The sequence below is a fragment of the Massilia sp. UYP32 genome (assembly GCF_050434365.1).
Lineage (GTDB): Bacteria > Pseudomonadota > Gammaproteobacteria > Burkholderiales > Burkholderiaceae_D > Telluria > Telluria timonae.
In genome coordinates this window covers 57672-114132 of the sequence record NZ_JBNDIK010000025.1, presented here as the reverse complement: position 1 = coordinate 114132, position 56461 = coordinate 57672, and the positions used below count along the sequence as shown (strand labels likewise).

At 65.5% G+C, this 56461-nt stretch carries 53 protein-coding genes and 6 tRNA genes (1 of these 59 running past the window's edge); 8 read left to right on the top strand and 51 right to left on the bottom strand.

Features of this window, described 5'->3' with window-relative positions:
- Positions 1–46: 46 nt before the first annotated feature.
- The 4 genes from ABIB42_RS19720 to ABIB42_RS19705 all read right to left on the bottom strand — a co-directional run bounded on the left by ABIB42_RS19720 (position 47) and on the right by ABIB42_RS19705 (position 1475).
- Positions 47–493: a HEPN domain-containing protein gene (locus tag ABIB42_RS19720; RefSeq protein ID WP_429248866.1), complete on the bottom strand. Its 447-nt coding sequence runs from the start codon at positions 491–493 to the stop codon at positions 47–49.
- On the bottom strand, positions 483–878 hold the full coding sequence (locus ABIB42_RS19715; protein ID WP_040776178.1) for a hypothetical protein: 396 nt from the start codon (positions 876–878) through the stop codon (positions 483–485). The genes ABIB42_RS19720 and ABIB42_RS19715 overlap by 11 nt, the downstream gene beginning before the upstream one ends.
- The gene (locus tag ABIB42_RS19710) at positions 875–1234 is read right to left on the bottom strand and encodes a hypothetical protein (RefSeq protein WP_429248865.1); all 360 of its coding nucleotides are present in this window, start codon (positions 1232–1234) and stop codon (positions 875–877) included. The genes ABIB42_RS19715 and ABIB42_RS19710 overlap by 4 nt, the downstream gene beginning before the upstream one ends.
- Before the next feature lie 61 nt (positions 1235–1295).
- The gene (locus ABIB42_RS19705; protein WP_005666845.1) at positions 1296–1475 is read right to left on the bottom strand and encodes a hypothetical protein; all 180 of its coding nucleotides are present in this window, start codon (positions 1473–1475) and stop codon (positions 1296–1298) included.
- Between the two features lie 458 nt (positions 1476–1933).
- Here ABIB42_RS19705 and ABIB42_RS19700 point away from each other — a divergent pair, with 458 nt between their 5' ends.
- Positions 1934–2047: a helix-turn-helix transcriptional regulator gene (locus ABIB42_RS19700; protein ID WP_005666841.1), complete on the top strand. Its 114-nt coding sequence runs from the start codon at positions 1934–1936 to the stop codon at positions 2045–2047.
- 156 nt (positions 2048–2203) lie between these two features.
- Here the strand turns inward: ABIB42_RS19700 and ABIB42_RS19695 are convergent.
- The 31 genes from ABIB42_RS19695 to ABIB42_RS19545 all read right to left on the bottom strand — a co-directional run bounded on the left by ABIB42_RS19695 (position 2204) and on the right by ABIB42_RS19545 (position 24727).
- Positions 2204–2277, bottom strand: a tRNA-Cys gene (locus ABIB42_RS19695).
- Positions 2278–2467: 190 nt separating this feature from the next.
- Positions 2468–3574, bottom strand: a complete 1107-nt coding sequence (locus tag ABIB42_RS19690) for a site-specific integrase (protein WP_429248864.1) — start codon at positions 3572–3574, stop codon at positions 2468–2470.
- 132 nt (positions 3575–3706) lie between these two features.
- A tRNA-Cys gene (locus ABIB42_RS19685) sits at positions 3707–3780 on the bottom strand.
- 77 nt (positions 3781–3857) lie between these two features.
- A tRNA-Gly gene (locus ABIB42_RS19680) sits at positions 3858–3933 on the bottom strand.
- Between the two features lie 29 nt (positions 3934–3962).
- Positions 3963–4038, bottom strand: a tRNA-Gly gene (locus ABIB42_RS19675).
- 47 nt (positions 4039–4085) lie between these two features.
- A tRNA-Gly gene (locus ABIB42_RS19670) sits at positions 4086–4161 on the bottom strand.
- A gap of 67 nt (positions 4162–4228) precedes the next feature.
- Positions 4229–4304: transfer RNA gene (locus ABIB42_RS19665), tRNA-Gly, on the bottom strand.
- An 87-nt stretch (positions 4305–4391) separates the two neighbouring features.
- Positions 4392–4970, bottom strand: a complete 579-nt coding sequence (pgsA, locus tag ABIB42_RS19660; RefSeq protein ID WP_005666836.1) for a CDP-diacylglycerol--glycerol-3-phosphate 3-phosphatidyltransferase — start codon at positions 4968–4970, stop codon at positions 4392–4394.
- A gap of 240 nt (positions 4971–5210) precedes the next feature.
- The gene (uvrC, locus tag ABIB42_RS19655; protein WP_143054663.1) at positions 5211–7085 is read right to left on the bottom strand and encodes an excinuclease ABC subunit UvrC; all 1875 of its coding nucleotides are present in this window, start codon (positions 7083–7085) and stop codon (positions 5211–5213) included.
- 104 nt (positions 7086–7189) lie between these two features.
- Positions 7190–7609: a holo-ACP synthase gene (gene acpS, locus ABIB42_RS19650; protein ID WP_219864493.1), complete on the bottom strand. Its 420-nt coding sequence runs from the start codon at positions 7607–7609 to the stop codon at positions 7190–7192.
- A 2-nt stretch (positions 7610–7611) separates the two neighbouring features.
- The gene (gene pdxJ, locus ABIB42_RS19645; RefSeq protein WP_273029397.1) at positions 7612–8391 is read right to left on the bottom strand and encodes a pyridoxine 5'-phosphate synthase; all 780 of its coding nucleotides are present in this window, start codon (positions 8389–8391) and stop codon (positions 7612–7614) included.
- A 10-nt stretch (positions 8392–8401) separates the two neighbouring features.
- Positions 8402–9196 (bottom strand): DNA repair protein RecO, encoded by a 795-nt coding sequence (gene recO / locus ABIB42_RS19640; protein WP_005666827.1) that lies wholly within the window; start codon positions 9194–9196, stop codon positions 8402–8404.
- A gap of 24 nt (positions 9197–9220) precedes the next feature.
- Positions 9221–10117 (bottom strand): GTPase Era, encoded by an 897-nt coding sequence (gene era, locus ABIB42_RS19635; RefSeq protein WP_005666826.1) that lies wholly within the window; start codon positions 10115–10117, stop codon positions 9221–9223.
- Positions 10114–10899 carry a ribonuclease III gene (gene rnc, locus ABIB42_RS19630; RefSeq protein ID WP_429248863.1) on the bottom strand — a complete coding sequence of 262 codons (786 nt, stop codon included), beginning with the start codon at positions 10897–10899 and terminating at the stop codon, positions 10114–10116. The genes era and rnc overlap by 4 nt, the downstream gene beginning before the upstream one ends.
- A gap of 65 nt (positions 10900–10964) precedes the next feature.
- A complete protein-coding gene (locus ABIB42_RS19625) occupies positions 10965–11363 on the bottom strand; it encodes a DUF4845 domain-containing protein (RefSeq protein ID WP_219864498.1) in 399 nt (132 codons plus the stop codon).
- 12 nt (positions 11364–11375) lie between these two features.
- Positions 11376–12305, bottom strand: a complete 930-nt coding sequence (gene lepB, locus ABIB42_RS19620) for a signal peptidase I (RefSeq protein WP_005666821.1) — start codon at positions 12303–12305, stop codon at positions 11376–11378.
- Positions 12305–14098 (bottom strand): translation elongation factor 4, encoded by a 1794-nt coding sequence (lepA, locus tag ABIB42_RS19615; RefSeq protein ID WP_005666820.1) that lies wholly within the window; start codon positions 14096–14098, stop codon positions 12305–12307. Before lepA ends, lepB begins: the two co-directional genes overlap by 1 nt.
- Positions 14098–14271: a hypothetical protein gene (locus ABIB42_RS19610; RefSeq protein ID WP_177185531.1), complete on the bottom strand. Its 174-nt coding sequence runs from the start codon at positions 14269–14271 to the stop codon at positions 14098–14100. Before ABIB42_RS19610 ends, lepA begins: the two co-directional genes overlap by 1 nt.
- A gap of 64 nt (positions 14272–14335) precedes the next feature.
- Positions 14336–14650, bottom strand: a complete 315-nt coding sequence (locus ABIB42_RS19605) for a glutaredoxin family protein (RefSeq protein ID WP_429248862.1) — start codon at positions 14648–14650, stop codon at positions 14336–14338.
- Positions 14647–16101, bottom strand: coding sequence for a DegQ family serine endoprotease (locus ABIB42_RS19600; RefSeq protein ID WP_005666818.1), 1455 nt, complete (start codon positions 16099–16101; stop codon positions 14647–14649). Before ABIB42_RS19600 ends, ABIB42_RS19605 begins: the two co-directional genes overlap by 4 nt.
- Positions 16102–16242: 141 nt before the next feature.
- Positions 16243–16542 carry a sigma-E factor negative regulatory protein gene (locus tag ABIB42_RS19595; protein WP_429248861.1) on the bottom strand — a complete coding sequence of 100 codons (300 nt, stop codon included), beginning with the start codon at positions 16540–16542 and terminating at the stop codon, positions 16243–16245.
- Positions 16543–16602: 60 nt separating this feature from the next.
- Entirely contained in the window at positions 16603–17205 is a 603-nt protein-coding gene (gene rpoE, locus ABIB42_RS19590) for an RNA polymerase sigma factor RpoE (protein WP_040776532.1), read from the bottom strand.
- 74 nt (positions 17206–17279) lie between these two features.
- On the bottom strand, positions 17280–17975 hold the full coding sequence (locus ABIB42_RS19585; RefSeq protein ID WP_429248860.1) for a hypothetical protein: 696 nt from the start codon (positions 17973–17975) through the stop codon (positions 17280–17282).
- Between the two features lie 79 nt (positions 17976–18054).
- Positions 18055–19302, bottom strand: coding sequence for a beta-ketoacyl-ACP synthase II (gene fabF, locus ABIB42_RS19580; protein WP_005666813.1), 1248 nt, complete (start codon positions 19300–19302; stop codon positions 18055–18057).
- 31 nt (positions 19303–19333) lie between these two features.
- Entirely contained in the window at positions 19334–19573 is a 240-nt protein-coding gene (gene acpP / locus ABIB42_RS19575; RefSeq protein WP_005666812.1) for an acyl carrier protein, read from the bottom strand.
- Between the two features lie 193 nt (positions 19574–19766).
- Positions 19767–20504, bottom strand: a complete 738-nt coding sequence (fabG, locus tag ABIB42_RS19570; RefSeq protein WP_005666811.1) for a 3-oxoacyl-ACP reductase FabG — start codon at positions 20502–20504, stop codon at positions 19767–19769.
- Between the two features lie 16 nt (positions 20505–20520).
- Positions 20521–21456 (bottom strand): ACP S-malonyltransferase, encoded by a 936-nt coding sequence (gene fabD / locus ABIB42_RS19565; protein ID WP_071362178.1) that lies wholly within the window; start codon positions 21454–21456, stop codon positions 20521–20523.
- 43 nt (positions 21457–21499) lie between these two features.
- Entirely contained in the window at positions 21500–22486 is a 987-nt protein-coding gene (locus ABIB42_RS19560; protein WP_273161700.1) for a beta-ketoacyl-ACP synthase III, read from the bottom strand.
- A 20-nt stretch (positions 22487–22506) separates the two neighbouring features.
- Positions 22507–23595, bottom strand: a complete 1089-nt coding sequence (gene plsX, locus ABIB42_RS19555; protein ID WP_051205072.1) for a phosphate acyltransferase PlsX — start codon at positions 23593–23595, stop codon at positions 22507–22509.
- 204 nt (positions 23596–23799) lie between these two features.
- The gene (gene rpmF / locus ABIB42_RS19550) at positions 23800–23982 is read right to left on the bottom strand and encodes a 50S ribosomal protein L32 (protein WP_005666806.1); all 183 of its coding nucleotides are present in this window, start codon (positions 23980–23982) and stop codon (positions 23800–23802) included.
- A gap of 247 nt (positions 23983–24229) precedes the next feature.
- Positions 24230–24727 (bottom strand): YceD family protein, encoded by a 498-nt coding sequence (locus ABIB42_RS19545; RefSeq protein WP_208277943.1) that lies wholly within the window; start codon positions 24725–24727, stop codon positions 24230–24232.
- A gap of 96 nt (positions 24728–24823) precedes the next feature.
- On the opposite strand from ABIB42_RS19545, the gene ABIB42_RS19540 reads away from it, so the two are divergent.
- Positions 24824–25420 carry a Maf-like protein gene (locus ABIB42_RS19540; protein ID WP_429248859.1) on the top strand — a complete coding sequence of 199 codons (597 nt, stop codon included), beginning with the start codon at positions 24824–24826 and terminating at the stop codon, positions 25418–25420.
- Between the two features lie 18 nt (positions 25421–25438).
- Entirely contained in the window at positions 25439–26188 is a 750-nt protein-coding gene (locus ABIB42_RS19535) for an SAM-dependent methyltransferase (RefSeq protein WP_005666800.1), read from the top strand.
- Positions 26189–26215: 27 nt separating this feature from the next.
- Here ABIB42_RS19535 and ABIB42_RS19530 read toward each other — a convergent pair whose 3' ends face one another.
- The 4 genes from ABIB42_RS19530 to clpB form a co-directional block, all read right to left on the bottom strand.
- The gene (locus ABIB42_RS19530) at positions 26216–27508 is read right to left on the bottom strand and encodes an EAL and HDOD domain-containing protein (RefSeq protein ID WP_005666798.1); all 1293 of its coding nucleotides are present in this window, start codon (positions 27506–27508) and stop codon (positions 26216–26218) included.
- 132 nt (positions 27509–27640) lie between these two features.
- Complete coding sequence (locus ABIB42_RS19525; protein ID WP_429248858.1) at positions 27641–28891, bottom strand: 23S rRNA (adenine(2030)-N(6))-methyltransferase RlmJ; 1251 nt, start codon at positions 28889–28891, stop codon at positions 27641–27643.
- 168 nt (positions 28892–29059) lie between these two features.
- The gene (gene aceA / locus ABIB42_RS19520; RefSeq protein WP_071362170.1) at positions 29060–30358 is read right to left on the bottom strand and encodes an isocitrate lyase; all 1299 of its coding nucleotides are present in this window, start codon (positions 30356–30358) and stop codon (positions 29060–29062) included.
- Positions 30359–30659: 301 nt separating this feature from the next.
- Entirely contained in the window at positions 30660–33269 is a 2610-nt protein-coding gene (clpB, locus tag ABIB42_RS19515) for an ATP-dependent chaperone ClpB (RefSeq protein WP_429248857.1), read from the bottom strand.
- A gap of 191 nt (positions 33270–33460) precedes the next feature.
- Here clpB and ABIB42_RS19510 point away from each other — a divergent pair, with 191 nt between their 5' ends.
- Together ABIB42_RS19510 and ABIB42_RS19505 are read left to right on the top strand one after the other, a co-directional pair.
- Positions 33461–33748, top strand: a complete 288-nt coding sequence (locus ABIB42_RS19510) for a hypothetical protein (protein ID WP_219864507.1) — start codon at positions 33461–33463, stop codon at positions 33746–33748.
- Positions 33749–33867: 119 nt separating this feature from the next.
- Positions 33868–35583, top strand: coding sequence for a sensor domain-containing diguanylate cyclase (locus tag ABIB42_RS19505; protein ID WP_429248856.1), 1716 nt, complete (start codon positions 33868–33870; stop codon positions 35581–35583).
- A 196-nt stretch (positions 35584–35779) separates the two neighbouring features.
- On the opposite strand, the gene ABIB42_RS19500 is transcribed toward ABIB42_RS19505, so the two are convergent.
- The 6 genes from ABIB42_RS19500 to ABIB42_RS19475 form a co-directional block, all read right to left on the bottom strand.
- Positions 35780–35944: a hypothetical protein gene (locus ABIB42_RS19500; RefSeq protein ID WP_177185530.1), complete on the bottom strand. Its 165-nt coding sequence runs from the start codon at positions 35942–35944 to the stop codon at positions 35780–35782.
- Complete coding sequence (gene crcB / locus ABIB42_RS19495; protein ID WP_429248855.1) at positions 35941–36327, bottom strand: fluoride efflux transporter CrcB; 387 nt, start codon at positions 36325–36327, stop codon at positions 35941–35943. Before crcB ends, ABIB42_RS19500 begins: the two co-directional genes overlap by 4 nt.
- Positions 36312–36770 (bottom strand): molybdopterin synthase catalytic subunit MoaE, encoded by a 459-nt coding sequence (gene moaE / locus ABIB42_RS19490; RefSeq protein WP_071362166.1) that lies wholly within the window; start codon positions 36768–36770, stop codon positions 36312–36314. Before moaE ends, crcB begins: the two co-directional genes overlap by 16 nt.
- On the bottom strand, positions 36767–39421 hold the full coding sequence (locus ABIB42_RS19485; RefSeq protein WP_429248854.1) for a DUF349 domain-containing protein: 2655 nt from the start codon (positions 39419–39421) through the stop codon (positions 36767–36769). The genes moaE and ABIB42_RS19485 overlap by 4 nt, the downstream gene beginning before the upstream one ends.
- A 79-nt stretch (positions 39422–39500) precedes the next feature.
- Complete coding sequence (locus ABIB42_RS19480; protein WP_005666783.1) at positions 39501–40097, bottom strand: hypothetical protein; 597 nt, start codon at positions 40095–40097, stop codon at positions 39501–39503.
- Between the two features lie 221 nt (positions 40098–40318).
- On the bottom strand, positions 40319–41530 hold the full coding sequence (locus tag ABIB42_RS19475) for a winged helix-turn-helix domain-containing protein (protein WP_219864514.1): 1212 nt from the start codon (positions 41528–41530) through the stop codon (positions 40319–40321).
- A gap of 120 nt (positions 41531–41650) precedes the next feature.
- Between ABIB42_RS19475 and ABIB42_RS19470 the strand changes: the two genes are divergently transcribed.
- Entirely contained in the window at positions 41651–42922 is a 1272-nt protein-coding gene (locus ABIB42_RS19470) for an exonuclease SbcCD subunit D C-terminal domain-containing protein (RefSeq protein WP_312488013.1), read from the top strand.
- Positions 42919–46668 (top strand): AAA family ATPase, encoded by a 3750-nt coding sequence (locus ABIB42_RS19465; RefSeq protein WP_429248853.1) that lies wholly within the window; start codon positions 42919–42921, stop codon positions 46666–46668. Before ABIB42_RS19470 ends, ABIB42_RS19465 begins: the two co-directional genes overlap by 4 nt.
- A 13-nt stretch (positions 46669–46681) precedes the next feature.
- Here the strand turns inward: ABIB42_RS19465 and ABIB42_RS19460 are convergent, their stop codons facing one another.
- From ABIB42_RS19460 to ABIB42_RS19435, 6 genes are all read right to left on the bottom strand, one after another.
- On the bottom strand, positions 46682–48472 hold the full coding sequence (locus ABIB42_RS19460; RefSeq protein ID WP_219864517.1) for an IlvD/Edd family dehydratase: 1791 nt from the start codon (positions 48470–48472) through the stop codon (positions 46682–46684).
- A 19-nt stretch (positions 48473–48491) separates the two neighbouring features.
- Entirely contained in the window at positions 48492–49364 is an 873-nt protein-coding gene (locus tag ABIB42_RS19455) for an SMP-30/gluconolactonase/LRE family protein (protein WP_005666774.1), read from the bottom strand.
- Positions 49361–50167, bottom strand: a complete 807-nt coding sequence (locus ABIB42_RS19450; protein ID WP_429248852.1) for an SDR family NAD(P)-dependent oxidoreductase — start codon at positions 50165–50167, stop codon at positions 49361–49363. The genes ABIB42_RS19455 and ABIB42_RS19450 overlap by 4 nt, the downstream gene beginning before the upstream one ends.
- A 26-nt stretch (positions 50168–50193) precedes the next feature.
- Positions 50194–51378 (bottom strand): fumarylacetoacetate hydrolase family protein, encoded by a 1185-nt coding sequence (locus ABIB42_RS19445; protein WP_429248851.1) that lies wholly within the window; start codon positions 51376–51378, stop codon positions 50194–50196.
- A gap of 152 nt (positions 51379–51530) precedes the next feature.
- Positions 51531–54611 carry a TonB-dependent receptor gene (locus tag ABIB42_RS19440; protein ID WP_005666768.1) on the bottom strand — a complete coding sequence of 1027 codons (3081 nt, stop codon included), beginning with the start codon at positions 54609–54611 and terminating at the stop codon, positions 51531–51533.
- Positions 54612–54732: 121 nt separating this feature from the next.
- Positions 54733–54876: a hypothetical protein gene (locus ABIB42_RS19435; RefSeq protein WP_005666766.1), complete on the bottom strand. Its 144-nt coding sequence runs from the start codon at positions 54874–54876 to the stop codon at positions 54733–54735.
- A gap of 316 nt (positions 54877–55192) precedes the next feature.
- Between ABIB42_RS19435 and ABIB42_RS19430 the strand changes: the two genes are divergently transcribed.
- Positions 55193–56461: the 5' portion of an alpha-glucuronidase family glycosyl hydrolase gene (locus tag ABIB42_RS19430; RefSeq protein WP_429248850.1), read on the top strand. It continues 921 nt past the right edge of the window; the window shows 1269 of its 2190 coding nt (coding positions 1–1269); its start codon is at positions 55193–55195; its stop codon lies off the right edge, out of view.

Sequence of the window (56461 nt, the reverse complement as noted above, 5' to 3'; positions counted from 1 at the left end):
TGACGATCAAGTCTGGTTGAATCCGGAACGGATTCGGCCAGAAGCACTACAGCAAGCAGCTTGAGATGACGCGACAACTACGTTGACAAACACCGTCCTCGAGTAGACCTTTCTTGACCTTCGTTGCAGAAAAAATCATCTCGGCAGTTCGGAGCGCCTGATCCATCTGCTCTTTACTGAATTCCGAGTCCATACCGTAATCAGCTAACGCCCGCTGAGTGCAGAGCGATCGGAGGTATTTCCCGATTGCTGTAGCGCGGAGGCGTCCATTCGCCGTGAGCTTTTTCGCTGGAAAGGTCAGCTGATTTATCAGCTGCTCATGCACGCCATTGCCCTGAATCGGCGCAATCGGAAGCGCAGCGTTATACGCCCTGCAGCAATGATAGCTCGCGTAATAGAGCCTATTCGTTGCACTGCGATAAAACGCCTCATCACTCGCAATATCATGCAGTGCTTTCGCGGCCGCGAGAAGCGCGTCTGGACTACAGGTCATACGGCAAAAACATTACGTCGAATACAGGTGATTTCTCAACTCCAAGCTCTTCTTCCGTTGCAGCAAGTTCCATGTTGAGTTCGAAAACCTCTTCGGCGTCAAGCTTTACAGGGAGCGCACAAGTCACCCCTTGGAACACTCCTGGCTCGTCAACGACATCAATCTGCGCGTCTTCGGAGAAAAGCATTCGATGGCGTCTAAGAACAAGGCCGGCAGCATCCAAATGCTTTGTGACCTTCTCGTCGGTCCAGCCGGCAGCCGATAGTACTGCTACAACTTGTCTTGCTTTCTCAATCGGATAAACAGGCAATTCCATATTCATAGCGGCCGCCCGATCGTAGTATGAAACGAATGTTTCGAAGGACCCCGACAGGAATGCGATCATCGAAAGAGTCGAGAAATTTCCACCCTCTGGATTCCCGCGAGCTTTATAAAATTCATGCGCGCGGAAAAAAATCCCAAATTTGTCACATTCGTATGGTAATTACCACATGCCATCGTCAAGTCTTGCAGACCTTGTGATGCACGAAAGCACCTATCCACCTGGTCGGCATCTCCCAACAGGGCATAGTAGCACCCGAGCAGGGACCAGCCTTTAGCTGCATCAACAGCGCGCACTTGTTCGCAATCCCGAAGGATTGATCTCATTGCGAAGGTGCTTGGATCAGCGTACTTCCCCTGATCGAGAACCTTGTTGAGCTTGTCGACAATCTCTGATGATTTTAATTTTGCAACGGCCATGAATGGTATTGTACGCAGAAAGACGCAAATGAGTCATCAGGATACAAAAAATTCTAGCCTGTTACATTGTCACGTTCTTCCGCTCCTGCATGGCCAGATAGGCAGCTTCGATCTGCTGGAGCCGAGCAAGTTCCTGTGCGCTGATCAGCTGCAGGGGCGTCTCGTCGCCAGCGCCGCGGTGGATCGCGCACATGTGGGTCGTGCCCTCGTGTGTGTGGGCGTTGAGGTCCAGGCTGCTCATTTGGCGTTCACGGCCCTGCATGTCTCCGAGCGCTCGACGACCCGCTCGTATCGCCGCACGAGTCCCGCAACGTTTGCGGCGTCGCCGAGAATCTCTGCAGCAACTTTCGACATTATTGCCGATCCTTCTCCTTCGGCCTCAGTTCCGGCGGCAGCGGTTCCACCACCGACCGGAGCGGCGCCTGGTATTGGCCCTGCGGAGCAGCGCAGCCGGTCAACGCCAGTGCACACACCGCGCTGAGCAGTCTCCAACGATTCAGCATGTTCCTGTTCCTTTCGTAGGGCGGCCGTGTCGCGCTCAAGCAGCTTGGTGCGCAGGCCCGGCTAGCCATTCATTCGCAACGCCGGCGCTGCGGCCGCTGCTGCAGCCGCCGAGGCCGCAGCGCGAGGCACCTCCGACGCGTACGCGCCTGCGATTGAAGGACCGGAGATCACTTCGAAAGTTGATATCGAAATTTAATGAATGCATCTAAACGCTTCCTGCGCCTGCCGGACGTCATCAAGCTAGTCGGCATCAAGCGTACAGTCCTCTACGAGCGCATCAAGGCCAGATCGTTTGCCAAGCCGATTTAGATCAATGCACGAGCAGTGAGTTGGGGTGAGGAAGAACTGGCCCAAAGGCAACAGAGTCTCCCTCGCGGCGTCAAAATTGAGCCGGTTTAGCGATGCGGGGTAGAAATGAGGGTAGACGAAAAAAGACCCCCCCTTCAAAGGGGTTTTCGGGGAAATTGGAGGCGAGGACAGGAATCGAACCTGTCTAGGCGGCGTTGCAAACCGCTGCATAACCTCTTTGCTACCTCGCCAAAACCAATTTTAGGCTAAGGGCTGCGGTCGGTTATGTGCTTCCTCAAAGCAGTGCACACCTGTCATGACAAGGCCGGTTAGTCCAAAAGGCAGAATCGCATACTGATCCGAGCCTCAGCCATACCAGTAACCCAAAGGGATGCCTTGACCAGGCTGTGGGCTCTGTTCGCATGCACTCTCCACTACTGCTTACCAGAGATGCGCCGCCAGATCGCTCCCCCGCAGACTGGCATAGCGCTTCAACATACGGGGATCACGATGTCCCGTGATCTTTGCGATGAGCACGTCGGAAAGCGTAGTTCGCTCGAACAGCCGGCATGTCGCCTCGTGCCGCAGATCGTGGAACGTAAGTCCTTGGACACCAGCATCTGTGAACGCAATGCGGAACCGGCGCGACACATCCGCCGTCGTGCGGTCGAGGTTGCGTATGGCGAGGTCACCGTTCCAGAAACTGAAAAGCCTTCCGTCACGTGCAGCGATCTCGGCCTGATGTTCGCGTATGAAGCTGTCGAGCACTTCGCGCGCTACGGACGAGAGTGGCACCTGTCGTGTTTCGCCGTTCTTCGAGCGCTCCAGATGAATAGTCCGCTTCTGGAGATTCACTTGGTCGACGTACAAGGTGTAGCACTCGCGCATGCGCATCGCCGTTTCCAACGCCAGGATGAAGAAGAGGCGTTCCTCGCTACCCTCTTCAAACATCTTGAGAATGGCGGCCTCCTCCCCCTCTTCCAGACGTCGGTCGCGCTCGATGTCAAACCGCGGCTGCTTGCCGTCCTGCGCTAGCAAGGCAGTGTCTTCAGGCGTGTAAGTCGAGAAACCGCGCTTGAGCAAGCGCAGCGGATTTTGCGCCATGATCTCCGGATGCTTTCGCGTCATCCAGTCGAAGCAGCGTGCAAGGGCGCCGTGACGGTGGCGGATGGTGGAAGGCGCCAGATGGTCGACACGCTTCATCGACACAACCCAAGACTCAGCCCAATCGTAGTTGAGCGCACCTGTCGCGAGCAAGGCGAGCTTGGGACGGACCGTATCGAGGAGCTTGACGTCGGACTCTGGCACAGCGTTATGCTTCTGGTACTCGGCAATGCAGCGGCCGATTGTCCAGTTCTGTGGTTTTGGCGGCTCTCGCTCTAGAAGCGACGAGGGCACGATGCCCTGCTTCAGCAGGCCCTCAAGCTGAGCACCGTACTGCTCAGCGGCATCGCGCGTGTCGAACGTCGCCCACAGCGTCTTCGGGAGGAGTTTGTTCTTGACGCACAGTTGAAATGCGCCGGATGGGGTCTGCTTGATGGATGCCATGGCTAAGCTCTCTCAAAGCCTGCATCCGGGAGGTAACGGCCAATTGGCCGTTTCAGAGGTAGGTGAACCTCCCGCGCCGGGAGGTTTCACCACTTGGTGAACCAGCCTGATGCAGGCTAAGTCCTTGATTTGTGGAGGCGAGGACGGGAGTCGAACCCGTCTAGACGGCTTTGCAGGCCGCTGCATAACCGCTTTGCTACCTCGCCAGAGGATATAGTGCGCTTGATCGATGTGAACGGTTATGAAACACATCAACAAGGGAAGAAGGAATCTTCCTGAATTCTGGAGCGGGAGAAGAGTCTCGAACTCTCGACCTCAACCTTGGCAAGGTTGCGCTCTACCAACTGAGCTACTCCCGCTTAGGAGTGTTACCACTGATCGTAAAACCTGGAGCGGGAGAAGAGTCTCGAACTCTCGACCTCAACCTTGGCAAGGTTGCGCTCTACCAACTGAGCTACTCCCGCATGGAGCCTTACAATGTACTACCAAATGCAGCGCCAGTTTAGAAAACTGGAGCGGGAGAAGAGTCTCGAACTCTCGACCTCAACCTTGGCAAGGTTGCGCTCTACCAACTGAGCTACTCCCGCGTACAGAACAACGATTATGACAGAACTTTGACGTTTTTCCAAGATCGCTTTACAGCTTTGCAATCTTTGGAGCGGGAGAAGAGTCTCGAACTCTCGACCTCAACCTTGGCAAGGTTGCGCTCTACCAACTGAGCTACTCCCGCTTTGTCTTTCATTCTGTTGCGTTGTTGTCGCAACAGGCAGGCATTATAGAGATTCTATTCTGTACGTCAAGGATGCCACCAAACAAATTAAATCGCCCCCGCCTTCTCCTTGATCAGGGGCCAGGCGCGGCGCAGATAATAGAACATCGACCACACCGTCAGCACGCCCGCCACCCACAGCAAGTACTCGCCCCAGAAGTGGATGTCGATGCCGAACAGGCGGTCATGGAACAGCAGCATCGGGATCGCCGTCATCTGGGCCGCCGTCTTGATCTTGCCGAGCGAACTCACCGCCACCGAGCGGGTGGCGCCGATCTGGGCCATCCATTCGCGCAGCGCCGAGATGGTGATCTCGCGGCCGATGATGATGCCGGCGATGATCGCGTCCACCCGGTCCAGTTGGACCAGCACCAGCAGCGCGCCGGCCACCATCAGCTTGTCCGCGACCGGGTCGAGGAAGGCGCCGAAGGCCGAGGTTTCGTTCCAGCGGCGGGCTAGGAAACCGTCGAACCAGTCGGTGACGGCGGCGATGATGAAGACGGCGGTCGCCGCGAGATTGCGCTCGGGGAGCGTCATCCAGTCAACCGGCAAGTAGAACAATCCGACTACGAGGGGAATGAGCGCGACGCGTAACCAGGTCAGGAGAATCGGTATATTGAAGGGCATGAGAGAGCTGATTACCGTGGAAAAATGCTTGGCCGTTAGTCTACATGGGTATGCTGGTTTGGGCCAGTTGACTCATCTGTATGGGGAGGCGCGGAGCCTGGCGGCTCAACGGTTGGCGGTTGTTTCGGGTTGACTGCATGGAAATATTGATGCAGAACGGGTAGTTCGCATGCTGGTTGAACGCGTAGACGGCAAGCCGCCCACCCCACCGTTGATTGAACGTAGGGTGGACGGGGTCATTCAATGCAGCTGCCTGTAAATCTCTTCCGCCAACGCGCTCGAAATGCCCTCCACCGTCATCAGGTCTTCGACACTCGCGTCGATCACGCCGCGCAGGCCGCCGAAGCGCGCCAGCAAGCGCTGGCGGCGCTTGGCGCCGATGCCTTCGATCTCTTCCAGGCGCGAGGCCTGGCGCGCCTTGGCGCGCTTGGCGCGCATGCCGGTGATGGCGAAGCGGTGCGCCTCGTCGCGGATCAGGGCCACCAGCATCAGCGCCGCCGATTCCTTGCCCAGCTCCTGGGCCGGGCGGCCGTCGGCGAAGATCAGGGTCTCCAGGCCCACGCGCCGCCCTTCTCCCTTGGCCACGCCGACGATCATGGAGATGTCCAGCCCCAGCTCGGTAAACACCTGGCGCGCCATCTCCACTTGCCCCTTGCCGCCGTCGACCAGCACGATGTCGGGCATCACGCCTTCCCCGCCCGCCACTTTCTCATAGCGACGCGTCAGCACCTGGCGCATGGCGGCATAGTCGTCGCCCGGCGTGATGCCGTTGATGTTGAAGCGGCGATACTCGCCGTTCTGCATCTGGTGGTGGTGGAACACCACGCACGACGCCTGGGTCGCCTCGCCCGCCGTGTGGCTGATGTCGAAGCATTCGATGCGCAGGGCGTCCAGGTCTTCGCTGTCGAGCTGCAAGGTATCGGCCAGCGCGCGCGTGCGCGCCTGTTGCGAACCCTGCTCGGACAGCAGCCGCGCCAGCGCGATTTCTCCGCCCTTGCACGCCATCTCGAGCCACTGGCGGCGCTGGCCGCCCGGCTGCAGCACCAGGCTGATGCGGTGGCCGCACTGCTCCTGCAAGGCCATGATCAGTTCGGGCTGGTCGAATTCGACGTTCAGGATCAGGGTGCCCGGGATGAACTGGCCCGCATAGTGCTGGGCCAGGAAGGCGCACAGCACCTCGACCTCGATCGGGCATTCTCCCAGCGATTCGCCCACGTGGCTCGGGAAGTAGGCGCGGTCGCCCAGGTGGCGTCCGCCCCGCACCATGGCCAGGTTGACGCAGGCGCGCCCGCCCTGCACCACCACGGCGATGACGTCGACGTCGGCGTCGCCCGTCGTCTCCATGCTCTGCGCATGCAGCACCTTCGACAGCGCCTGGATCTGGTTGCGCACCGACGCCGCCTGCTCGAACTTGAGCTCCATCGCGTAATCCTGCATCTTCTGCTCGAGGTCGGCCATCACCTCGCTCTGGCGTCCGCGCAGGAAGCGCGCCGCGTTCTCGACGTCGAGCTTGTATTCCTCCGGCGCGATCAGTTTTACACATGGCGCGCTGCAGCGGCCGATCTGGTGCAGCAGGCAGGGGCGCGTGCGGTTCGCATAGACGCTGTCCTCGCAGGTGCGCAGCTTGAACACGCGCTGCAGCAGCTGGATCGATTCCTTGGCCGCCCAGGCGCTGGGGAAAGGACCGAAGTACTGGTTCCTCTTGTCCAGCGCGCCGCGGTAATACGCCATGCGTGGCGCCTCGCCGCCCGTGATCTTGATGTAGGGGTAAGACTTATCGTCGCGGAACAGGATGTTGTAGCGCGGCTTGAGCGTCTTGATCAGGTTGTTTTCCAGGATCAGCGCTTCGGCTTCGCTGCTCACCACGGTCGTTTCCAGGCGCGCGATCTGCGACACCATCATCGCGATGCGTGGGCTCGACAGGTTTTTCTGGAAGTAGCTCGAGACGCGGTTCTTGAGGTTGCGCGCCTTGCCGACGTAGAGCACGTTGTCGGCCGCATCGAAGTAGCGGTACACGCCGGGTAGCCCCGGCAGGCGATTGACGACGGCCAGCACTTGCGCGCGCACGTCGGCATCCACCTTCGGGCTCAGTTCGCGGTTGGCTTCGGCGCGCATCTCCTCGCGCGCCTCCGACAGGCGCTCGCGGCCGAGCCGCGCGGCCAGTTCGGGGGTGAGTTCGACGGATGGGTTGCCAGCTGCTGCGGGTTTTGCTTCGGACATTACTCTGCCAATGATGATGATGCCAACGGCGCCTGGGTCACGATCACGAAGGCGACGCCGTAGTCGGCCTCGTCGCTGATCGTCACCTGGGCGCTGAGCCGGTGCTCGCGCATGAAGTCGCCAAGGGCGCCGCTGCAGACAATAACCGGCTTGCCGCTCGGGTCATTCAGCATCTGGGCGGAACGCCAGGTCATGGGCATGCGCATGCCGAGACCAATGGCTTTCGAGAACGCCTCCTTGGCCGAGAAACGGGTGGCCAGGAAGCGCAGGCCGCGCACCGCGTTCTTGGCGCTGCGGGCATGGTATTTTTCCAGCTCTTGCGGGCCGAGGATTTTCTCGGCGAAGCGCGGGCCGCTGCGCGCGAGGGCAGCCTCGACACGCGAGATCTGGACGATGTCGGTGCCGATGCCGTAGATCATATTCAAGCCCCGGCTTTCGCGGTGTAAGTCACGCCCAGGCGCGCCGCGACCATGATCGCCTTCATCTCGCGCACCGCGTTTTCCCAGCCGGCGAACAGCGCATGCGCCACGATCGCGTGGCCGATGTTCAGCTCGTGCAGGTCCGGAATCGCCGCGATCGGTTGCACATTGGTGTAGTGCAGGCCATGGCCGGCATTCACGCGCAGGCCGCGTTTCGCGGCGTCAATCACGCCCAGCTTGATGCGTTCCAGCTCGTGCGCCACTTCAGCGCCTTCGGCCTCGGCATAACGGCCCGTGTGCAATTCGATCACGGTGGCGCCGACCGCGGCCGCCGCCTCGATCTGGCGCGCATCGGCATCGATGAACAGCGAGACGCGGATGCCCTCTTCCTTCAGCTGCTTCACGGCCGCCTCGACCTCGTTGTAGTAGCGCACCACATCCAGGCCGCCCTCGGTCGTGACTTCCTCGCGCCGCTCCGGCACCAGGCACACGTCCTGCGGTTTCACCTGGCAGGCGAAGTCGATCATCTCGCGGGTGACGGCCGCTTCCAGGTTCATGCGCGTGGCCAGCAACGGACGCAGTGCCAGCACGTCGGCATCCTTGATGTGGCGCCGGTCTTCGCGCAGGTGCAGCGTGATCAGGTCGGCGCCCGCCTGCTCGGCCAGCAGCGCGGCGCGCAGCGGGTCCGGATACGTCGTGCCGCGCGCATTGCGCACGGTGGCGATGTGGTCGATGTTCACGCCCAGGTCGATCACCTGGCCGGCGGGTTGCAGGAAGCTCATAGTGTTCTTTTTACAGTTGCATCAAATCGATCAAAATCTGGCGCGTATTGAGCGGCTGTCCGCCCAGGTGGTGCGCCAGCAGGAAGCGCATCAATTGCTTGCTCTGCGCCTGGGTCGCCGGATCAGTATAGTCCTCACGCTCCATATCGAGCAGGGTCTTGCCCAACACGACGGGCCAGACTTCGCCCGCGCCCGCCGCGCGCGCGCCGCGCTCCGGATCGACCACGTAATCGCGGCCCGGCTCCACCGGGGCGCGGCTGTTCGTGCAGCGGCCGAGATCGGCTGCCACGCCCGTTTCCTTAAGTAAGGCTCTTTCGAATTTTCGCAAGACGATTTGCGCCGGTTCGCCGTGGGCGAGCTGGTTCAGGGTCGAGACGTAGTGGTCGAACAGGGCCGGATGGCGGTCGTCGCGCGCCAGCAATTTGACGAGCAGTTCGTTCAGGTAGAAGCCGCACAGCAGCGCCGTGCGTTCCAGCGGCAGCATGCCGCCCACCCACTCGGCATCGATCAGGGTGCGCAGCTCGGACTTGCCGCTCCAGGATACCGAGAGGGGCTGGAAGGTCTGCAGCACGCCGCGCAGCTTGGAAAACGGGCGCTTGGCGCCCTTCGCCACCACCCCCACCCGGCCATGGTCGCGGGTGAACATGTCGATGATGAGGCTGGTTTCTTTATACGGGTAGCTGTGCAGCACGAAACCGGGCTGGCCGACGATGCGACTATCGCGGCCCGGCGCGCGCGGGCGCTTGCCCGCGGCCGGCGTGCCCTGCTCCGGCAGGTCGTCGATGAATTGGTCGTGGCTGGACATGCGCGCGGCTAGCGTCCCTCGCCCTTACTCGTAACCGTAAGCGCGCAGGCCTGCTTCGTTGTCGGCCCAGCCGGATTTGACCTTGACCCAGATTTCCAGATAGATCGGGCCGCCAAACAGTTTCTCCATATCGAGGCGCGATTGGGTCGAAATCTCTTTCAGGCGCGCACCCTTGTTACCGATGATCATAGATTTATGGGTGTCGCGCTCGACCAGGATCGCGGCGAAGATCCGGCGCAGATTGCCTTCCTGTTCGAACTGTTCGATCAGGACGGTGCTGGTGTACGGCAGTTCGTCGCCCAGCAGGCGGAACACTTTTTCGCGCACGATCTCGGCCGCCAGGAATTTCTCGCTGCGGTCGGTGATGTCGTCCGGGCCGAAGACCGGCGGATTTTCAGGCAGGTGGCGCTTGATCTCGGTTTCCAGCGCATCGACCTGGAAGCGCAGCTTGGCCGAGACCGGCACGATGGCGGCGAAGTTGAACAGGGCCGAGATCTTTTGCGCGAACGGCATCAGGACCGCCTTGTCCTTGATGCGGTCCGATTTATTGATGACCAGGATCACCGGGACATTCTTTGGCAGCATGTCCAGCACTTGCTGGTCGGCCGGGCCGAAGGTGCCGGCTTCGACCAGGAACAGGATCGCGTCCGACGACGTCAGCGTGTTCGAGACGGTCTTGTTCAGCGTCTTGTTCAGCGCGTTGGCGTGGCGGGTCTGGAAGCCCGGGGTGTCGACGTAGATGTATTGCGCGTCGTCGCGGGTCTGGATGCCGGTGATGCGGTGGCGCGTGGTCTGGGCCTTGCGCGACGTGATCGACACCTTGGCGCCGATCAGGACGTTCATCAGGGTCGACTTGCCGACGTTCGGGCGGCCGACGATGGCGATATAGCCGCAACGGAAATTGTCGGGAGTGGCGTTCATGCTTTTTCTGTTCCTGGTTGTTCTGCTTGGGCGGCCGGTGCGGCGTCGCCCTGATTGGTGCCGATGCCGGCCAGTTTCAACTGGGCCGAGCGCTGGCGTGGCTTGCGCGCGCCGGGCGTCTTGGTCAGCGCCTTCTGGGCCGCGTCGAGCGCCAGGCTGGCGGCGGCCTGCTCGGCCGCGCGGCGGCTACCGCCGCGGCCGAACACCTGCACGTTCAGCTTCGGCACCAGGCATTCGACTTCGAATTCCTGGCTGTGGGCGGCGCCGTGGGTGGCCACCACATTATAGGTTGGCAGCGCAATACGCTTGGCCTGCAGGAATTCCTGCAGCAGGGTCTTGGCGTCCTTGCCGAGCGTGGCCGGGTCGACCGTCTCCAGCAGCGGAATATAAAACGCGCGGATCACGTCGCGCGCGCTGTCGAAGCCGCTGTCGAGGAAGATCGCGCCGAGCAGCGCTTCCAGGGTGTCGGCCAGGATCGAGGGCCGGCGGAAGCCCCCGGACTTGAGCTCGCCCTCGCCCAGGCGCAGGAATTGCGACAGGTCGAGCTTCTGGGCGATCTCGAACAGCGCCTGCTGCTTGACCAGGTTGGCGCGCAGGCGCGACAGGTCGCCCTCGTCGAGCGTGCCGAAACGTTCGTACAGCACCGAAGCGACGACGCAGTTGAGGACCGAATCGCCCAGGAATTCCAGGCGCTCGTTATGCAGACTGCTATGGCTACGGTGGGTCAGGGCTTGCTGCAGCAGCCCGATGTCCCGGAACGTATACCCTAAGCGCGTTTGCAATAACTGAAGATTCATTGTCGATGTCGTGTGCGTGGCCGGGCAGGCCACGGTGTGTCTATAAAGGCTCAGGGAGCGGTGCTGTCGGCCTCGGCCACCACGCCGCTGGGGTCGGTGGTGCCGGCGAAGTCGATCAGCAGGCTGACGTTGCCCATCAGCGGCAGCCGCTTTTCGTAGGCAAAGCTGATCTGCGTTTCTTCACCAGTGCGGGTGAAGACCAGGTCCTGGCCGCGTACGGCCTCGACGTCGTTGACGCTGGTATGGCGGTTGAAGGCTTGCTGCATCTCGCGGATGCTGCCGCCGCTGTCCTTGACCTTGGCGATCGCCGACTTGATCGCGTTGTACTCGATATAGGCCGGGACCATGCGCATGGCGAAGATGCCGGCCACGCCGATGACGACCAGCGCCCCGATCAGGCCGGACAGGGAAAGACCGTCTTGTTTATTAGCTATCTTCCTGCGATCCATGCGCGCCCCTTGTTATTGGATACCGCCGACACGTTTCGGATTGCTGAAGTTCATCCAGACCACGAAGGCCTTGCCGACGATATTGCGATCAGGCACGAAACCCCAGTAACGGCTGTCCGCGCTATTGTCGCGATTATCGCCCATCATGAAATACTGCCCTTCCGGCACCACGCAGGTGAACTTGTCGTAGGTGTATTCGCAGTTTTCGCGCAGCGGGAAATTGTCCACGCTGCCCAGGTCGATATTGCGCTTGTCGGCCGTGTTCAGGATGCGGTGCTGGGTCAAGCCGCCCGGGCTCGGCAGTTTCTCGACGAACTGCTTGTGGTAGATCGGATGCTGATCGTCCAGGTAGTCGTCCAGCGCCGTGTACTCGACCGGCTTGCCGTTGACCGTCAGGCGCTTGTCCTCGTACGTGATTTTATCACCCGGCACGCCAATGACGCGCTTGATGTAATCCTGGTTCATGTCTTTTGGATACTTGAACACCATCACGTCGCCGCGCTGGGGATTATTGATCTGGATGATTTTTTTGTTAATGATCGGCAGACGGATGCCATAGGTGTACTTGTTCACCAGGATGAAGTCGCCCACCAGCAGGGTCGGCACCATCGACGACGACGGAATCTTGAACGGCTCCCACAGGAACGAGCGCAGGATGAACACCAGCGCGATCACCGGGAAGAAGCTGCCCGAATACTCGATCCAGGTCGGCTGGCGCAGGTGGGCCTGCTCGATCGCCGCGCGGTTGCCGTTGTGGTCGACCTTGATCCCATCCGCGACCAGCTTGGCGTTGCGCGTATCGTACTCGCGCAGGGCGGCATCGGCGGCGCGGCGCCGCTGTTTCGCCAAATAGAATGTGTCCAGGCACCAGATGATGCCCGTGATCACCATCAAGACGAACAGGATCAGGGCAAAATTGCCCAGGATGGGTTGCAGGTTCATTATTTATCTTCCACCTGGAGAATGGCCAGGAAGGCTTCTTGTGGAATCTCCACCGAGCCAACCTGCTTCATGCGCTTCTTGCCGGCCTTTTGCTTCTCCAGCAGCTTTTTCTTACGCGAGATGTCGCCGCCATAGCACTTGGCCAGGACGTTCTTGCGCAGCGCCTTCACGTTTTCGCGCGAGATGATGGTGGCGCCGATGGCGGCCTGGATCGCCACGTCGAACATCTGGCGCGGGATCAGTTCGCGCATCTTGGCCGCCACCTGGCGTCCGCGATACGGCGCGTTGGCGCGGTGGACGATGATGGCCAGGGCGTCGACCTTTTCGCTGTTGATCAGCATGTCGACCTTGACCACGTCGGCCGCGCGGTTTTCCTTGAACTCGTAGTCCATCGAGGCATAGCCGCGCGAGGTGGACTTGAGGCGGTCGAAGAAGTCCAGCACGATCTCGGCCATCGGGATCTCGTAGTGCAGCTTGACCTGGCGGCCGTGGTAGGCCATGTCCATCTGGATGCCGCGCTTGCCGTTACACAGGGTCATCACCGAACCCACGTACTCTTGCGGCATGTACAGGTTGACGTCGACGATCGGCTCGCGCACTTCGTTGATCTTCGACGGTTCCGGCATCTTCGACGGATTGTCGACGCGGATGATGCTGCCGTCCTTCATCTCGACCTCGTACACCACGGTCGGCGCCGTCGTGATCAGGTCCATGTCGAATTCGCGCTCCAGGCGTTCCTGCACGATCTCCATGTGCAGCAGGCCCAGGAAGCCGCAGCGGAAGCCGAAGCCCAGCGCCTGCGAGACTTCCGGCTCGTACATCAGGGCGGCATCGTTCAGCTTCAGCTTCTCGAGCGAGTCGCGCAGCGCGTCGTACTGGTTCGCCTCGACCGGGAACAGGCCGGCGAACACCTGTGGCTGCACTTCCTTGAAGCCCGGCAGCGGTTCGGGCGCCGGACGGCTGGCGAGGGTCACGGTGTCGCCCACGCGGGCGGCGGTCAGTTCCTTGATGCCGGCGATGATGAAGCCCACCTGGCCGGCGGTCAGCTGTGGCAGCGACACCGAACGCGGGGTAAACACGCCGATGTTTTCCACCAGGTTGACCGACTCGGTGGCCATCAGGCGGATCTTGTCTTTTGGACGCAGGGTGCCGTTGACCACGCGCACCAGCATCACGACGCCGACGTACGGGTCGTACCAGGAGTCGACGATCAGGGCCTGCAGCGGCGCGTCGGGATCGCCCTTCGGCGGCGGCACTTTCGCGATCAGGGTTTCGAGCACGTCTTCCACGCCCAGGCCGGTCTTGGCCGAGCACACGGTGGCGTCGGACGCGTCGATGCCGATCACGTCCTCGATTTCTTTCTTGGCGTTGTCCGGGTCGGCGTGCGGCAGGTCGATCTTGTTCAGGATCGGCACCACTTCCACGCCCAGGTCGAGCGCGGTATAGCAGTTGGCGACCGTCTGCGCTTCCACGCCCTGCGAAGCGTCGACCACCAGCAGCGCGCCTTCGCAGGCCGACAGCGAGCGGCTGACTTCGTACGAGAAGTCGACGTGGCCCGGGGTGTCGATCAGGTTCAGGTTGTAGACCTGGCCGTCGCGCGCCTTGTACTGCAGCGCCGCGGTCTGGGCCTTGATGGTGATGCCGCGCTCGCGTTCCAGGTCCATCGAATCGAGCACCTGGGCGTCCATTTCGCGGTCCGACAGGCCGCCGCACAGCTGGATGATGCGGTCGGCCAGGGTCGATTTGCCATGGTCGATGTGGGCGATGATGGAGAAGTTACGTATGTTGTTCATTAACAAAGCTCAAAACCAAAAAGGCCGCGAAAGGCGGCGACTACGACGATATAAGGCGTACTGCCGTGCAGCACGAATTGGCTGCGCAATACGAAAAAGCGCTGCGTCGGGGGCCGTGCCGGTCCCCAGGCGAGCGCCTTGGCAAAGCAGGAAATTCTTTGGAAGGTGTGCAATCACCGCTCCGACCCGGCATTTTACCGGATTTCGAGGCAGAAAGGCCGGTTTCCAGAGGGTGGCTCAGGACGCGGCCCGCGTGGCGGCGCAGGCGGCCAGGTAGGCCCGCACCGCCGCCTCGTCCAGGAAGTAGTGGCAGAGCTCGGGCTGGCCGGGATCGCCATACAGCACCGGCACCAGCTCGTCGAAGCGCGCCAGCAACGCCGGGTCGGCGTCGACGTCCAGCACGGCGACGTCGAACGGCTGCCCGGGCGGCTCGAGCGCGCGCAGCGCCGCCAGCATGTCCTCGCACAGGTGGCACCAGCTGCGCGAATACAGGACGAAGCCTGGGCCGAATTGCGCCGGCGCAGGCGCGTGCTCGCCTCGCTGCTGCGTCACTGGCGCGGCTTGAGCGTGATGTACTGCGTGGTGTCCTCGCGCTGCACCAGCAACGCCACCGCCTTCGACTTGTCGTGCTTGGCCAGCAAGCCCTTGAACTGCTCGACGCTGGTGATCGGCGTATTGTTCCACTGCAAGATCACATCGCCCGGCTGGATGCCGGCGCTGGCGGCCGGGCCCTGCGCCTCCTCGACCAGCAGGCCGTGGTCGATCCCCAGCTCCTTGCGGTCGCTTGGGGAAATATTCGACATGTGCAGGCCCAGCGCGTCCGGCGCGGCGCCCGGCGCCGGTTTCTTCGGCTGCTGGCGTCCCGGGGTCGGACGCTCCTCTTGCAGTTCGACGATGGTGACCGGCACCTCGACCTGGGCCCCACGGCGCCACACGGTGACGCTGGCGCGGCTGCCGACCTTGGAGGCGCCCACCAGGCGCGGCAGGTCGGTGGTCGACTGGATCGGCTGCTTGTTGAAGGCCAGGATGATGTCGCCGACCTTGATGCCCGCCTTCTCGGCCGGGCCGCCCGGCTCGACCATCGAGACTTCGGCGCCGCGCGCCTTGCCCAGGCCCAGCGACTCGGCCACGTCGCGCGTGACTTCGCTGATCTGCACGCCCAGGCGGCCACGGGTGACCTTGCCGGTGGTCTTGAGCTGGTCGGACACACGGATGACCTCGTCGATCGGCACCGCGAACGAGATGCCGTTATAGGCGCCCGACAAGGTCGCGATCTGCGAGTTGATGCCGATGACTTCGCCGCGCAGATTGATCAACGGACCGCCCGAGTTGCCGGGATTGACCGCGACGTCGCTCTGGATCAAGGGCAGGTATTCGCCGGTATCGCGCGACTTGGCCGAGATGATGCCGGCGGTCACGGTATTCTCGAGGCCGAACGGTGAACCGATGGCCAGCACCCACTCGCCGACCCGGATCTTGCTGGAGTCGCCGGTGCGCAGGTAAGGCAGGTTGGTCGCGTCGAGCTTGAGCAGCGCGACGTCGGAGCGGCGGTCGGCGCCCAGCACCTTGGCCTTGAATTCGCGCCGGTCGGAGAGCGTCACCGTGACCTCGTCGGCGCCCTCGACCACGTGGGCATTGGTCAGGACGAAACCGTCGCTTGATATGATGAAGCCGGAGCCGACGCCGCGCTGCACTTCGCGTTCTTCTTCTTGCGGCTGGCCGCGCCGGCCGCCGCCGCGCGGGACCATCTGGCCGCCGAAGAAGCGGCGCAGGAATTCCTGCATTTCTTCTTCGCCCGGCGCGCCGCCGCGGGTGCGCACCCTTTCGGTGGTGCGGATATTGACGACGGCCGGCCCCACCTTGTCGATGACGTCCGTGAAGTCGGGCAGGCCGGTGACGGTCGGGGTGGGTACGGGGGCTGCGGCATGGACGGGTTGGATGAAGGCCGTGGCGCCGGACACGAGCAGTGCCGACAGGAGCAGGCTGGCAGTTTTACTGGTCATGGATTCGCTATCGAATGGCTAAGATTGACTGAATGGTAAGCCAAATTGCGCGCTTTGTCGCGCCACGCCCGCCGCGCGCCGCCCACGACCGGGCAGTGAGAGAAGGAATTTAAGCCTGGGATAAGGAAGGATGGCGGGAAGTCAGGGAGAAGCGGTCTTGGCGAGCACCGCCGCCAGGCCGGTGGACTCGGCCGCGACGGCCGCGCGGCGCAGCGGCGGCGGCTCGCCGGCGAGGCGTTCGGCCAGGCGCGCGTTAAATGCCGGCGACAGCGCCGGCGAAGCCGTGTCGCGCAGCGTGTCGCCGATCAGGTGATACAGATCCCAGGCCTGGCGGCCGTCGCTGCCCTGCAGTGCGGCCAATGCCAGCTCCAGGTCGACGTCGAGCAAGGCGCCATCCTTCAGGGCAGATATCTGCTCGCGTAATTTTCTATTGGTGTCCATCGGCGGTTCCATCGACGTCGGTAGTGTTCAATATATGCTGTGTTCGTACGATCCCGCTACCTACCGACGTTTGTCAACCGGGAAATCGAGTAAAGGGCGTAATTTCTCGGCAATGACTTCGCGCGCGCGGAAAATCCGGCTGCGCACCGTACCTATTGGACAGGCCATCACTTCGGAGATTTCCTCATAGCTGAGTCCTTCGATTTCGCGCAGGACGATCGCCGTACGCAGCTCGAGCGGCAATGCTTCCATGGCCGCGTTGACGGTATGGGCGATTTGTTTGCTGGCGAGCATGGATTCAGGCGTGTTAATGTCGCGCAAGCTGTCTGCATCATCGAATCCTTCGGCGCGTTCGGCGTCCGTCTCGGTCGAGGTCGGTGCGCGCCTTCCCTGGGTTACTAAAAAATTCTTGGCCGTGTTGATTCCTATTCGATAAAGCCACGTATAAAAAGCCGAATCCCCGCGAAAATGGCGCAGGGCCCGGTATGCTTTGATGAAGGTCTCTTGCACCACGTCTTCGGCTTCGGCCGGATCGTGGACGAGACGCGACACCAGGCGCATCAGGCGACGTTGGTACTTGGAGACAAGCAAATCAAAAGCCCCCTGGTCCCCGGCCTGGACGCGCTCTACCAGCAACTGATCACACTCGCGTTCTGTCGTCACGGACCATGCCCCATTGGCGACCCTCTCGCGAGGAGGCACCGACTGATGCGTACAGCGCAAAAATCGGTACATCCTTAAGAGTTGGCCCCCTGCAATAAGTTCACACTGTTTTGTATCGGTATTGTTGCAGCGCCATTGGCCAGCGCACGCACGGCGACTGCCAGCGCGCGATATTGGCCCGCGCCCACGGCGTCTGGCAGCAGCACCAGCGGCCAGGTCGCGCCGTCCTCGGCGCGCAGGCGCAGCAAGATGCAGCAGGGCCAGACCGTGGCGCCGGGCAGCAGCGTCATGGGTGAGCCCGACTCCGGTTTCCCGGCCGCCGGCCCGCGTTTCCCCAACTCCTGTTGTACCGTCAGGCGTATCTGCCCAACTCCAGAAATATCAATCCGGCGCACCGTTGCAATCGCGTGCAAAATCGCGCTGGAATGTGTGGGGCGGTGGGCGCCTGCGGCGCCCCCATCGACGCGCCAAGGGCGGCGCGGCCAGCCGGCCACGGCGGAAAAAAGTGGGCGCGCCAGCGACAGCGCGGCCAGCAGCGGCGCGCATGCGACGGCGCCGCCGAATGCGAAGCGTTCAGGCAGCAGCAGGCCCACGGCCAGGGCAGCCGCGCACAGCGACGCGCAGAAGGCGGCGAGCAGGCAGCGCAGGCGACGCGACGGCGCGATGACGGCGGACACCGCAAGCGACATGTGGCACAGGATGAATCGAGGGAAGGACCTGCCGGCGGGCAGGATGGCGGGCGGAGGAAGCTCCTCCTCTACCGCCAGCACCGGCCGGCCGCCAGGAACGGGCGGCAGGCCGGGCTGTTGGAAGCGCCCGTCCCATTAGACCGGGACGGGGCGAAGTGGTTCAGACTTTGGCGAAGATCAGCGTACCGTTGGTGCCGCCGAAACCGAAGGAGTTCTTCACCGCGTAGTCGATCTGCATCTCGCGCGCCGTGTTGGCGCAGAAGTCCAGGTCGCACTCCGGATCCTGGTTGAAGATGTTGATCGTCGGTGGCGACACCTGGTTGTGGATCGCCAGCACGGTGAACACCGATTCCAGGCCGCCGGCGCCACCGAGCAGGTGACCGGTCATCGACTTGGTCGAGTTCACGACCAGGCTCTTGGCATGGTCGCCGAACACGCGCTTGATGCCGCGCACTTCGGCCACGTCGCCCAGCGGCGTCGAGGTGCCGTGCGCATTCACGTACTGCACCTGGTCGACGTTGATGCCGGCGTTGTTGAACGCGTTGACCATGCAACGCGCCGCGCCACTGCCATCCTCGACCGGCGAGGTGATGTGGTTGGCGTCCGCGCTCATGCCGAAGCCGATGACTTCAGCATAGATCTTGGCGCCACGCGCGACGGCGTGTTCATATTCTTCGAGCACCATGACACCGGCGCCCTCGCCCAGCACGAAGCCGTCGCGGTCGCGGTCCCATGGACGCGAGGCGGTCGACGGGTCGTCGTTGCGGGTCGACAGCGCGCGCGCCGAGGCGAAACCGCCCAGGCCCAGCGGCGACACGGTGGATTCGGCGCCGCCCGCGATCATCACGTCGGCATCGCCGTACTCGATCAGGCGCGCTGCCGCGCCGATGCTGTGCAGGCCGGTGGTGCAGGCGGTGACGATGGACAGGTTCGGACCACGCAGGCCGAACTTGATCGAGAGATCGCCCGAGATCATGTTGATGATCGATGCCGGCACGAAGAACGGCGAGATGCGGCGTGCGCCGCGGTTCGCGTATTCTTCCTTGGTCGCTTCGATCATCGGCAGGCCGCCGATGCCCGAACCGATCACCACGCCGATGCGGTCCGCGTTCTCTTCGGTGACTTCCAGGCCCGAATCCTTCAGGGCCTGGATGCCGGCTGCCATGCCGAAATGGATAAAGGTATCCATGTGGCGGCCTTCCTTGCCCGGCAGGTAGTCTTCGACGTTGAAGTTCTTGACCTCACCAGCGAAGTGGGTCGTGAATGGCGCTGCATCAAACTTGGTGATGTTGGCAATGCCCGACTTGCCGGCCAGTGCCGCATCCCACGCTTCGGCAACGGTGTTGCCGATCGGTGAAATGCAGCCCAGGCCGGTGACGACGACACGGCGGTTGCGTGAACGACTCAAGCGATTCTCCCAAAAACTGTAAAGCGACTACTCAGGCCTTGACGTGCGCGGTTGCGTAGTCGATGGCTTGCTTGACGGTGGTGATCTTCTCAGCCTGCTCGTCAGGGATTTCCATTTCGAACTCGTCTTCCAGTGCCATCACCAGTTCCACGGTGTCCAGCGAGTCTGCACCGAGGTCGTCAACGAACGAGGAATCGATTTTGATGTCTGCTTCGGCAACGCCCAGTTGCTCAGCGACGATTTTTTTAACGCGTTGTTCGATATCCGACATGTTTTGGCTCCATTAAGGTATGTGTTGCGGAAAGTGCGCGCATTTTATCAGGTTTGCGACCCGAAAAACTATTTTCGGCGACTGCGGCTATTTCGCCGGAAAGTCCTGCTAAAAGTCGAGATTGCGTCCCAATCGGGACCGGCTCCCCGGGGCCGATTGGAACGCGGTCTTTATCAATCTATTACTGTACTGATTAATTCATGTACATGCCGCCATTCACGTGCAGCTCGGTGCCCGTGATGTAGGCGGCCGTCGGTCCGGCCAGGAAGGCCACCGCATGGGCGATGTCTTCCGGCTGGCCCAGGCGGCCCAGCGGAATCTGGGTCAGCAGGGCTTCGTGCTGGCCTTCGCCCAGGGCCTTGGTCATGTCGGTGTCGATGAAGCCCGGGGCCACGCAGTTGACGGTGATGTTGCGGCTGCCAATCTCGCGCGCCAGCGCACGGGTCATGCCGGCCACGCCGGCCTTGGCGGCCGCGTAGTTCATCTGGCCCGGGTTGCCGGCCGCGCCGACCACCGAAGTGATGCTGATGATGCGACCAGCCTTGGCTTTCATCATGCCCCGCAGCACCAGGCGCGACAGGCGGCCGACGGCGGTGAGATTGGTGGCGATCACGTTGTCGAACTCGTCGTCCTTCATGCGCATGGCCAGGTTGTCCTGGGTGATGCCGGCATTGTTGACTAGGATCGACAGGCTGCCGAAGCCCTTTTGTACTTCGTCCACGACTTCCGCGCAGCGGGCCGCGTCGAGCACGTTCAGGACCACGCCCTTGCCGCCGAATTCGGCCAGGTAATCGGAAATCGCCTGGGCGCCCGATTCGCTGGTGGCGGTGCCGACGACCTTGGCGCCCTGGCGCGCCAGTTCCAGCGCGATGGCCTTGCCGATGCCGCGCGATGCGCCGGTGACGAGGGCGACTTGGTTCTGCAGATTCATAGGTTTCCTTTATCGTTTATTCGGAGATCGACGCCAGCACGCGCTCCAGCGCGGCCTGGTCGACCAGCGCTTCGCCGACCAGGTTCGCGTCGATGCGCTTGGCCATGCCGATCAGGGTCTTGCTGGGCGCGCATTCGATGACCTGGGTCACGCCGTCAGCCGCCATCTTCTGCATGGTCTCGACCCAGCGCACCGGACCGGCGGCCTGGCGCACCAGCGCGTCCTTGATCTGCTCGGGATCGTTCAGCACGGCGACGTCGACGTTGTTGATGACGTCAATTTGTGGAGCCGCAAACTTCAGCTCCGCCATATAGGTACGCAGGCGGTCGGATGCCGGCTTCAGGAGCGACGAGTGGAATGGCGCCGACACCGCCAGCTTCATGGCGCGCTTGGCGCCCTTGGCCTTGGCGATCTCGCAGGCGCGCTCGACCGCGGCGGTATGGCCGGCGATCACGATCTGGGTCGGCTCGTTGAAGTTCACGGCCTCGACCACTTCGCCCTGCGCCGCCTCAATGCAGACGGCGCGCACGTCGTCGGCCGCGAGGCCCAGGATGACGGCCATGCCGCCCTGCCCGACCGGCACCGCGTCCTGCATCGATTGCGCGCGGAAGCGCACCAGCGGCACCGCGTCGGCGAACGGGATCACGCCGGCCGCCACCAGGGCCGAATACTCGCCCAGGCTATGGCCCGCGACCACGTTCGGCACCGGGCCACCGGCCGCGATCCAGGCGCGGTAGACGGCGACCGCGGCGGTCAGCATGACCGGCTGGGTATTGGTGGTGAGGTCGAGGTCTTCTTTCGGCCCCTCGGCGATCAGGCGCTTGAGGTCGAAGCCCAGGGCGTCGGACGCTTCTTGCACCGTCTGGTCGACGACCGGGTTGCCGGCGAAGCCGTTCAGCATGCCCACTGCCTGGGCGCCTTGTCCGGTGAACAGGAATGCGAATTTGCTCATCGTTGTTTTCCGTAGTTGTTGTTCTTGGAGGCCGGGCCGGCGCTTACATGCGCGCCAGCACCGCGCCCCAGGTGAAGCCGCCGCCCACGCCTTCCATCAGGACGTTCTGGCCCGGCTTGATGCGGCCGTCGCGCACCGCCTGGTCGAGCGCCAGCGGGATCGAGGCGGCCGAGGTATTGCCGTGTTCGTTGACGGTGACGACCATCTTCTCGAGCGGCAGGCCGAGTTTCTTGGCGGTGCCGTTCATGATGCGGATATTGGCCTGGTGCGGCACCAGCCAGTCGATCTGGTCGGCGGTCACGCCGGCGTGGTCGAGCACCTCGTGCGCGACTTTTTCGAGCACCGACACCGCGAGCTTGAACACCGCCGGGCCATCCATGTGCAGGAAGCCGCTGCCGGCGACCGCGCCATTGGCCAGGTTGCCGGGGATCGACAGGATGTCGGCGTGGCTGCCGTCGGCATGCAAGCGGGCAGCCAGGATGCCCGGCTCGTTCGATGCCTCGAGCAGCACGGCGCCGGCGCCGTCGCCGAACAGCACGCAGGTGGTGCGGTCGTTGAAGTCGACGATGCGCGAAAACACTTCGGCGCCGATCACGAGCACCCGCTTGTGGTTGCCGGCGCGGATGAAGGCGTCGGCGGTCGACATCGCATACACGAAGCCGCTGCACACGGCCGCCACGTCGAAGGCGGCGCTGCCGTTGGCCATGCCCAGCTTCTGCTGCACGATGCAGGCCGTGCTGGGGAAGCTGCCGTGGAAGTCGGGGGTGGAACTGGCGACGATCACCAGGTCGACGTCGCCCGGCGCCTTGCCGGCCATCTCGAGCGCGCGGCGCGCGGCGTGCACGGCCAGGTCGGACGACAGTTCGTCGGCCGCGGCGAAGTGGCGCGCCTCGATGCCGCTGCGGGTGACGATCCACTCGTGCGAGGTCTCGACGCCCTTCTCCGCCAGCTGGGCCGCCAGCTGTTCGTTGGTAACACGGTTGGCCGGCAGGTAGCTGCCGGTGCCGGTGATTTTGCTATACAAGGTCATTGCTTCACCATCCTGCTGGGTTATTGCGCCTGGCGCTGGCCGTCGAGCGCTGGCGCCGGCGTAACTGCGGGCGCGGCGGCTGGAGCCGTTAGCGGGGCCGTTACCGGAGAGCTCGGCATCAGTTCGGCGATCAGGGCCGACAGGTGCTCTTGCACATTATTGTGTGCGGCATCGTAGGCGCGCTTGATCGCCCACTCGAAGGCATAGGCATTGGCGCCGCCGTGGCTCTTGAAGACCAGGCCTTTCAGGCCCAGCAGGCCGGCGCCGTTGTAGCGTTCCGGATTGAGCTTCTTGAGCGCCTTGCGCGCGAACACCGCGCCCAGCATCGACATGACGCTTTCCTTGAACGTGGCCTTCATGAAGCGCGACAGGCCTTCGATCGCCTTGAGCATGACGTTGCCGACGAAACCGTCGCATACGACGACGTCGACCGTGCCCTTGAAGATGTCATTGCCTTCGACATTGCCGAAAAAGTTCAGTTTGCCACGTTCGGCGTCGGCGCGCAGCAGCACGCCGGTGGCTTTCACCGCCTCGTTGCCCTTGATGTCTTCGGTGCCGACGTTGAGCAGGCCAATGGTCGGGCGCGGGATGCCCTCGATCGCCGAGCACAGCACCGAGCCCATGATGGCGAACTGGTGCAGGTGGTCCGGCTCGCAGTCGACGTTGGCGCCGAGGTCGAGGATATAGGTCGGGCCGCCCTTCTGGTTCGGCATGATCGAGCAGATCGCCGGGCGGTCGACGCCGGCCATGGTCTTGAGCACGTAGCGCGAGACGGCCATCAGGGCGCCGGTATTGCCGGCCGAGACGCAGGCGTGGGCGCTGCCATCCTTGACGGCCTCGATCGCCACCCGCATCGACGAATCCTTCTTGCGACGCAGGGCCACTTCGACCGGATCTTCCATCGTGACGATTTCGGAGGCATGCTTGACGGTCAGGCGCGGGTTATTGTCCGCGTGATGCTTCTTGAGTTCTGCGCGCAGCACATCTTCGACGCCCACGAGCACGAGCTCGGCGTCAGCTTGCTTTTTGAGAAAGGAGATGGCTGCCGGAATGGTAACTGAGGGGCCGTGATCGCCGCCCATGCAGTCAATGGATATTTTAATTGTCATTTGTTGGAGATGCCGCGGCTCACACAGGACGGGCGGCCAGAGGGGATCGGTTCGTGGCGCGCATGCGCACGGGATCCAGGCTGTTCAACATGACGGCGGTGCTAGGGATGCAGCCGGTTACTGAGCAGATGCCAAAGAAAAAGCGGCGCCACGCAGATAACATACGTTGCGCCGCTTTCATGATGCTAAAAGCCAGAACGTCGATTACTCGTCGTTCTTGGTCTTCAGGACCTTGCGACCACGGTAGAAGCCGTTTGGCGAGATGTGGTGACGCAGGTGGGTTTCGCCGGTGGTCGGCTCGACTGCCAGGTTAGGGGCGGTCAGGAAATCGTGCGAACGGTGCATGCCGCGCTTCGATGGGGATTTCTTATTCTGTTGAACTGCCATGATAACTCCTAGTACAAAGTTCTAAAATTTTAACACATTCGATATGCAAACCAGATGCAAATCGAGTATCTCGGCGGCAAGCTTTTGACGGCTGCCGACATGTTGAACGCTGCTACAACTACCGCGAATGCCATACTCGATTGCACGCGTTTGACACGTTTTGTTGCAGATTTTGGGCGACATTGTTTCTACGCTGCCGCCACCGTACTGCGAAACCTGTAATGCTGATTGTTACTACTATTTCTTCTTAGTCCGCCTTCAGGTTCTTGAGGGCGGCGAAAGGCGATACTTTATCGGTTTTCAGGCTATCGAGCAAGCCCGTATCCGGACAAACGTCATGTCGCGGCGACTGCGGCAAGGCCAGCAGGGCCTCGTCCTCGAGCAACTCGCGGATGTCGCAGGTGCGGCTGCCGACGATCACGTCGATGCTTTCGTCGTCGAGGATTTCCTCGATCGCGTCGGCATCCTCGTCGTTTTCGCCCAGCACCAGCATGGTCGACGAATCGATCTCGTAATCCATAGGCTGCAGGCAACGCTGGCAGACCAGCTTCACATGCCCGGCGACCGCGAGGGTCAGCGAAGGATAGCCCTGACGGGTCTGGCCGCCCTGGATGGACCAGCGGATATCGCCGCTCTTGTCCGTGCTCTCGGCGGCGAGACGGGTCATCTCGACCAGGGGCGTAGAGCCTTCACGATGGCCGTCGTTCTTGCAAAACTCGAAGGCGTCGATGACAAAAGCGCTCATTTGGAAAGTTACCCCGGAAAACCTGCGATAATAGCAGGCTTTTCGCGCCAGCGTCAAAAAACCGTCGTATTCCTGCCAAACCGCGCCATGACACCAATGCCTCCACTCATCCTCGCATCGAGCTCCGCCTACCGCCGCGAACTGTTGCAGCGCCTGGGCCTGCCCTTCGAGGCGGTCGCGCCCGACATCGACGAGACGCCGCTGGAAGGCGAATCGCCGCAAGCCACCGCCCTGCGCCTGGCGCGCGAGAAGGCGCAGGCCGTAGCAACCCTGCACCCCGGCGCGCTGGTGATCGGCTCCGACCAGGTCGCCACGCTGGACGGGCTGCAGATCGGCAAGCCGGGCGACCATCCACGCGCCCTGGCCCAGTTGCAACTGATGCGCGGACGCGAAGTCGTGTTCCATACCGCCCTGTGCCTGTGGGATGGCCGCGTCGCCGACCCGAGCCAGGCCGCCCAGCTCGAGAACGTGCAGGTGCGCGTCGCATTCCGCGACCTGCCGGACCACGAGCTCGACGCCTACCTGCGCATCGAGCAGCCGTATGACTGCGCCGGCAGCGCCAAGAACGAAGGGCTGGGCATCGCCCTGCTCGAAAGCATCCAGTCGAACGACCCGACCGCCCTCACCGGCCTGCCGCTGATTGCCCTGACCGGGATGCTGCGCAAGGCCGGCGTGCAGTTCTTCGGCGCCTGAACCACTATTGATCTCACCATGCCTGGCACCCTGTACCTGATCCCCAATACCCTCGGCCCGACCGACGCCAACTCCGGCGCCCTGAACGCCCTGCTCCCGACCCAGGTGCAGGCGCTGACCAGCAAGCTCGATTACTTCGTGGCCGAAAACGCCAAGACCGCGCGCGCCTTCCTGAAACTGATCGCGATCGACCATCCATTGGCCAAGCCGCTGCAGGAAATCGAGATCGCTGAATTGAACGTGAACACGCCGCCGGCGGCGCTGGCGCAACTGCTGGCGCCGCTGCTGGCGGGACGCGACGCCGGCCTGGTGTCGGAAGCCGGCGTGCCGGCCGTGGCCGACCCCGGCGCCGACCTGGTGCGCCTGGCCCACCAGAACGGCATCGCGGTGCGTCCGCTGGTGGGGCCGTCGTCGCTGCTGCTGGCCGTCATGGCCAGCGGCCTGAACGGCCAGAGCTTCGCCTTCAACGGCTACCTGCCGACTGACGCGGCGCAGCGCACCAAGCGCATCGTCGAGCTGGAGAAACGTTCGCGCGCCGAGCGCCAGACCCAGCTGCTGATCGAGACGCCGTATCGCAACGGCGCCATGCTCGACGCGCTGGCGGCGAGCTGCCAGCCCGGCACCCTGATCTGCGTCGCCACCGACCTGTCGCTGCCGACCGAGTCGGTGCGCACCTTGACGGCGGCCAAATGGAAGGCGGCGCTGGCGGCCAACAAGGGGCCAGACTTCCACAAGAAGCCAACCGTATTCCTGTTGCTGGGGCAATAAGCCGGCCGAGGGCCAGCGTCAGGATCGCTACTGCAGCGACTGCTGCGCTGGCGCCTGGGCGTCGTAGGTCAACTCGCGCACCCAGTCGAACGCCGCCAGCTCGATCTCGCGCACCTCGGCCACCGTCAGACCGATCTTCTTGAGCGCGCAAGCCAGCTTGCCGCCGCCCTCGGCTGCTTCGAGCAATTCGGCGATGCGCAGCATGGTGCCGAAGTCGCCTTCGCGCTCGAGCAGGGCCTCGCGCACATCGTGCGCGATGTCGACGTGGGCCAGGATGTCGGCCATCGGCACCGAGAACAGGGCTTCGGCCAGCGACATGATGCCGACCGTGAAGGCGCGGTCGGCGCTGGCGGTGTCGCCCGGACGCACGCGCAGCGTCATCAGTTCGAGCAGCTTGCCGCGCGTCGTGGCCAGCTGCAGCAGCGGCGACTTGAGTTCGACCCGGGCGCCGGCCGCGGTGTACAGCAGGATCTGCAGCCAGCGCCCCAGCTGGCGCCGGCCGAGCTGAACCAGGGCCTGCGACAGCGATTCGATGCGCGGCCCCGGCACCGCGCGGCTGTTCACCAGGCGCAGCAGGTTCAGGCTGATCAGCGCGTCGCGCTTGACGGCGGTCTCGATCGCCTGGCTGTCGGCGTTCGAGTTGACCAGTTCCAGCAGGCGCAGGATGGTGATCTCGGACGGGGTGATCTTGCGTCCGCTCAGGATCGCGGGACGCGCAAAATAATAGCCCTGGAAATATTCGAAGCCGAGTTCCATGCACAGCTTGAACTCGTCGATGGTCTCGACCTTCTCGGCCAGCAGGCGCTTGCCGGTGCGGCGCAGCGAATCGACCAACTGCGCCAGCTCGTTCGGGGCGACGCCCTTGACGTCGACCTTGATGATGTCGACCAGCTGCACCAGCTTGTCGAGCTCGCTCGAGTGCTCGACCACGTCGTCGACCGCGAACTTGAAGCCCAGTTCCTTGAGCTCGGCCACCCGCGCCAGCAATTCCGGCGTCGGCTTCACGGTCTCGAGGATTTCCAGGATCACCTTGTGGGATGGCAAGAAGCGCACGAAGTCGCTCATCAGCACCACTTCGTCGACGTTGACGAAGGCCAGCTGCTCGCCCACCACCTGTTCCATGCCGAGCTGCGAGGCATGCGAGATGACGGCGGCGGTGGCCGCCGCGCCGTCGGTCAGCTTGGCGTCGTCGTCCTCGCCGGCCGCACGGAACAGCAGCTCGAACGCCACCAGATGCTGGTCGCGCCCGAGGATGGGCTGACGCGCAAGAAAGAAATCATCGGACGGCACGGAGACCGCTGCCGTTGCATCGGCATGCATCGAAAAATACTCCTGGAAACAGTCACGGCAGCGCGCCGCGCCTGGTGGGCGGCACGCGCCATCCACCTGTGCCGACTATACTACAAAAATGCTAATCTTAGCATTTCGACATCGAATCGAACGGGGCGCGGATCAGCCGCGGCCGCCGCCACCCTGGCGGGTTCGCCCGTTGCGTGGGGCGCCCGGCGCCGCCGGTCGCGCCGCGCTGGTGCGCGCGCTGCGCGGCGCGCCGTCGCGCGGGCCGGTGGCTGCGTCAGGGCGGGTGCGGGCCGCGTTGCCGCGTGGCGCGCCATCGCGCGGTGCGCCGTCGCGCGGGGCGGCGCTGCGTGGGCCACCGGCGCGCGCCGGCTTGGCCGGGGCGGCCGGCGCTTCGTCGGCGCGCGGCATGCTCTGGCCCGGCAGGCGCAGGCTGCCCTTGCCCGACAGCGGGCTGGCGCGGCGCGCATTGCCCACCGGCGCGCGCGGCGCGTCGCCCACCAGGCGGCCGGCGGCGGCGCCCGTCACCTGCGTGCCCTTTTCGATCGTGAAGCGGGCGCCGGCATCCTTGCCCAGCACGCGCACCAGGTAGGGCATGACCTCGCGCAGGATCGCCTCCAGCGTGTACGGCGGATTCAGGATGAACATGCCGCTGCTGTGCAGGCCGGTGCCGTCCGGGGTCGGGGTATTGGTGGTGAGCGTGACGTTGAGCCATTCCTTGGCCGGCAGGCGCTTGAGGCGGTCGGCGAACTGGCGCGACTCCATGCGCTGCAGCACCGGATACCAGATTGCGTACATGCCGCTCGGGAACTTGCCCAGCGCCTCGTCGAGCGCGTCGCGCACACGCTTGTAGTCGTCCTTGATCTCGTAGGGCGGATCGATCAGCACCAGCGCGCGGCGCGACGGCGGCGGCAGCAGCGCCTTCATGCTGTGGAAGCCGTCGCCATGCTCGATGATCACACGGCGGCCGCGCGAGCGCTCGCCCTGCTCGGCCTTGTGCGCGTCGAGCTTGCGGAAGTTTTCGGCCAGGATCTTGCAATCCGCTGGGTGCAGCTCGAACAGGCGCAGGCGATCCTGCTCGCGCGACATCTGCTCGGCCACCCAGGGCGAGCCCGGGTAGTAGCGCATCTTGCCGCTCGGATTCATGCCCTTGATGAGGTCGAGGTATTCCTTCAGCGGGGCCGGGACGTCGCTGCAGTTCCACAGCGGGCCGATGCCGGTATCGAACTCGGCGGTCTTGGTCGACTGAAAACTGTCGAGCGCATACACGCCGGCCCCCGAGTGGGTGTCGATATAGGTGTAGGCGGCATCCTTCTGGTTCATGTACAGGTGCAGCTGCACCTGTACAAAATGCTTGAGGACATCGGCGTGGTTACCCGCATGGAAGGCGTGGCGGTAGCTCAACATAAGCTGGAATTCCTAAAAGAGGTTTGCCGCGAGAAAGTTGGCGGCAGAATTAGGCGCCATTATCCACTACAACCGCCCGGGGCTGGAAATGCCTTGCGCCACGCAAAAAGCCGCAGCCCTTGTGAGGCTGCGGCCGGCAAGAAAAGCGGCGCGGAAGGTGTTACCGGTTCAGGCGACTTTCTTCGCTTCGAAGAACTGTTCATCCTCCGTCGAGCCATGCAATGCGGTGGTCGAGCTCTGGCCCTGCTGGATGGCCTGGGTCACGGCGTCGAAGTAGCCGGTGCCGACTTCGCGCTGGTGCTTGACGGCGGTGAAGCCCTTCTCGGCCGCGGCGAATTCGGCCTCTTGCAGCTCGACGAAGGCCGACATGCCGCTGCGGGCATAGCCGTGGGCCAGATTGAACATGCCGTAGTTGAGCGCATGGAAGCCGGCCAGCGTGATGAACTGGAATTTATAGCCCATGGCGCCCAGTTCTTTCTGGAACTTGGCGATGGTGGCGTCGTCCAAGTTCTTTTTCCAGTTGAACGAAGGCGAGCAGTTATAGGCCAGCATCTTGCCCGGGAATTTCGCGTGGATGGCGTCGGCGAAGCGGCGCGCGAACTCCAGGTCGGGCTTGCCGGTCTCGCACCACACCAGGTCGGCATACGGCGCATAGGCCAGGCCGCGCGAGATCGCCTGCTCGATGCCGGGCTTGACGCGGAAGAAGCCCTCCACCGTGCGCTCGCCGGTGCAGAACTCCTTGTCGTTGGCGTCGACGTCGGAGGTCAGCAGGTCGGCCGCCTCGGCGTCGGTGCGGGCGATGACCAGGGTCGAGGTGCCCATCACGTCGGCGGCCAGGCGCGCGGCGTTGAGCTTCTCGACCGCCTCGCGGGTGGGCACCAGCACCTTGCCGCCCATGTGGCCGCATTTCTTGACCGAGGCCAGCTGGTCTTCGAAGTGCACGCCGGCGGCGCCCGCCTCGATCATCGACTTCATGAGCTCGTAGGCATTGAGCACGCCGCCGAAACCGGCCTCGGCATCGGCCACGATCGGCGCGAAGTAATCGATGTCGTCCTTGCCCTCGGACCATTGAATCTGGTCGGCACGCTGGAAGGTGTTGTTGATGCGGCGCACGACCAGCGGCACCGAATTGGCCGGATACAGCGACTGGTCGGGATACATCTCGCCGGCGGCATTGGCGTCGCCCGCCACCTGCCAGCCGGACAGGTAGATCGCCTTCAGGCCGGCCTTCACCTGCTGCATGGCCTGGTTGCCGGTCAGGGCGCCGAGGGCGTTGACGTAGGGCTCGTCGTGCACCAGCTTCCACAGCTTGTCGGCGCCGCGTTTGGCCAGGGTGTGCTCGATCGGGAGCGAGCCGCGCAGGCGGACGACGTCGGCCGCGGTGTAGTTGCGGACCACGCCTTTCCAGCGCGGGTTGCTGTCCCATTCCTGCTGCAGTTCGGCGATTTGCTGTTCACGGCTAGTCATGATGCTCTCCTGAAGTCAAAGACATGATTGAAGGTAGTGCGAATCCGTTGACATCATCTTAGCCCGGTTTGTGCGCAGCACAATCACTCTTATATAAGACAGAAAAGTAAAATTTATTCCTTTATATTCATATAGTTGCGCTCACCAATCCATAATATGAAATAAGATTTCTTACCATGAGAGCACAGCCGCATGCGGATTTGCTGCGCATCCCGCATCGCGGGACCATGATTTCGCATCATGAAAAACGACGAAGGGCGCGGCAAATGCCGCGCCCTTCGCTACCGGAACAACCGTTCGGTTACTTGGCCAGGTCGACCGTCTCGTCGCCGAACGCGAGTTCACCGTGGCGCACCCGCACCGGGATCGTGTCCTTCGGCCCGAAGCGCCCTGCCAGGATGGCCTTGGACAGCGGATTCTCGATCTGCTGCTGGATCGCGCGCTTGAGCGGACGCGCGCCATACACCGGATCGTAGCCGGCCTCCGCGATTCTCTGCAGCGACTCGTCGTCGATATCGAGCGTCATCTCCATCTTGGCCAGGCGCGCTTCCAGGTTGTGCAGCTGGATGCGGGCGATGGCGCCGATGTTCTTCTCGTCGAGCGCGTGGAACACCACGATCTCGTCGATCCGGTTGATGAACTCGGGACGGAAGTGGCCTCGCACCTCGGCCATCACGGCCAGCTTGACCACGGCCGGCTCGTCGGTGTCCATCGACTGGATCCGGTGCGAACCGAGGTTCGAGGTCATCACGATCACCGTGTTCTTGAAGTCCACGGTGCGGCCCTGGCCGTCGGTCATGCGGCCGTCGTCCAGCGCCTGCAGCAGCACGTTGAACACGTCCGGGTGCGCCTTCTCGATCTCGTCGAGCAGGATCACGCTGTAGGGCTTGCGGCGCACCGCCTCGGTGAGGTAACCGCCCTCCTCGTAGCCGACGTAGCCCGGCGGCGCGCCGATCAGGCGGGCGACCGAATGCTTCTCCATGAATTCGCTCATGTCGATGCGGATCAGCGCATCCTCGGTGTCGAACAGGAAGGCGGCCAGCGCTTTACACAGCTCGGTCTTGCCGACCCCGGTCGGGCCCAGGAACATGAACGAGCCGTAAGGACGGTTCGGATCCGACAGGCCGGCGCGCGAGCGGCGGATGGCGTCGGACACCGCCTCGATCGCCTCGTCCTGGCCCACCACGCGCTTGTGCAGCTCGTCCTCGATGTGCAGCAGCTTGTCGCGTTCGCCCTGCATCATGCGCGCCACCGGGATGCCGGTCGCGCGCGAGACCACCTCGGCGATCTCCTCGGCGCCCACCTGCGTGCGCAGCAGCTTCGGCCTGACGTTGTCGGCTTCGGCGCGGGCCGTGGCGTCCTCGGCCTGGCGCAGTTGCGCCTCCAGCTCCGGCAGGCGGCCATACTGCAGTTCCGAGGCCAGCTGCCAGTTGCTCTGGCGCCGCGCTTCCTCCATCTGGTAGCGGATGCGCTCGATCTCTTCCCTGATATGGGTCGTGCCCTGCACCGCGGCCTTCTCGGCCTTCAGCACTTCTTCGTAGTCGTTGTACTCGCGTTCCAGGCGCGCGATCTCCTCGCCCAGCAGTTCCAGGCGGCGCTGCGACGCCTCGTCGGTTTCCTTGCGCACCGCCTCGCGCTCGATCTTCAGCTGGATCATGCGCCGCTCGAGGCGGTCCATGACTTCGGGCTTGGAGTCGATCTCGATCTTGATCTTGGCCGCCGCCTCGTCGATCAGGTCGATCGCCTTGTCGGGCAGGAAGCGGTCGGTGATATACCGGTGCGACAGCTCGGCCGCGGCGATGATCGCCGGGTCGGTGATGTCCACCTGGTGGTGCAGCTCGTATTTCTCCTGCAGGCCGCGCAGGATGGCGATGGTGGCCTCCACGCTCGGCTCGTCGACGATGATCTTCTGGAAGCGGCGCTCGAGGGCGGCGTCCTTCTCGACGTACTTGCGGTACTCGTCGAGCGTGGTCGCGCCGACGCAGTGCAGCTCGCCGCGCGCCAGCGCGGGTTTCAGCATATTGCCGGCGTCCATCGCGCCTTCGGCCTTGCCGGCGCCAACCATGGTGTGGATCTCGTCGATGAAGACGATGGTCTGGCCTTCGTCCTGCGCGAGTTCCTTCAATACGCTCTTCAGCCGTTCCTCGAATTCGCCGCGGAACTTGGCGCCGGCCAGCAGCGCCGCCATGTCGAGCGACAGCACGCGCTTGCCCTTGAGCGAATCGGGCACTTCGCCGTTGACGATGCGCTGGGCCAGGCCCTCGACGATGGCGGTCTTGCCGACGCCGGGTTCGCCGATCAGCACCGGATTGTTCTTGCTGCGGCGCTGCAGCACCTGGATCGCGCGGCGGATCTCGTCGTCGCGGCCGATCACCGGATCGAGCTTGCCGGCGCGGGCGCGCTCGGTCAGGTCGAGCGTGTATTTTTTGAGGGCTTCGCGCTGGCCTTCGGCCTCGGGCGAATTCACCGCTTCGCCGCCGCGCACGGCCGAGATGGCCGACTCCAGCGACTTGCGCGCCAGTCCATTCTCGCGCGCCAGACGGCCGGCGTCGGATTTGTCTTCGGTCAGCGCCAGCAGCACCATCTCGGACGACAGGAACTGGTCGCCGCGTTTTTGCGCCTCGCGATCGGACAGGTTCAGGAGCGCCATCAGGTCGCGCCCGACCTGGACGTTGCCGCCGGCGCCGGTCACCTTGGGCTGGCGCTCGAGCGCCGCCTTCAAGGCATTGGTCAGCCCGCCGACATTGACGCCGGCGCGCTGCAGCAGCGAGCGCGCGCTGCCGTCGTCCTGGTTCAGCAGGGCGAGCAGGAGATGGACTGTTTCGATGTATTGGTTATCGTTGCCGACCGCCAGGCTCTGGGCATCCGCCAGGGCTTCCTGGAGCTTGGTCGTCAATTTATCTTGCCGCATGGTGTTGCTCCCTAGAGGTTTGTTATTAGCTGGAGAGCAAGATAGGGGTGAGTGGCGACATTTCAAGATGTTGGCGGGCTGTGCTCTCCTGCCATCCCGTACAATGCGCACACGACGCTTTTCGTCCCTGCAAATGAATTTATTCAGCATTCTCATCACCGACCAGGCCCACGCCGGCCAGGCGTGCGAGCGTGCCGGCCTACCCGGCACTGGCGCGCAGCGAAGATACGGCCGTGATGCACGCCATGCTGGCGCGCGGGCGGGTGCTGCTGCTCGATGCGCCGTGGGCGTCCACCTATGCAGACCGGGGTGAATACCTGGGCTGCGGAGCACTTCGCGGCGATCTGGACGGCAGCCAGTTTCGAGCAGGCGGAAACGGGGTACGACGCAGCATTGGCCGCCTTGGGAACGTATGGGCCGCGTGCGGCATATGCGACGGCGCTGACGCCGGCCACCTGACATATCGCCTCGCGGCGTAACCCGCGCCTATGGCGCCGGCGCCGGTTATCAGAACTGAAGCGGAAGTCGCCGGCTTTTCCATGCATCGCTCATACCCGACCAGCGCTATGATTCATCAAATACATTATTTCTCAGAAGCATGTTTTCGCGACTCGACTCCAGCCTGAAGATTTTCGGCGCCCTGATCATCGTCATCCTTGCCTGTCTTGCCACGCTGCCGATCCTCAGCAGTTCCCAGGCCAACGCCACCCTTGAAGCGCTGAAGGAAGGGGCGGCCAAGGAACGTGCCTACAATCTGATGCTCGACCTGCTGCAGGATGCCGAAACCGGACAGCGCGGCTTCCTGATCGGCAGCGACGAGAGTTTCCTGGCCCCGTACAATGCCGGCGTGGCGGGCATTCCCGCCACACTCGAGCATCTGCAGCGGCACGCCAGTTCGGAAGCGGAGCGCACGCAGGTGGCGCGTATCGCCGAACTGAGCCAGGCGAAGCTGCTTGAAATGGACCGCACCATCCGCCTCAAGAAAGCCGGGAATGCGAAGGCGGCCATGGACATGGTGGCCAGCCAGAACGGCAAGATCATCATGGACGAGTTGCGCACCCTGCTCGGCCGCCAGCAAAAAGCGCTGGCCGACCATCGCAACGGCTTACGCGACGAGCTGACCGCGACCCTGCGCTACAACTCGGCACTGGGCATCGGCGCCAGCCTGGCCAGCCTGGTCCTGATTGGGGCGACCATCTACATCGTGACCCGGAGCCTGAACGAACAGGCGGAATCGGCGCGCCAGTCAAAGTCGCTCGCGGAGAGCAACGCACAGCTGGCGCAACAGTCGGCCATGCGCGCCGAACGTTTGTCGATCACGGCCAATATGCTGCAGGCGCTCGACAGCGTGAAGACACTGTCCGAGCTGGAGCAGGTGTTACCGGTATTCCTGCGTAAATTGTTGCCGGACACATCTGGCGCGGTCTATCTCTATCGTAATTCGCGTGACGTGCTCGAGCTGAAGGCAAGCTGGGGTCAGGTAGAGGAGACGCCGCCCACGGTAGCGCCAGGCGAATGCTGGAGCCTGCGCTTGGGCAAAGTCCATCTCGCCACGCGAAAACACGACCTGTGCTGCGACCACGGCGCCGTCTGGCTCAGTGCCCACGAGACCCAGGCCTGCGTGCCGATGATTTCCCAGGGCGATGTGATCGGGATGCTGGTGATCGCCGGCGACTGGCACGACGGAAATCCGGTCGACAACGCGCACATTGTCACGCTGGCCGAACAGCTCAGCCTGGCAGTCAGCAACGTCTTGCTGCGCAATACGCTGCGCTACCAGTCGACCGTCGATCCGCTGACTGGCCTGTACAACCGGCGATTCTTCGACGAGTCGCTCAAGCGCGAACTGGCGCGCACCCAGCGCAGCCGCAGCGTTTGCTCGGTCGTGATGATCGACCTCGACCATTTCAAGCGCATCAACGACACCTATGGCCACGATGGCGGCGATCTGGTGCTGCAGTCGGCCAGCCGCGTGCTGTTACAGCGGGTGCGCGCCAGCGACGTGGCGTGCCGTTACGGCGGCGAGGAACTGGTGCTGATGCTGCCCGATTGCGACGCCGAAGAAGCCGCGAAGTGTGCCGAAGCGATACGCCTGACCCTGACCGGGATGGTCATCCAGCATCAGGGCGCGACGATCTCGGGCATCTCGGCTTCGTTCGGCGTGGCCGAGTGGCGTGGCGATGGCGGGCAGGAGGCCGATCCACTACAGGCGGCCGACCGCGCCCTGTACGCGGCGAAGAAGGCCGGGCGTAACCGGGTAGTGGTCGCCGCCACCCCCCTCTCGCTGAACGGCGAGGCAGCCGCGCCAAGCTGAATCGGGGCCGACCAGCGCTAACTGCTCGACTCGGCCTTGTCCACCGCGTCGTACACCACGCCGCGCACGACCACAGATGCACGAGATGCAGCAGCTGCAGCTTGTCGATCCCCAGCCCGCTCGGCCGCACGAAACCGCCGAAGCGCTCGGCGTAGTTGCCGCGGCCAAGGCCGACGCTCTCGATCTCGTCCACGCATCATTCGCGGCCGGTGTTGCCGTCGGCGTACACCGAATACGAGAACGCCCACTTCTTGCCCTCGATCGCGGACGGCACCCGGGCGCAATGATCGTCCTCGAACCAGTCGTCGTCGTCGATGGCCAGCTCGGGCAGGCATCGGCGCCGATGGGTAGGACGGTTCAACCACGCAGGGCGCGCCAGGTCGCGAAGCCGGCCGCGCACAGCAGCAGCGAACCGAACAGGTGCAAGGCCGTGTGCGCCAGCGCCCAGCCGACCTCCCCGCGCTGCAGCAGGGTCACCGACTCGCCCGAGAAGCTGGAAAAGGTGGTCAGGCCGCCAAGAAAGCCGGTGATGACGAACAGGCGCCACTCGGGCGCCAGGTCCGGCTGGCCGGCGAAGAAGCCGAGCGCCAGCCCGACCAGGTAGCCGCCAACGAGGTTGGCCGCCAGCGTCCCGACCTGCACGAAGCCGTGCAGGCCGCCCAGCCACAGGCTTAAGGCCCAGCGCAGCCAGGCGCCGAGCGCAGCGCCCAGGCCGACCGCGGCGAAGCTCAGGGCGCTTCCCACCTGGCCTTCGCGCTGTCGTCGGTGACGCGGGCGTCGACCCAGCGCGCGCCGTCCGGCGTCTGCTCTTTCTTCCAGAACGGCGCCTCGGTCTTGAGGTAGTCCATGATGAACTCGCAGGCCGCGAAGGCATCGCCCCGATGGGCGGCGCTGCAGGCGACCAGCACGATCTGGTCCAGCGGGGCCAATGGGCCGACGCGGTGGATGACCAGGGTGCCGTACAGGGGCCAGCGCTCGCAGGCGCGCGCCGCGATCGCTTCCAGCGACTTTTCTGTCATGCCCGGATAGTGTTCCAGCTCCATCTCGGAGACCTTCGCGCCATCGTTCAGGTCACGCACGGTGCCGACGAACGACACCACGGCGCCGATGCGCGCATCGTTCGCGCGCAGGCGCGCCACTTCGTGGCCGAGGTCGAAATCCCCGGCCTGCACCCGTACTTCATTCATGGATTGTCCTTCGGCTGGCGCAGCAGCAGGTGTTCGATGCGGGTCTCGAGGCGCACGTCGAGCAGGGCCGGCAGCGCCAGCAGCGCGCGCAGCCCGGCCGCCTGCGCGCCGGGCTTCTGGCCCGACTTGAGGGAGCTTTGCAGCACCTCGACCTGCAGGCGCAGGCGCTCGCGCGCGTATTCGGGGCCGCTGTCGATGCCGGCCGCGATTTCCAGGCGCAGCAAGTCGTTCAGCAGCCGCCCGCGGTTGTCTTCCATCGTGCGCACGTAAGCGGCGCGCTCGACCTCGGTCGCGTCCAGGGCCGCCAGCGCGGCGTCGAAGCGCGCACGCAGGATCGGCTCGTAGCCGCCCTCGAGCGCCAGCATGGCGTCCCAGCGCCCGCGCCAGTCCGAATCGTGGGTATGGGCCGCGGGATTGGCCAGCGCGTTCTCGAGCGCCTGCACCAGGCGCAGCTTGTCGCGCACGGCGCCGGCCAGGACCGTATCCTGGGCGCGGCGCGCGGCGTCGGCATGCTGCTGCACCCTGGCGACGGCGGCGTGATAGCGCTTGTCGATGCGCGCCTCGTGGGCGCGCGGCACCGGGCCGATCGCATTCCACTCGGCCGCCGCCTCGCGCAGCAGCTTGCCGACGTTGGCAGGCGTGGCGTCCGGCGCGGCGGCCTCCAGGCGTTCGCACAGTGCTTCCTTGGCCGCCTCGTGGGCGCGGCGCTCGCTGTCGGCCGCATGCGCCTGCTCCTTGCGCGCGGCGAACAGCGCGTCGCAGGCGCCGCGGAAGCGCTGCCACAGCGCCTGCTCGGCCTTGCGCTCGAGCGGCAACGCGCGCGCGTGCTCTTGCCAGCGCGCCTGCAGCTCGCGCAGCATGTCCACCGCATGGCGCTCGTGCGGGTCGAGCTTGCGCACTTCTTCGATCAGCTGCTCGCGCACCGCGATCTCGACCTTGCGCTGGTCTTCGAGCGGACGCTGCAAGGTGGTCAGCGCGTCGGCGAACAGCGCGTCCAGGCGCTTCTTTTCCTTGCGGTCGACCGCGCCCAGGTGGCTCCAGGCGGTGCGCAGGCGCTGCACGGTGCCGGACACGTGTTTCCAGTCGGCCTCGCCCGACTGCAGGCGCCCGATCTCGGCCTGGGCTTCCTCGACCAGGGCCTGGCCGCGCGCCGCGTTGGCGTGGCGTTCGTCGGCCAGCTGCCTGAAGTGGGCCGCGGCCGGCGCATAGGCGGCGCTGCAGGCGGCGTCGAAGCGCTCCCACAGGCTGCGCGGCGCGGGGCCGGACAGGCTGTCCAGGGCTTTCCAGCGATCGCGCATGCTGCCCACCTTCTTGGCCAGCTCGGCCATCGCCAGGCCCTGGGTCGGCAGCGCTTCGACGGTCTTGATCAGTTCTTCGCGCGAGACGTTGCCGCCCCAGCGCGCCCAGTCCGACAGCCGCTTGAGCTCGGCGCGCAGATGGGCCAGGTGGTCGGCCTGCGGCGCGGAAAGGCGCATGCCCTTGTCCTTGGCTTCCTTCAGCGCCTTGTCGAGCTCGGCGGCAGTGCCGAGGGAGCCCTGCTGCAAGGCGGCTTCGAGCGCATCCAGCTTGTCGAGGAAGGCCTGGTCGGCGCCGCGCGCGGCCGGCCTGGCGCCCTCTTTGCCGCCCTCTTTCGCTCCGTCCTTCGCGGCCGGCGCCGGCTTGGGCGGACGTGCTTCCTGCGGCAGGCTTGCGAGCAGCGCGTCGAAACGCGCCTGCAGGGCGGCGCCGGCGGCGTTCGCCGGCAGGGCCGGCAGGCGCTGCCATTCCCTGCGCAAGGTCTCGTGCTTGAGTTCGGCCGAGGCCTGGTCTTGCCATGCGCCCAGCGCCGCCTCGCGCGCGGCCAGCGCGGCCTGGTCTTGCGCGATCGTCGCCAGGCTGGCGGTCAGGCGCGCGTGTTCGGTCGCGAATTCGGCCACCAGGGCGCGCGGCAGCGAGGCGTGGCCGGGATCGACCAGGGCCGCCTCTTGCTCCTGCTGCAGCCCGGCCAGGCGCGCGGCCAGCGCGGCCGCGTCCAGCCCGCCCGCCTCGAGGCCGCGCAAGACGGCCAGGCGGTCGATCATGGCGCGCTGCAGCGCCACCTGCGCTGCGAGGCGACGGCCGAGTTCGGCGCGCACCGTGTCGAAGTCGGCGGCCAGCTCGGGCGCGCGGATGACCGACCATTTGCGGTCCAGCTCGGCCACGTGGTTCGGGGTCAGGAGCGCATCGTTCAGCAGCGACCTGGCCTGGGCCAGCGTCTCTTCGCCACGGCGCAGCTCGGATTCGTGGTGGCGGATCGCGTCCAGCCTGCCCTGCACCAGCTTGGCCACGCGGCGATCGACGTTGCGCATCGCCGCATGCACGCGCTCGAGGTGCTCGCGTCCATGGACCAGCTCGGCCGCGGCGAGACGCAGTTCGGAGAATTCGGATTGGAGGATGAAATCGACGGCGGCCGCTTCGTCGGCGCCCAATTGCTTGAGCCGTTCGGCCTGGCGCGCGCGGGCATCGGCGAGCGCAGCGCGGGCATCAGGGGCAGCCGCTGGGGGGGACCCCGCACTGCCCGACTTGCCGGCGCCGGCCGCCGCGGAAGCCTTCGCCGCGGCAGGCCTGGCCTCCGGCTTGTCGCCGGACGTGGCCGATTTCCCGCCCTGCCGCTTGAATAGGAATTCGAACATGATGAAATCGCACTTCCAAAACTCCCATCATAGCAAAGAACCCCGGTATCGTTCGGCATGTCCGGCCCGGCTACGCTCCTCAGTTTACCAGCGGCAAGGCGTGCTTTTGCCTCGGAGAAAGCTCAGATGGCGGCAAGGCCCGCATCACGCCGATGTCGGCGCCGCGCCCGTCGCCACGGCTTTCACCCCGGCTTTCGCTCTGGTGCGCATCGTGCGCCAGCATCTGGTTGGCGATGGCGAACCAGACCTCGCCCGGGATCGTGGTGCGCGCCATCGGCAGCAGTTCGCGCTCTTCGCGCTCGAGCCGTTCGAGCAGCAGCTGGCAGCAGCGTTCGAGCGCCGCCAGGCAGCCGGGATCGCCGAGGACAGCGGCGGCCTGCGCCGCCTGGCGCGCGTCGAGCGCCTGCCGGCTCAACCCATCCAGCTCGGCCACCAGGCGGGCGGCGTCCTCGCCGCAGCGGCGCAGCGCCGGCAGCACGAACTTGTCGAGCTTGCGCCAGTGACAGGCATCGCAGACCTGGCGCAGCGCATCGCACGCCTGTTGGTACTGGCGCATCGCGGGCGGTTCGCCCCACCAGGCGCAAGGTCGCCAGCGTTCGAGCAACGCCTGCACCTCGATCCGCGCGCGGGCCTGCTCGACGGACAAGGCGACCAGCGTATAGGTTGATGTCAGCATGGTGTCTCCTCTCAATTTGCTCCTCCGGCGCGCGTGGAAAGTCCACGCCTGGGGCGGTCGGGGATGCTTTATAGGGGTAGCCGGCTAGTGGTTTGCGTTCCTGGCTTGTCGTGCGCCGGCCGACAGGAACTTCGTAGTGTAGAGAGAAGAAGGTCAGTAGGTTTGACATTGCTCAAACCCGATTTCACAATGCGAGCGAGGTCAGTCGGGGTGAATTTCCTCTACAAAATATCTTCCAACATGTTACCGAAAGCGGCCGGGTCGCTGCCCGCCACCGCGATCCGTGGGCAGCCGTGCCAGCCGGCGCAGCGGGCCACGGCCCCGGCGACGTCGCGCGCCAGGCTGGCGCTCGGGCGCACGCCGGGCTCCAGCGCAACGCTGCGCAGTTCGAACACGCCCTGCTTGCGGTGCGCCTTGGCGTCGATGCGGCCGACCAGGGCGCCGCGGCGCAGGATCGGCAGGGTGAAGTAGCCGTAGCGGCGCTTGGGCGCCGGGGTGTAGCACTCGAGCCGGTAGTCGAAGCCGAACAGCTCGAGCGCGCGGCGGCGGTCCCACACCACCGGGTCGAACGGCGACAGCAAGGTGGTCAGGCTCGAGGCCAACGTGCCGTCCGCCGCCTGGCGCGCCAGCGCCAGGTGCTCGGGGTGGATGTAGACCGGATCGCGCCAGCCCTCGACCCGGGCCGCGACCAGCAAGCCTTCGTGGGCCAGCCGCGCCGGATCGACGTGCGGCCGGCGCGTGCGGTGGTAGTCCGGGATCCACGCGGCCCGCGCCAGGCCGAGCGCGTGCACGGTGCGCAGCGCGAATTCGCGCCGCACCGTGTCCAGCGCCGGCATCCGGTCGTCGTGCCAGGTCGGATGGACGCGCTCGGCCAGGTCGTACACGCGCTGGAAGTTGTGGCGGCGCGCGATCATCAGGGCGCCGGCCGTGAACAGGACCTCGAGCGAGCGCTTCTCGGGCTTCCACTCCCACCAGCCGCCCGACTTGCCGTCCTGGCGCGCGAAGTCGGCGGCCCGCACCGGCCCGCCGGCGCGGATATGCTCGACCAGCCGCGCCACCTCGTCGGCGCGCTCGCGCATCCAGCGCGCCGAATACTTCCAGCCCATCGCCTCCGGATCCAGCATGCGGTGCCGGTACAGGCCATAGTCCTCGATCGGCAGGAAGCAGGCTTCGTGGGCCCAGTATTCGAACAGGTGACCTTCGGCCAGCAGCTCGTCGAGCCAGGCCGGATCGTAGTCGCCCAGCCGGCTCCACAGCACCAGGTAGGGACTGCGCGCGACCACGCTGATGGTGTCGATCTGCAGCATGCGCATGCGCCGGATCGCGGCCAGCACGTCGTCCTTGCCGGCGCGGCGGCGGCGCGCCGTCGCCAGGCCCTGGGCCGCCAGGTGCAGTGCGCGCGCGGCGCCGATCGACAGGGTCAGTTCGCTCATCCAACCATTCTGAACGTTTGGGCAACATCGCGTCAACCGTCCCGGCATTCTCCAGCAGACGAGCGCTCGGCTGCGTTATAGTAGGCGCCGATTTGTCGATCCACCTTTCTCGAGTCTCTCATGCGGCTGCTGCACACCTCCGACTGGCACCTCGGCCAGACCCTGCACAATCACGACCGGACCTACGAACACCAGTGCTTCCTCGACTGGCTGGCCGACACGCTGGTGGAGGAGCGCATCGACGTGCTCCTGATCGCGGGCGACATCTTCGACACCGCCAACCCGTCCTCGAGCGCCCAGCGCCAGCTGTACCGCTTCCTGCAGCAGGCGCGCGCCCGCGTGCCGCACCTGCAGGTGGTGGTCATCGCCGGCAACCACGATTCGCCGGGCCGGCTGGAGGCGCCGACGCCGCTGCTCGAAGCCCATGGCACGATCGTGGTCGGCAACGTCCTGCGCCGCGGCGACGGCGAGATCGACCTGGAGCGCCTGCTGGTGCCGCTGCGCGACCGCGACGGCCAGACCGCGGCCTGGTGCCTGGCCGTGCCCTTCCTGCGCCCCGGCGACCTGCCGCGCCTGCGCGCCGCCGAAGGCGTCGACCCGGCCGAGGCCGCGCCAAACGATCCCTATCTGCACGGCGCCGCCCTGCTCTACCGCCAGGCGCATGCGCTGGCGCGCGAACGGGCCGCCGCAGGCCAGGCCATCGTCGCCATGGGCCACTGCCATATGGCGAAAAGCCAGCCGTCCGAAGACTCCGAGCGCCGCATCGTGATCGGCGGCAGCGAAGCCCTGCCGGTCAGCATGTTCGACGCCGGCATCGCCTATGCGGCGCTGGGCCACCTGCACCTGGCCCAGCGCGTCGGCGGCCTCGAACACGTGCGGTATTGCGGCAGCCCGCTGCCGCTGTCGTTCTCCGAGGTCGGCTACCAGCACCAGGTGCTGCGCATCGATCTCGATGGCGGCAGGGCTGCCGCAGTGGAACCTTTATATGTGCCGCGTCCGGTGCAGCTGCTGCGCGTGCCGGCCCTGCCTGCCCCGCTCGAAGAAGCGCTGGCGGCGCTGGAAGCACTCGAACTGGACGCGGAGTTGCCGCAGCAGTCCTGGCCCTATCTCGAAGTGCGGGTGCTGCTGGACGGCCCCGAGCCGGGACTGCGCGCCCGCATCGAGGCGGTCCTCGCGGGCAAACCCGTGAAGCTGGCGAAGATCGAGCCGACGCGCAAGCTGGTCGCAGCAAGCGACGAGGCCGAAGCGCTGAGCCTGGACCAGTTGGCGCAGCTGCAGCCGGACGATATCTTCCGCCGCCTGTGGCGGCAAAAATATGGCGATGAGGCGCCGCCGGAACAGATCGAATCGTTCGCCGAACTGTTCCACGCCGTCGAAGGAGAGCCGCGATGAAGATCCTTCGCATCAGCGGCAAGAACCTGGCTTCGCTGGCGGGCGAATTCGCGGTCGACTTCGAATCCGGACCGCTGGCCAACAGCGGCCTGTTCGCCATCAGCGGCCCCACCGGCGCCGGAAAAAGCACCCTGCTCGACGCCCTGTGCCTGGCGCTGTACGACGCCACCCCGCGCATGCTCAAGCGCGCCGGCAGCCAGTTGCCGGACGTGGGCGGCGACACCGTCTCGGCGCTCGATCCGCGCACCCTGCTGCGGCGCGGCGCGGCCGAGGCCTGGGCCGAAGTCGACTTCGTCGGCAGCGACGACGGACGCTACCGCGCGCGCTGGAGCGTGCGCCGCTCTTACAACAAGCCGGGCGGCGCGCTGCAGCCGGCCAAGATGAGCCTGCACCGCCTGCCGGAACTCGCGCCGATCGGCGGCACCAAGACCGAAGTGGCGGCGGAGATCGTGCAGCGCATTGGCCTGTCGTTCGAGCAGTTCACACGCGCCGTGCTGCTGGCCCAGAACGAGTTCTCGGCATTCTTGAAGACCGACGAGAACGAACGCGGCGAGCTGCTCGAGACCCTGACCGGCACCACGGTCTACAGCGAGATCTCGCGCCGCGCCTTCGAGCGCTACAAGCTCGAACAGCAGCGCACCCAGGCGCTGCAGGCCAAGCTGGCCAATGTGGCGCCGCTGGCGCCAGGCGAACGCGCCCAGCTCGACCTCGAGCGCGGCGCCGCCGACGCCGCGCGTGAGGCGCTCGACAGCCGCCACGCCCTGCTGGAACAGCAGCTGCGCTGGCACCAGGAGCTCGACAAGCTCGGGCGCGCCCAGGCCCAGGCCGAGGAAGCGCTGGCCGCCGCCAACAGCGAGCGCGCCGCGGCCGCCGAACGGCGCCAGCGCCTGGCCACGCTGGAAGCGGTGCAGCCGGCACGGCCGCTGGCGACCGAGGTCCAGCGCCTGGAAACCGAACGGCGCCAGGCACATTCTTCGGTCGCGAAGCTCGAAGCCGAGCTGGCGGCGGCGCTCGAAGCGCGCCGCGTGAGCAATGCCGACGTCGACGCCGCCATCGCGCGCCTCGACGCCTTCGAAGAGCAGCTGCGCGCCGCCGCCCCGCAACTGGACCAGGCCAAGGCCCTGGATGCGACGCTCGAGACGCTCGCTCCCGGCCATGCCCAGGCCAAGGCTGCGCTGGACGCGGCGCGCCAGCAGGCCCGCGAGGCGCGCGTCCGGCATGGGACGAAGTCCGAAGAACTCGCGCGCGCACGCGGCCTGGTCGAGGCCGCCGCCGCGTGGCTGGCGGCGCAGTCGCGGCACGAAGCCGTGGCCACCGCTTGGGCGCAATGGGAACGCCTGCTGCGCCAGGCCGGCCAGGCGCAAGCCGCCCTCTCTTCCGGCGCAGCGGCGCTGACGGCCACCCGCACGGCGGCCGACCAGGCGCTCGGACGCGACGCCCAGGCGGCCGGCGCGCTGGCGCAGGCCATCGAACGTCTCGACCTGCTGGAGGCGAACCGGCGCGCGGCGATGGCGGCGCTCGGGGAGTTCGACGCCGAGGCGATCGGCGCCGAGCGCCAGCAGCTGGAAGGACGCCGCGAACGGCTGGCGGCGGCCGAACGCGCCTGGCTCGACCTGTCGGCGGCGCGCGACACGCTGGCCGGACTCGCGCGCGAAGCGGACCGCGCCGCGACCGCCGCGGCAGGCGCCGAACGCGCCCTGCAGGAGGCGCGCGCCGCCGCGCCGGCACTGGAAGCGGCGATGGCGCAGGCCGAACGCTCGCTGAGCGCCGCCGAACTGGCGTGCGCCGCCAATGTGGAGCAACTGCGCGCGAACCTGGTGGACGACGACCCCTGCCCCGTGTGCGGCGCCCTCGACCACCCCTACGCCCACCAGGATGCGACGCTGAAGGCGATGCTGACGGGCCTGCGGGCCGAGGTCGACGGCTGCCGCCTGCGCGTGCGCGAGAACGGCGCGCTGCAGGCGGCCCATGGCGCCGCGCTCGCCGCCGCCCAGGAACGGCTTGCGGCGCTTGCCCAGGACCGCGCGGCGATCGATCTCCAGATCGCCGGCCTGCTTGATGCCTGGGATGCCGATCCGCTGGCGGCCGAGGCGCCGGGCGAACAGGAACGCGGCGACTGGTTCGGCGCTCAACGCGGCGCCTTGCGCGACGCCCTCGATGCGCTGGCGCGACGCGAACAGGCCCTGCGCGCCGCCGCCAGCGCACGCGACGCGGCCCAGCGCGACGTCGACGGCGCGCAGTCGGTGCTGGCGCGGCTGCGCGGCAATGCCGAGGCCGAGCGCGAAACGGCGACCCGCCTGCAGAGCGAACTGAAAACGCTGGACGCCGGCCAGCAGGCGACAGCCACGCAACTGGACGCCCTGCTGGCCGAACTCGACCCCGCCATGGCCGCCGCCCACGGCGACGGCTGGCAGACGGCCTGGCGCCACGATCCCGTCGCCTGGAGCCAGGCCCGCGCCGCCGAAGCCGCCGGGTGGCGCGAGCAGACCGAGGCCCAGGCGCGCGGCGCCGCCGCGAGCGCGACCCTCGAAGTCGAGGTGAATGCGCTCCAGGCGCGCATCGCCGAAATCGACGCGGCCGGCGCCCGGCTGGCCTTCGAGTTCGAACGCATCGACGGCGAATTGGGCGCGAAACGCGCGGCGCGCGCCGCCTTGTGGCAAGGGCGCGCGGCGGCCGAAGTCGAACGCGAACTGAGCGCCGCCGTGAGCGCGGCGCGCGCGCAGGCAGCGGCGCGCCAGCAAGCCGCCAATGAGGCCGCGCAGGCCGAGACCCGGGCCCGCACCGCGCAGGCCCAACTCATCGAGCGCATCGCGGAACTCGACGGGGCTGGCGCCACGGCCAGCGCGCAACTGGCCGAATGGCTGGAAGACTACCGGCGCCAGGCCGACGGCCTGGACGACATCGGGGACACCGACGAACTGGCGCGCCTGCTGCAGGTCGGCGCCGCCTGGCTGGCGCAGGAGCGCAGCGCGCTGAACGCCATCGAGAGCGCGGTCGCCAATGCCAGCGCGATCCTGAACGAGCGCCGCGCCCAGCGCGCGGCCCACCTCGAGTCCAGTCCTCCGGACGGTCAATTGTTCGAGGCGGTGCAGGCCACCTTCGACGCGCTGGCCGTCGAACGCCAGGCAGCGATCGAGGCGGCGACCGCGCTGCGCCTGCGCGTGATGCAGGACGACGAGCGGCGCCGCCAGGCCGAATCGAGCCTGGCCGAGATCGAGCGCCAGCAGGCGCTCGAGCAGCGCTGGGGCAAGCTGTCGGAGCTGATCGGCTCCAGCGACGGCAAGAAGTTCCGCAACTACGCCCAGCAATTCACGCTCGACGTGCTGCTCGGCTATGCCAACGAGCACCTGAAGCAGCTGGCCCGGCGCTACCGCCTGGAGCGCGTCAGCTACCAGGGCATGCCGTCGCTGGCGCTGATGGTGCGCGACCAGGACATGGGCGGTGAAGTGCGCTCGGTGAACTCGCTGTCGGGCGGCGAATCGTTCCTGGTGTCGCTGGCGCTGGCGCTGGGCCTGGCCTCGCTGTCCTCGAACCGGGTGCGGGTCGAATCGCTGTTCATCGACGAGGGCTTCGGCAGCCTCGACAGCGAAACACTGGGGGTGGCGATGGACGCCCTGGACGCGCTGCAGTCGATGGGCCGCAAGGTCGGCGTGATCTCGCACGTGCAGGAGATGACCGAGCGGATCGCGACCAAGGTGCTGGTGCGACCCGCCGGTGGAGGCAGCAGCGCGATCGTGGTGGAGTGACCGCGCAGTTGGATCAGTGGTTGTGGCGCGGCATGTCGTGCCCCACGCCGCGATACGGCAGGGCGAGTTCCATGCAGGCGCCCTTGTGCAGCTGGCCCACCGTGGCGCGGTAGATCTCCTGCCACGGGGTCTGGCTGGCGGGGATCGGCGGCGGCGCGTCGCTCCGGCGCGCTTCCAGGTCCTCGTCCGACAGCAGCACGTCGCAGCGGCCGTGGTTCAGGTCGACCCGGATCACGTCGCCCGTGCGCAGCAGCGCCAGGTTGCCGCCGGCCGCGCTCTCGGGCGAGGCGTTCAGGATCGACGGGCTGTCCGAGGTGCCCGACTGGCGGCCGTCGCCCAGGGTCGGCAGGTTGTTGATGCCTTCCTTGATCAGGTGATCGGGCGGCTGCATATTGACCACCTCGGCCGAACCGGGCCAGCCCACCGGGCCCGCGCCGCGGATCACCAGCATCGTGTTCTCGTCGATGCCCAGGCTCGGATCGTTGATCCGGTGATGATAGTCGTCCGAGCCGTCGAATACGACAACCTTGCACTCGAAGCAGTTCTCGTGCCCCGGATTGGCGAGATAACGCGCGCGGAAGGCCGGCGAGATCACGCTGGTCTTCATGATCGCGAAGTCGAACAGATTGCCCTTCAGGACCAGAAAGCCCGCCGTTTCCTTGAGCGGCTCGGCGAACGGCTTGATCATCTCGCGGTCGTCGGTCTCGCGGTCGTAGACGTTCTCGGCCATGGTCTTGCCGGTGACGGTGGGACGCTGCGAGCGCAGCTTGCCCGCCTGCTCCAGCTCCCACATCACGGCCGGCACGCCGCCGGCGCGGTGGAAGCGCTCGCCCAGGTATTTGCCGGCCGGCTGCATGTTCAGCAGCAGCGGCACGTCGTAGCCGTACTCCATCCAGTCCTCGGGCGTGATCTCCACGCCCGCATGGCGCGCCATGGCCACGATGTGCGGCTGGGCGTTGCTCGAGCCGCCGATCGCGGCGTTGACCACGATCGCGTCCAGGAAGGCTTCGCGCGTCATGATCTGCGAGGGGCGCACGTCGTCCTTCGCCAGTTCGACGATGCGGCGGCCGGTTTCATAGGCCATCTGGCCGCGCTCGCGGTAAGGCGCGGGAATCGCCGAGCAGCCGGTGAGCGACATGCCCAGCGCCTCGGCCACGGCATTCATGGTCGAGGCGGTGCCCATGGTGTTGCAGTGCCCGGCGGATGGCGCCGATGCGGTGGCGATGTCGACGAACTTCTTTTCGTCGATGGCGCCGGCCGCCAGCTGGCGGCGCGCCTTCCAGATGGCGGCGCCGGAGCCCACCAGCTCACCCTCGAACCAGCCGTCGAGCATCGGCCCGCCCGACAGCACGATGGCCGGAATGTCGACCGTGGCCGCGGCCATCAGCTGGGCCGGCACGGTCTTGTCGCAGCCGGTGGTGAGCACCACGGCGTCGATCGGATAGCCGTGCAGGATCTCGACCAGGCCGAGATAGGCCAGGTTGCGGTCCAGGGCCGCGGTCGGACGGCGGCAGTTCTCGAAGATCGGATGCAGCGGGAATTCCATCGGAATGCCGCCGGCGTCGCGGATGCCGTCGCGCACCCGCTTGACGGTCTCCAGGTGGATGCGGTTGCACGGCGTGATGTCGCTGCCGCTCTGGGCGATGCCGATGATCGGTTTGCCGCAGCGCAGCTCTTCGGGCGTGATCCCGTAGTTCATGAAGCGCTCGAGGTAGAGCGCGGTCATGTCGATGCGCTCGGGATTGTCGAACCAGTCCTGGGACCGGTAGCGACGCTTGGCGCTGTTATTCACGTTGTTGCTCATTGTGTCGGATATTCCATGGTTAATCCTGCAGCCGCAACGCATGCTGCGGCAGTCCCGGCACGTCGGCGCGGAAGGTGAACAGCCCGCCCGCGAGTGGCTGCGCGTCGAGCTGGGCGGCCGACAGGCCCTTGCGCGCGGTCGTGGCATACACGGTGCGCAGGTCGTCGCCGCCGAAGGCGAGCTTGGTGATGTTGGCGCACGGGAAGCGCACTTCGCCCACCTTGCGTCCCTGCGGGTCGAAGCGGTCGATGCGCCAGCCGCCGAAGGTGGCCACCCACAGGCAGCCCTCGGCATCGACCGCCATGCCGTCCGGATAGCCGCCGTCGGCCAGCTCGGCGAACAGGCGCTTGCGCGCGACCAGGCCGTCCTGGCCCAGGTCGAAGGCGTAGATGCGCCTGGCCAGCGTGTCGGTGTGGTACAGCGTGCGCCCATCGGGGCTGATGGCCGGGCCGTTGGTGATCACGTAGCCGTCGTCCACGCGGCTCGCCGCGCGTCCGTCGAAACGGTACAGCGCGCCGCTGGCCTGGTCCTCGGCATCGTCCATCGAACCGAACCACAGGCTGCCGGCGGCGTCGACGTGGCCGTCGTTGAAGCGGTTGCCCGGCTGGTCGGCCTCGACCTTCAGCAAGGGGGTGAACTCGCCGCTCGCCTCGTGGAAGCGGTACAGGCCGTCCTCCAGCGCACAGACGAAACCACCGCCCGCGACCGGCACCACGAAACTCACCTGCCCCGGCGCGTCCCAGCTGCGTTTTTCGCCATTGCCGGCGCCATAGCAATGCAGGCGCCGGCCCTTGATGTCGACGAACCACACCTGGCCAGCCGCGCCATGCCACAGCGCGCCTTCGCCAAGCGTGGCGCCCACCTCCCACAGGCAGTGCGGCGCGTTGTTCATGCGCCGTACCAGCCCGCGTCGACGAAGTATTCGCGGCCGCTGCAGCGACGCGCATTGTTCGAGGCCAGGAACAGCGACAGCGCCGCCACGTCCTGCATCTCCACGCGCTCCTGCAGGCACTGGCCGTTCAGGATGCGCGCTTCCTCGTGCGGCGTGTGCCACAGCGCTTCCTGGCGCGGGGTGCGCACCGCGCCCGGCACCACGGCCACGGTGCGGATGCCGTGCGGCCCGAGTTCGCGCGCCATCGCGCGCGTCATGCCCTCGACGCCGGCCTTGGCCGTCATGTACAGGGCCAGCTCGGTATGCGGCAGGTGCCACGAGATCGAGCCGAAATTCTGGATCACGCCGTGGCCCTGCTCCCGCATGCCGGGAATGACGGCCTGGGAACAGAAGAACTGGTGGCGCAGGTTGACGTTCATCCGGCTTTCCCAGTAGGCCGGGGTGACGTCGCCGATGCTGTGGCGATCGTCGTTGGCCGCGTTGTTGAGCAGGATGTCGACCGCGCCGGCTTCCTGCACGATGCCGTCGAAGGCGCGCTTGAGCGCATCGAGGTCGGTCAGGTCGCAGTGGACGAAGCGCGGTGCGTGGGTCGCGCCGTTCAGCGACTCGGCGAGGGCGCGTCCTGCGCCCTCGGCGATGTCGAGGAACCAGACCCGGGCGCCCTGCCCGACGAAGGCGGTGACCAGCTCGGCGCCGATGCCGCTGCCGCCGCCGGTGATGACGACGCGCTTGCCGTTCAGGTCCGGATAAGTTGCGTATACAAAGGCTGCGCTGTTAAAGCCCGATTGATTGTTGTCAGACATGGGGGTTTTCGTATTAAGGGCTGTTTTTATTCCTGGACCAGCAGGCCGCGCCGCGCCAGGTTGGCGTACAGCGCGCGCACGCCGAAGGTCCAGGGCGTGATCGCGTCGCTGCGTTGCACGGTGTTGACCAGGGTGCCGAGCGATGGGGTCGAGATGCCGACCTTGTCGCCCATGTGGTGGGTAAAGCCGCCGCCTTCGGCGTCGCGGTCCTTGATCGGCGAGAACATCGTGCCGAGGAACAGCATGAAGCCGTCCGGGTACTGGTGGTGCGCGCCGCAGGTCTGGGCCACCAGGTCGAGCGGGTCGCGGCTGATCTCGCGCATGCGGCTGCTGCCTTCGAGGATGAAGCCGTCGTCCACGCCTTCGATCAGCATGTTCACCTCGCACGCGCGCAGCGTGTCGAGCGAGTACGTATCGTCGAACAGGCGGATGAAGGGGCCGATGGCGCAGGAAGCGTTGTTGTCCTTGGCCTTGCCCAGCAACAGGGCGCTGCGGCCTTCGATGTCGCGCAGGTTGACGTCGTTGCCCAGGGTGGCGCCGACGATCTCGGCGCGGCTGTTCACCGCCAGCACGATCTCGGGTTCGGGATTGTTCCAGTGCGAGGTCGGATGCAGGCCGATGTCGGCGCCGTGGCCGACCGCCGACATCGGCTGCGACTTGGTGAAGACTTCGGCGTCCGGGCCGATGCCCACTTCCATGTACTGCGACCACAGGCCGCGCGCCGACAGTTCGGTCTTCAGGCGCTGCGCGGCCTCCGAGCCCGGCACGATGTCCGACAGGTCGGTGCCGATCGTCGCTTGCAGCTGTTCGCGCAGCGCCTCGGCGCGCGACGGGTCGCCCTTGGCCTGCTCTTCGATCACGCGTTCCAGCAGGCTGACGGCAAACGTCACGCCGGCGGCCTTGATCGCCTGCAGGTCGCATGGCGCCAGCAGGCGCATGCCGTTGGCGCCGGCCTCGCCGCGCAGCGCGGCGTCCATCAGCGCGCGCACCTCGCCGAGGTCTTCGCCCTCGGCGCCGCCCGCGATGGCCAGCAGGTCGCGGCGCTCGAACAGGTCGGCCACGGTCGGCGCATGGCGGGTGATGTCGACCAGGCGGCCGCCGCGCACGGCGACCACGGCTGGACCTTCGTTGGCGCCGGTGCGCCAGACCCGGCCGACCAGCAGCGCGCGGTCGAGGTCATCGGGAAGCGGATTGGCTTGGATGGTAGTCATGGGTTCCTCGATTGCTGGTGCCGCCCCTCGGGACGGCAGTATAGGGTTCGGGGTGAAGCCTTCGGGCATGATTCTAACATTAATGTTAACGCAATCATTACCTCCTCCTCAGGCCTGCCGAGGGACGGCAGGCCCGAGAGGGGCGGGTCAGGTCAGAACTCGCCGCGCACACCGAGCTGGAAGGTGCGGCCCGGGTCATAGAACCCGAACTGCGCGCTCTCGAACTGGAAGTACGAGTCCCGCTTGGCCTTGTTGATGTTGACGACATCGAAGGTGACCGTCGGCCAGCCCTCACGATCGAACACCCGCTCCAGATCCACGCTCGACGAGAAGTCGGCCTGCTTGTACGCGCGGCCATACAGCGCAGCCGCCGCGATGCCGTTCTGGCCGCCGCTGGCCGCCTGGCTGCCTTCGCGGTAGGTGTGCGAGAAACGGGCCATGAAGCCGTGGTTCTCGTAGTAGATGCCGAAGTTGTTGCTCTTGCGCGGCACGTTCAGCGCCACGAAGCCATTGGTGCCCTCGCCGCTGGCCGACTGGTTGATCAGGGTCGCGGTTTCGCTGAAGCCGAAGCCCTTGATCGGCAAGAACCTGTCGAGTGGCTGGACCCAGCCGATTTCCAGGCCGCGAATCCGCAGGATGCCGCCGGCATTGCGTTCCTGGCTCATCACCACGGTCGCCGCGCCCGGGCCGCCGCGCGCGTCGATCGCCGCCTGGGCGTTCGGGATCAGGTTGTTATAGGTGACGCCATACTGCTCCAGCGCGCTGAACGGCAAGGTACGGTTCTCGATCACCGTGAAGCCCTTGAGCTTCTTCTGGAACACGGTCAGGCTCACATAGCCTTCGCCGCCGGTGTACCAGTCGACGCCGAAGTCCAGGTTCTTCGAGATGTAGGGCTGCAGTTCGGGGCTGCCGATCGTGCCGACGTCGGCCGACACCGAGCTGAAGTTGATGCCGGGACGCAGCGAGTTCGGATTGGCGCGCGTCATGCTCTTCGATGCCGCGGCGCGCACGATGACGTTGTTGGCGACCGTCAGGGCGGCGGTGCCGGATGGCAGCGTGTTGTTGTAGGTGTTGTTCACATACTGCCACTCGGTCGCGTTCGGGTACTTGGCGCCATTCAGCGTCAGGTTGGCGTTGCGTGGATCGCTGAACGAATTCAGGGAGCCGACCTCCTGCTTGGTGCGCACATACCGCACGCCGGCGTTATACCGGAACGGCATGTTGGCGAGCAGGGTCGACCCGTTGATCTCGGTATAGAAGCCCGAGGTCTTCTCGCGCATGTAGCCCGCGCTCGCCCCGGTCGACGAACTGGTCGAATCCGGCGCCGTCGAGTTGTAGTAATCGTAGTTCGAATCCTTCCTGAAACGGTCCCAGTCGACGACCAGGCGGCCGTATTCGCCAGGCACCAGGTAGCTTGCCAGCTTGTCGGCCGGGATCAGCGAGCCCTGGTAGACCAGCTGGTCGGTGCGTCCCGCGGTGTAGCCGGTGCCGAAGCCGGGATAGAGCGCCGCTGCGCTCGCGCCAGGCGTGTTGGCGCCGTCGCAGGCCGGCGCGCCGTTGGGGCCTTGCAGGAACACGCTTGGATTGTTGCCGCACACCGCGGCCTGCCAGGCGGCCGAGTTGTCCTGGCCGCGGATGCGGCGGTCGATGTCGTCGTAGGCGTAGCCGAGCTTCAGGTTCAGCTTGTTGTCGCCCCAGGTCAGGTCGGTATGGAAGCCCTTGGTGCTGGTTTCGCGCAGCTCGTTCTGGATATTGACGCGGCCACCTGCCCAGCCAAGATTCGCCGGGTTGTTCACATCGTTGTTGAACGTGATGCTGGGCACCCCGCCATTGGTGGCGTCATAGCTGGCCACCAGTCCGCTGCCCGCCGCGGTGATCGGCATGACGGTCGGCGCTTCGTGCGTGAAGTCCGACTCCGTCGCGTTGGCCTGCGCCTCGAGCTTCAGGGTTGGCGCGATCTGCCACGTCATCCCCGGGTTGATGCCCTTGAGCGTGGTCTTGTCGCGGCGCGGGCCGTACTCGATGAAGTAGCGCGCATTGGCGAAGGTGCCGCCCGTCGCCGTGCAACCGGCGCTGCAATCGGCGCGGTCCACGGTCATATTGAGCGGAATGGCGAACTCGTTGCGCATGGCCCAGGTGTAGCCGATGCGCTGCATGTCGTCGTCCTTTTCGCTGTACAGCGTGTCGACGTAGAAGTGCAGGTTTTCGGTAGGACGATACTCGGCGCTGATGATGGCCGAGGCCTTGTCGCGGTCGCCGTAGTATTCCATATAGCGGCCGAGGCGCGGGACCAGCGCGTTGTCGATCGCGGTGATGCTGGTGCCCGGGTTGTTGGCCTCCAGGAAGCCCTGGTTGATCGGCGTGCCGGGAACGAGGCCCGCGCCCGCGCCGACGGGCACGGTGCCGGGAATCGTCCAGTTGCCGCCGCCGGTATTGTTACGCGAAGGCAGGCCGTTCTGCGCAGCCGACAGGTTGGCATTGGTCAGGCCGACCGTCTCGTAGCCGGTGGTGCGCGCTTTCTGGCGGTTGTAGTAGACGCCGCCGAGGATACCGAACTTGTCGCCCCAGGTCTTGCTCGCCAGGATCGAGCCGCGCCCGCCGACGTCGTTCGCGATTTCCTGCTTCTGCGCGCTCGCGTTGTACACGACGTAGGCGCCTTCCTTGTCGAACGGCCGCGCGCTGCGCAGGTTGACGACGCCGGCGGCGCCGCCCTCGAGCTGCGAGGCATTCGGGCTCTTGCTGACCGTTAGCTTGGTGAACAGCTCGGTCGGCAGCAGGTCGAGGTCGATCTCGCGGTTGGTGCTGGCGCCGTCGATCGGTCCGGACGACGCCACGGCAATCTGCGCATTGTTCAACAGGACCTTGGTGAAGCTGGAGCCCAGGCCGCGGATCTGGACGTTCATGCCTTCGCCCGTGACGTCGCGCGAAATCTGGACGCCGGGGATGCGGCTGAGCGATTCCGCGATGTTCTTGTCCGGGAATTTACCCATGTCTTCCGAACTGATGGTGTCCTGGAAGCCGACGGCTTCCTTCTTGTCGCGCGCCGACGCCAGCAGGCTGCCGCGGTAGCCGGTCACTTTGACGACGTTCACATTGGCTTGCGCATTGGCGTCGGTGGTGGTGGCGGTGGTGTCCTGCGCGTACGCCTGGTGAACCAGGCCCGCCATGACGGTCAGGCCGAGCGCCCACTGGCGCCGGCGAGCTACACCCTGCTGCTTAGCATTACGAGTCATTCAATGTCTCCTGATGGTTTTTTTACTTCTATTTACTTCTTGGCAAGCAACCTTTTACGGTTGTCTTATGGGTAGGCAAAACTGCCTTGTCGCGGCACACAGGGCTTTCTTCCCTGGCGCGCTAGCGGCAGGTCACGCCCTTCGACACGAAGGAATGCGCAGGGCGCGGGGTCGGCGAGTCCGGCCACGCGACTGGAATGGATGAGTGATTGGTGCGGCCGCCAGAAGGCATGGCCGGACGTGCGGTGACGTCTCGCTGTTGCATGCTTATCTCCTCGTTATTTTTCTACTTCAAGCACATGTTACGAACATCTCTATTAACACGAATGTTATCGCAACCATCGCAGTCTACTGGTCAAAAATAATGATTGTCAACAAAATATTCCGAACGTGGCGAAAGCGCGGATGTTAGGCCTATCAAGCGCGCCTGGCGACCCGGGTGCTGACGCGCCGGCTGCCGCCTCCGCACCGTGGACGGCGCAACAAAATGCTTTCAAATCGAAAAGGTTCGCGCTAACATTCCCGCAGCCGGATGATACAAAACAAACATTCCGGGTCTATAAAAACATGGAGACAAGCGAATGCACCGACTCTTCGGGCGGCTCTGGGCCGCGTTTCTTCTCGGCATGCTGTTATGCATCCCGACCCATGCCGCCGCAGAGGATGGCTATCAACTGTGGTTGCGCTATCAACCCCTCCCCGCCGCCCAGCGCGCGCACGTCGCCGACGCGATCCTGACCCTCGGCGCCGACAGCCCGACCAAGGGCGCGGCGCGCGCCGAGCTGCAACGTGGCCTGCGGGGACTGCTGGGCAAGGAGCCTGGCGTCGTCGACAGAGCGCGCCTCGATACCATCGTGCTGGCGCGCGGCGTCGACCTGCCGGCCGGCCTGGATGCCGTATCCGCCGTGCGCGAGCAGTTGCGCAAGCTCGGCGACGAAGGCTACCTGGTGCGGCGCGCCAGGCTGGATGGCGTCGCCGTCACCCTGGTTGCGGCCAATACCGACATCGGCCTGCTGTACGGCAGCTTCGCCTGGCTGCGCCAGCTGCAGACGGGCGCCCGCGCTGACCAGATCGCGCTGGCCTCCAGCCCCACCCTGCCCCTGCGCGTGCTGAACCACTGGGACAACCTCGATCGCAGCGTGGAGCGCGGCTATGCCGGCGAGTCGATCTGGAACTGGTGGGAACTCCCGCACATCGTCGATCCGCGCTATACCGACTATGCGCGCGCCAATGCCTCGCTGGGCATCAACGGCGCCGTCCTGAACAACGTGAACTCCAAGGCCGAGGTGCTCGGCGCGCCCTTCATCGCCAAGGCCGCCGCCATCGCCGACGTGCTGCGCCCCTACGGCATCCGGGTCTACCTGTCGGTGCGCTGGTCGACGCCGCTCGAGATGAAGCAGACGAAGACGGCCGATCCGCTCGACCCCGAAGTCGCCGCCTGGTGGAAGAACAAGGCCGACGAGATCTACCGCACCATTCCCGATTTCGGCGGCTTCCTGGTCAAGGCCAATTCGGAAGGCCAGCCGGGGCCGCAGGACTATCGCCGCCACCACGCCGACGGCGCCAACATGCTGGCGCGCGCCGTGGCCCCGCACAAAGGCATCGTGATGTGGCGCGCCTTCGTGTACGCCTCGCCCGAGGAATCGAAGGCGGGCAAGCTGCATGACCGCGCGGTCGAGGCCTATGACCAGTTCCTGCCGCTGGACGGCAAGTTCGACGACAACGTGCTGGTGCAGGTGAAGAACGGCGCGATCGACTTCCAGCCGCGCGAGCCGGCCCACCCGATGTTCGGCGCCATGCCGAAGACGCCGCTGATCATGGAATTCCAGATCACCAAGGAGTACCTGGGC

What these genes read in the sequence shown, in the direction of transcription:
- ABIB42_RS19720 (WP_429248866.1), bottom strand. Translation starts at nt 493, where the DNA reads ATGACCTGTAGTCCAGACGCGCTTCTCGCGGCCGCGAAAGCACTGCAT.
- ABIB42_RS19715 (WP_040776178.1), bottom strand. Translation starts at nt 878, where the DNA reads ATGATCGCATTCCTGTCGGGGTCCTTCGAAACATTCGTTTCATACTAC.
- ABIB42_RS19710 (WP_429248865.1), bottom strand. Translation starts at nt 1,234, where the DNA reads ATGGCCGTTGCAAAATTAAAATCATCAGAGATTGTCGACAAGCTCAAC.
- ABIB42_RS19705 (WP_005666845.1), bottom strand. Translation starts at nt 1,475, where the DNA reads ATGAGCAGCCTGGACCTCAACGCCCACACACACGAGGGCACGACCCAC.
- ABIB42_RS19700 (WP_005666841.1), top strand. Translation starts at nt 1,934, where the DNA reads ATGAATGCATCTAAACGCTTCCTGCGCCTGCCGGACGTCATCAAGCTA.
- ABIB42_RS19690 (WP_429248864.1), bottom strand. Translation starts at nt 3,574, where the DNA reads ATGGCATCCATCAAGCAGACCCCATCCGGCGCATTTCAACTGTGCGTC.
- pgsA (WP_005666836.1), bottom strand. Translation starts at nt 4,970, where the DNA reads ATGCCCTTCAATATACCGATTCTCCTGACCTGGTTACGCGTCGCGCTC.
- uvrC (WP_143054663.1), bottom strand. Translation starts at nt 7,085, where the DNA reads ATGCGCGCCGAAGCCAACCGCGAACTGAGCCCGAAGGTGGATGCCGAC.
- acpS (WP_219864493.1), bottom strand. Translation starts at nt 7,609, where the DNA reads ATGATCTACGGCATCGGCACCGACATCGTCCAGATCTCGCGTGTCGAG.
- pdxJ (WP_273029397.1), bottom strand. Translation starts at nt 8,391, where the DNA reads ATGAGCTTCCTGCAACCCGCCGGCCAGGTGATCGACCTGGGCGTGAAC.
- recO (WP_005666827.1), bottom strand. Translation starts at nt 9,196, where the DNA reads ATGTCCAGCCACGACCAATTCATCGACGACCTGCCGGAGCAGGGCACG.
- era (WP_005666826.1), bottom strand. Translation starts at nt 10,117, where the DNA reads ATGAACGCCACTCCCGACAATTTCCGTTGCGGCTATATCGCCATCGTC.
- ABIB42_RS19625 (WP_219864498.1), bottom strand. Translation starts at nt 11,363, where the DNA reads ATGGATCGCAGGAAGATAGCTAATAAACAAGACGGTCTTTCCCTGTCC.
- lepB (WP_005666821.1), bottom strand. Translation starts at nt 12,305, where the DNA reads ATGAACCTGCAACCCATCCTGGGCAATTTTGCCCTGATCCTGTTCGTC.
- lepA (WP_005666820.1), bottom strand. Translation starts at nt 14,098, where the DNA reads ATGAACAACATACGTAACTTCTCCATCATCGCCCACATCGACCATGGC.
- ABIB42_RS19600 (WP_005666818.1), bottom strand. Translation starts at nt 16,101, where the DNA reads ATGACCAGTAAAACTGCCAGCCTGCTCCTGTCGGCACTGCTCGTGTCC.
- ABIB42_RS19595 (WP_429248861.1), bottom strand. Translation starts at nt 16,542, where the DNA reads ATGGACACCAATAGAAAATTACGCGAGCAGATATCTGCCCTGAAGGAT.
- acpP (WP_005666812.1), bottom strand. Translation starts at nt 19,573, where the DNA reads ATGTCGGATATCGAACAACGCGTTAAAAAAATCGTCGCTGAGCAACTG.
- fabG (WP_005666811.1), bottom strand. Translation starts at nt 20,504, where the DNA reads ATGAATCTGCAGAACCAAGTCGCCCTCGTCACCGGCGCATCGCGCGGC.
- fabD (WP_071362178.1), bottom strand. Translation starts at nt 21,456, where the DNA reads ATGAGCAAATTCGCATTCCTGTTCACCGGACAAGGCGCCCAGGCAGTG.
- ABIB42_RS19560 (WP_273161700.1), bottom strand. Translation starts at nt 22,486, where the DNA reads ATGACCTTGTATAGCAAAATCACCGGCACCGGCAGCTACCTGCCGGCC.
- plsX (WP_051205072.1), bottom strand. Translation starts at nt 23,595, where the DNA reads ATGACAATTAAAATATCCATTGACTGCATGGGCGGCGATCACGGCCCC.
- rpmF (WP_005666806.1), bottom strand. Translation starts at nt 23,982, where the DNA reads ATGGCAGTTCAACAGAATAAGAAATCCCCATCGAAGCGCGGCATGCAC.
- ABIB42_RS19545 (WP_208277943.1), bottom strand. Translation starts at nt 24,727, where the DNA reads ATGAGCGCTTTTGTCATCGACGCCTTCGAGTTTTGCAAGAACGACGGC.
- ABIB42_RS19540 (WP_429248859.1), top strand. Translation starts at nt 24,824, where the DNA reads ATGCCTCCACTCATCCTCGCATCGAGCTCCGCCTACCGCCGCGAACTG.
- ABIB42_RS19535 (WP_005666800.1), top strand. Translation starts at nt 25,439, where the DNA reads ATGCCTGGCACCCTGTACCTGATCCCCAATACCCTCGGCCCGACCGAC.
- ABIB42_RS19530 (WP_005666798.1), bottom strand. Translation starts at nt 27,508, where the DNA reads ATGCATGCCGATGCAACGGCAGCGGTCTCCGTGCCGTCCGATGATTTC.
- ABIB42_RS19525 (WP_429248858.1), bottom strand. Translation starts at nt 28,891, where the DNA reads ATGTTGAGCTACCGCCACGCCTTCCATGCGGGTAACCACGCCGATGTC.
- aceA (WP_071362170.1), bottom strand. Translation starts at nt 30,358, where the DNA reads ATGACTAGCCGTGAACAGCAAATCGCCGAACTGCAGCAGGAATGGGAC.
- clpB (WP_429248857.1), bottom strand. Translation starts at nt 33,269, where the DNA reads ATGCGGCAAGATAAATTGACGACCAAGCTCCAGGAAGCCCTGGCGGAT.
- ABIB42_RS19505 (WP_429248856.1), top strand. Translation starts at nt 33,868, where the DNA reads ATGTTTTCGCGACTCGACTCCAGCCTGAAGATTTTCGGCGCCCTGATC.
- moaE (WP_071362166.1), bottom strand. Translation starts at nt 36,770, where the DNA reads ATGAATGAAGTACGGGTGCAGGCCGGGGATTTCGACCTCGGCCACGAA.
- ABIB42_RS19485 (WP_429248854.1), bottom strand. Translation starts at nt 39,421, where the DNA reads ATGTTCGAATTCCTATTCAAGCGGCAGGGCGGGAAATCGGCCACGTCC.
- ABIB42_RS19480 (WP_005666783.1), bottom strand. Translation starts at nt 40,097, where the DNA reads ATGCTGACATCAACCTATACGCTGGTCGCCTTGTCCGTCGAGCAGGCC.
- ABIB42_RS19475 (WP_219864514.1), bottom strand. Translation starts at nt 41,530, where the DNA reads ATGAGCGAACTGACCCTGTCGATCGGCGCCGCGCGCGCACTGCACCTG.
- ABIB42_RS19470 (WP_312488013.1), top strand. Translation starts at nt 41,651, where the DNA reads ATGCGGCTGCTGCACACCTCCGACTGGCACCTCGGCCAGACCCTGCAC.
- ABIB42_RS19465 (WP_429248853.1), top strand. Translation starts at nt 42,919, where the DNA reads ATGAAGATCCTTCGCATCAGCGGCAAGAACCTGGCTTCGCTGGCGGGC.
- ABIB42_RS19460 (WP_219864517.1), bottom strand. Translation starts at nt 48,472, where the DNA reads ATGAGCAACAACGTGAATAACAGCGCCAAGCGTCGCTACCGGTCCCAG.
- ABIB42_RS19455 (WP_005666774.1), bottom strand. Translation starts at nt 49,364, where the DNA reads ATGAACAACGCGCCGCACTGCCTGTGGGAGGTGGGCGCCACGCTTGGC.
- ABIB42_RS19450 (WP_429248852.1), bottom strand. Translation starts at nt 50,167, where the DNA reads ATGTCTGACAACAATCAATCGGGCTTTAACAGCGCAGCCTTTGTATAC.
- ABIB42_RS19445 (WP_429248851.1), bottom strand. Translation starts at nt 51,378, where the DNA reads ATGACTACCATCCAAGCCAATCCGCTTCCCGATGACCTCGACCGCGCG.
- ABIB42_RS19440 (WP_005666768.1), bottom strand. Translation starts at nt 54,611, where the DNA reads ATGACTCGTAATGCTAAGCAGCAGGGTGTAGCTCGCCGGCGCCAGTGG.
- ABIB42_RS19435 (WP_005666766.1), bottom strand. Translation starts at nt 54,876, where the DNA reads ATGCAACAGCGAGACGTCACCGCACGTCCGGCCATGCCTTCTGGCGGC.